Here is a 57,671-nt window from a genome sequence, read left to right on the forward strand (position 1 = left end):
TCTTCCAGGATGGCGTAGGCGTTGTTCCAGGTGTACGACTGCAGTTCCTGCAATCGCGTCTTGGCCTGTGCCGGGTAGAAGGTTTTCTTGCCGTGCGCATAGGCGCGCGTCACGCCGCAGTAGAAATTGGCGATGGGGTTGGTGTCTTCGACCGGCGTGTCGGTACCGTCCAGCACGATGGCGCCGCTGTCGATCAGCGTCTTCCACAGGTAGGCGCCTTCCTTCGCCCGCTTCTCGCCGAGATGCCCCACCACCATCGGCGCATCCGAACAGGCGTGAATGGACTGCATGGAGGCGATCACCCCGAGGTCGGCAAAGCGCGGAATGTCGGCCGGGTCCAGATGCTGCGCATGCTCGATGCGCCAACGCAGCGCGCGGGCGCCGGGCGCCTGCGTGAAAACGTCCTGATACAGATCCAGCAGCTCGCGGTTGGCCCGATCGCCGATGGCATGGATGGCCATCTGGAAACCGTCACGTGCCGCGATGCGGGCCATCTGCGCCAGATCGTCCATCGAGGTGACGTTCTTGCCGCTGATGCCGGGGGCGTCGTTGTAGGGCGCAAGGAACCAGGCGCTGTGCGTGCCCAGCGCACCGTCCGATACATCCTCGCCCAGGCCACGCACGGTGAAATGATTGTCGGCAAAGCCGACGATGCGGTAGTCCGCCAGTTGCTTGTCGAGCTTCTCCACGGAAGGTTCGTCGATGTAGACGAACAGGCGCAGCGGCTGTCCTTTGGCGAACTGCTGCTTCATCCAGACGACGGTTTCGAAATGCTCGCCCTGGTCCACGAAGCTGGTGATGCCCTTGCTGACTTCGTTCTGCACCGCCAACTGCAGGGCGTGTTCGCGACGGGCCTCCTGATCCTTGGCCGGCAGCGCTGCCATGGCCCGGCTGTAAGCCGCGAACACCGGATCGGAAGCGCTGTCACGCAGCATGCCCATGGCATGACCCTGCGCATCGCGCACGATGGTGCCACCCGGCGGATCAGCGGTGGTGTCGGCGATGCCGGCGAGCTTCAGCGCCTGGGCATTGGCGTAGATGCCATGGCCGCTGGCGTGATTGAGCAACACGGGATTGTTCGGCGAGATGGCATCCAGGCTGGCCGGCAGCGGAAGGCCATCCACGTTCGGCTGCGGCACCTTGTTCCACTTCGCCTGCTGCCAGCCCTGGCCGATGATCCATTCACCGGGCTTGGCCTTGGCCACGGCCGCCTTCACGATGGCCACGATCTCGTCCCAGTTGGCCGCCTTGCCCACATCCACCTGCAGCAGGGACTCGCCGGTATCCATCAGATGGCCGTGGCCTTCAATGAGGCCCGGCGTGACGAAGGCGCCGTGCAGATCGAGCACCTTGGTCTGCGTGCCGACGTAGTGCCGGATCGCCTCGTCACTGCCGAGCGCCTGGATGCGTCCCGCACGGATGGCCAGTGCCTGTGCCCGCGGCTGCAATGGGTCGAGTGTGGCGATGGTGGCATCGAGCAACACCATGTCGGCGGGCTCGAGCCGGGGCGGGAAGCCCTTCACCGGCGCGCCTTCCGCCGCGGCGCCAGCGGCAAAAACCATGGCCATGCAAGGAATCAAGCATCGGAACGACTTCATCGAACCCTCCCTTCGACGTGCGCTGATGGGGCAGGCGTGTCCCGCCCGCCATGCTGATCAAAGCCCGTGGAACCGACCGGGCGAAAAACACGGATGGCATAAGCCACCCACGGAGCTACCGCACCATGGCATAGCAGCGCCCTGTGGTCATCCAGCCAGGGGCGCTTTCCTCAATGCTGCGCGAGCATGAGCTGGGCCAGCTGCCGCACGATCTCCAGGAATCGCTTCTGCACCTGGTTCAGCGGGCTGTCCGGGCGGTGCATGGCATACAGGACCACTTCGAGCTGCGGCTTCAATGGCCGCATCTGCACGCTCTTCGGGCCGCCGCAGCGTGCGGTGAACGGATCGACCAGCGCCAGGCCTTCGCCCTTCGCCACCAGCGAGTGCGCCAGCTGGTAGGTCTGCACCGCCACCTTGATCTTCGGTGCCGGCTCGACCTTGTCCAGGTGGCTCTGCAGCATGCTGCCCAGCGCGTCGCGCACGTTGATGCCGATGATGGGCTGATTGGCCAGCGCGGCGATTGGCAAGGGTTGCGACAACTCTTCTTCCGGCCACCATCCGGGCGGAGCGATCACCATGACCTGTCCGCGGCACAGCGCCCGCTGATGCAGGTTGTGGTGACCCGTGTCCTGCAGGGTGAGCCCGATATCGGTTTCCAGCAACGTGAGCGACTCGCACATCTCGGCCGAGTGTTGCGTGGACAACTCGGCCAGCACGTCGGGGAACGCCTTGCGCAACTGCATGACGGCCGAAGCGAGCAAGGTCAGCGCCAGCGTCGGCGTGCAGGTGACCCGCAGGGGGCAATGGCCCGGCTGGCTCATGTTCTTGGTGAGGTTCTCGAGGTCGTGCACGTCCTGCACGATCTTCTCGATGCGGTCACGCAGCAGCATGGCCTGCTGGGTGGGTTGCAGCCTGCCGCGCACCCGGCTGAACAGGGCAAAGCCCAGCCGGTCTTCGGCATTCTGCAGTGCCTTGCTGGCGGCCGGCTGCGAGATATCCAGCAGCTTGGCCGCGCCGGTGATGCTGCCGGTGGTCAGCACGGCATGAAAGAGTTCGATGTAGCGCAAACGCATACCGGTTCCGCACCTCTTCGTGTCCCGCGACGCCATCGCCAGAATCCGGCGCGCGATGCGAGGCAGCGCTTGTGGGCAATGCCCGTGGCTGTTGCCTCGCGTCAACCGTCTCGCGCACTCATCGTTCAGGATCTTTCGACGTCCCCGCGGCCATCCTCTCAAGCTTGGCGCGCGAGGCATAGGTGCCATTACTCATGGGTGTATCACGACGTCCACAACCCAGAGTTATGACTTGTAGCGGTCTTTTCATTGGTGAGCGGCGTGCGGCCGTGGTTATGCTCGTTCAGCCGTCCGTCTCATGTTGACCAGGCAAAGTGGGAGTCCGGAATTCATGTCTGACCACGATGAAGCCACCGGCACGCGCGGCTGGGGTCCGCCCTACCTGCTGTACCTGGGTGCCGAAGCCGACGATCTGGCCATCAAGACGGCCAGGGGGCTCGCGTTCTGGCGGCCGGAGTGGTGCGTTGGCCAGCTCCGGCGCAGCGACAACCCGCTGACACTCGGCCTGCCCGACATGGCGCCGGCCCAGGCCAGGGCGGCCGGCGCGAACACCATGGTCATCGGCATCGCCAACGTCGGCGGCATGATGAGCGAGGAAACCGTTGCCGACATCATCGTGGCGCTGGATGCGGGCCTGAACGTCATTGCCGGCCTCCATCAGAAGCTGCGCGACAACCCGGACATCGTGGCCGCCGCGCGACGCAATGGCCGCACCTTGTTCGATGCGCGCGAAGCCAATCGCCCCATTCCCATCGGCAACGGCCGCAAGCGCCCCGGCCGCCGGCTGCTCACCGTGGGCACCGATTGCTCCATCGGCAAGATGTACACCGCGCTGGCGCTGGAGCGCAGTATGCGCCAGCGTGGCCTGCCCGCGGATTTTCGCGCCACCGGCCAGACCGGCATCTTCGTCGCGGGCGATGGCATTCCGGTAGACGCCGTGATTGCCGACTTCGTGGCCGGCGCGGCCGAGCTGATCTCACCGGCCCGCAACGATGAAGGCTGGGACCTGATCGAGGGCCAGGGATCGCTGTTCCATCCGTTGTACGCGGGCGTCTCGCTGGGCCTGTTGCATGGCTCCCAACCCGATGCACTGGTGCTGTGCCATGAACCCACTCGGCGCCATATGCGCGGCCTGCCCGAGTGCCCACTGCCGGATCTCGCGCGCTGCCTCGAAGCCAATCTGGCCGCAGCACGCTTGACCAATCCATCCGTGAAGGCGGTGGGCATCGCGCTCAACACATCGGGCATCTCGCCGGGCGAAGCGCTCACTGCCTGCCAGGCCATCAGCGATCGACTTGGCCTGCCTTGCCAGGATCCGGTGACGATGGGCGTCGAGACCATCGTGGATCATCTGCTGGCGAGCTGCGCGGGCTGACCGGGTGCAACGGCGCCCGCGATGACCATGGAACCGCCGGCGTCGCGTGCCGCCACCTTGCCTATCATGGGCGCCGAAACCGAACACCGGGGAGCACACATGGGCCATGTCGCCCGATTCGTCCTTTGCGCATTCGCCCTGGCGCTGCCCGTGGCGCATGCCTCCGCACCGGAACCCGCCGCGCGCGCCGACATCGATCCGCTGATCGACGCCGTGGTGGCGCGCTATCACCTGCCCGGCATCGCCGTAGGCGTCATCGACGATGGCAAGGTGGTCTATACGCGCACCGAGGGCAAGCTCGCCTCCGGCCAGCCGATGGATGCGGACACCTTGTTCGGCATCGCGTCCAACTCCAAGGCCATGACCTCCACCCTGCTCGCTCGACTGGTGCAGCAAGGCAAACTGCGCTGGGACGATCCTGTCCGGAAATATATGCCGTCGTTTCGCATGGCCGACGCGTGGGTCACGGCCAACATGCAGGTGGGCGACCTGCTGGTCCATCACAGCGGCCTGCCCGAAGGCGCCGGCGACCTGATGCTCTGGCCCACGCCCAACCAGTTCACCCCGGCCGACGTGGTCGCCGGCCTGCAGTACCTGAAGCCGTCCTACAGCTTCCGTGCCGGCTACGCCTACGACAACACGCTGTACATCGTAGCCGGTGAGGTCGCAGCGGCAGCGGGTGGCACGACCTATCCCGCACTGCTGCGTCGCGAAGTGTTCCAGCCGCTGGGCATGAGCCGCTGCCAGATCGGCACGTGGAACCGCGATGACGTCGGCAACGTGGCCGATCCCCATGTCCTGCATGATGGCCGATTCGTGGCCGAGCCGGCTGACGGCTCCATCGTGCATCCCGCCACCATGGACTCCGCCGGCGGCGTGCGCTGCAGCCTCAACGACATGCTGACCTGGGCCACGAACTGGCTGGTGCCCACGCCCGCGCAACTGGCCTGGCTGACGCCGGAACAACGCCGCAAGGAATGGACGCCGTACACGCCCATGCCGATCTCCGCGCGTCGTCGCGCCTGGGATGGCACGCTGTTTTATGGCTATGGCTACGGCTGGCGCATCGCCGACGTGGATGGCCAGATCACCGTGTCGCACACCGGCACGCTGTCGGGCATGTATTCCGCGATGGTGCTGCTGCCGTTCCGCAAGAGCGGCTTCGTGGTGCTGATCAACGCCGATGCCGAAGAGGCACGCAGCGTGCTGATCGAGGTGCTGGCCAAGCATTTCACGGCGCCGGGCAAGGCCCGCAGCGTGGCCAGCTATGCCGACGAGCTGGATCACGAGAACCAGCAGAAGCGTACTTCCCACGTACCGGATACCTCCTCGCGCAAGGCGGCCACGCCCGCCGAGCTCGCCGCGCAACTCGGCGTGTGGCGCGACCCGTGGTTTGGCGAGGCGCGCCTGTGCGCGCAGGGCGACACGGTGCGCTTTGCCTCGGTGAAATCGCCGCGGCTGAGCGGCCAGGTCATGCGCGTGGGCGACCGCTACCTGGTGCAATGGGACAATGACGAAGTCGAGGCCTGGCTGCGCCTGCCTGCGCAACCCGGCGGCGCCATGCACATGGCCAAGGTCGACCCGGATGCCGACTTCAGCTCAGACTATGAAGACCTCGCCTTCAACCGCGAGCATGCCTGCCACTGACGCACACGAACCGCCACGACCAAGCCACTGATGAAAACGATGCCTGATGCCGCCGACGTCGGCTACGACATACCCGCCCTGCCCGGCATGGCCGAGGCGGATATCCAGACACCCTGCCTGATGCTCGACCTCGATGCGCTTGAGCGCAACATCCGCAAGATGGGCGAGTACGCGAAAGCCCACGGCATGCGCCATCGCAGCCACGGCAAGATGCACAAGTCGGTGGACGTGCAGAAGCTGCAGGAAGAGCTCGGTGGCGCCGTCGGCGTCTGTTGCCAGAAGGTCTCCGAGGCGGAGGCGTTCGCGCGTGGCGGCATCCGGGACATCCTGGTGTCCAACCAGGTACGCGACCCGGCAAAGATCGACCGCCTGGCGCGCCTGCCACGGCATGGCGCGCGTGTCGCCGTCTGCGTGGATGACGTGAGCAACGTGGCCGAACTGTCGGCGGCAGCGCAAAAGAACGGCACGATGCTGGACTGCCTGGTCGAGATCGACTGCGGCGCCGGTCGCTGCGGCGTCGACACCACCGAAGGCGCCGTGCAGATCGCCCGCGCCATCGATGCGGCCACCGGCCTGAACTTTGCCGGCGTGCAGGCCTACCAGGGCAACATGCAGCACCTGGAGCACTACGACGACCGCAAGGCAAAACTCGATGTCGCCATCGCGTTCACCAAGGCGGTGGTCGAGGCCCTGCGCAAGGTCGGACTGGCGCCCGCCATCGTCACCGGCGGCGGCACGGGCTCCTACTATTTCGAATCCGGCTCAGGCGTTTACAACGAGTTGCAGTGCGGAAGCTACGCCTTCATGGACGCCGATTACGGACGCATCAGGGACGAGCACGGGCAGCGCATCGACCGCGGCGAGTGGGAGAACGCGCTGTTCATCCTGACCTCGGTGATGAGCCACGCGAAGCCGGACCAGGCCGTCTGCGATGCAGGGCTGAAGGTACAGTCGCTGGAGAGTGGCCTGCCGCAGATCTACGGTCGCGACGACGTGCGCTATGCCAGCGCATCGGACGAACATGGCGTCATCGAAGACAAGCACGGCGTGCTGCGCATCAACGAGAAGCTGAAGCTGGTACCCGGGCACTGCGACCCCACCTGCAACCTGCATGACTGGTATGTCGGCGTACGCCAAGGCAAGGTCGAAGTGGTGTGGCCCGTGTCGGCGCGAGGCAAGGCCTATTGAGGCCGGTCCGGCTCAGCTTTCCAGCACGCCGGCCTCGCGCAGTCGCCGACGCAGGGGATCGAGCTTGTCGCCGTAACGCGCGCTGCGTGCGGTATCGCGCAGCATGGGCTGGCGCACCTGCGCCGCGCTCGGTGCACTCAGTACCGCGCGCGAGGTCTTGTGGAAGTCGAGGCAGGCAGCATCGAAGGGCAGGTCGCAGAAATCCAGTAGGCGACGCGTCACGCCCTCGGGGTCGGCCTGCAAGGCCTCGTACTGCAGATCGAAGACACGCGTCGGGTACTTGTCCAGCCACCGTCGCGTCAGGCGCAGGAAGTCGGCGCAGTAATCGGCCAGTTCGTCGAGGTCGCTGCCAAAACCGTTCTTCTCGCTGAAGCACTGGCGATAACACGCCAGGCAGGTTTCCACCGGATCGCGTCGCACCACCACCACGCGCGCAGCCGGCAGCATGGCCAACGTGGAGCCGACGAGATACCAGTTCAGCAGGTTCTTGTCGGTAAAGCGCGGCTTCGCCTCACGCCAGCGCGCCGTGCGCGCGAGGTATTCCTTGCCGAGTCGATGCCAGTCTTCGGCGGTGGCATCGGCGGTCCACCGTGGAAACGAAGACCCACGTCGCCGGGTTTCCGCGTCGATCACCTGCGACAGGTCGCTGATCTCGTTGGCGCCTGCCACCTGCGGGTGCGAGGCGAGAATCTGCTCGACCAAGGTGGAACCCGAACGCGGAATGCTGGTGATCAGGATGACTTCGCGGCCGAGCTGGTCGTCCAGCGGTGGCGGAGCGTCGGTCCCGGCCGCAGCGAGGATGTCGTCGACGCGCTTGTGTTCGCCGGCGGCGTCCCACGGTGTACGCCGGCGCCTTGAGGTATTGGCCATCCGGAATGCGTCGAACGCCTTCGCGTAATCGCCCTGGTCTTCGAGGGCCTTGGCGAGCGTAAAGCCGAGCAGCTCGCGATGACGCGGCGGCAGGTCGTTGCGCGTCAGCGCCCGCTGCAGGTGCGCGGCGTCCCTGGCATCGAAGCGCACGGTGTTGAGGTTCGCCAGCCCGAACCAACCTTCGGCGTTGATCGGGTCCTGACGTACCACCTCACGGAAACCGGCGATGGCCGTTTCGATCTCGCCCAGGCTTGCCTGCGCCTTGGATAGCGACAGCCGGGCCGACAGGTGTGCGGGCTCCAGCTCCAGCGCGCGACGCAGCACGTTGATGGCCTCGTCGGTACGCGCTTCACGCACCAGGGCTTCGCCAAGGTTGTACCAGGCCGGCACCGATTGCGGTTGCAGCTCGCAGGCATGGCGCATATGCGCCAGGGCTTCGTCGACGGCGCCACGCTCGAACAGCGCGATGCCGAGACAGACGTGCAGGTCGGAGTCATCCGGCCATATCGAAAGTACGCGCCGGAAGCATTCGATCGCGCGCACCGCATCGCCGCGACGCTGCGCCACCATGCCGAGCATGCGAATGGCCGCCGGTTCATTGGGCGCCAGCGCAAGCACGCCGATCAGGCTGCGCTCGGCCGCATCGAACGCATGGCGCGACCACTCCTCGCGCGCCTTTGCCAACATGCGTTCGGCCGCCGGCGAAAGCGAAGGCTGGGACGTGCCCTGCAGGGGCCGAGGTTCCGTCATGTCATCACCGGCTGCGTTCGGGTCAACCGACTATACACAAGGCACGCAGCCAGTAAAAAAGCGCCGGGTGGGGACCCGGCGCAAGGGGGAGAGACGATGGTGCGGCATCAGAAATCGTAGGCCACCGAGAACCGTACATAGCGAGGCGACAGGGTGTCCTGCACGCGGCCGTAGTCCGTGTTGGGACTGGAAGTGGTGCCATAGAAGTCGTTGTAGAACACCGGCGTCTGCTGGTCGAACAGGTTGATCACTGCAAGATTGAAGTCGAGCTTGTGATCCGCCCAGCTGGGCTTGTAATCCACGTTGAGGTTGACCTGGTGCGTCCATGGCAGGCGCCCCAGCGAACCTGGCGGTACCGGCACGCCACCGCACCAGTAGTAGGTGTGCGAGCCATGCAGCGCGAGCTGGTCCGGTCCGTAGCCGCCACGGCACAGGCGCGGCGTGCCGGAGGCAAGGTAGACGTTCGCGCCCACGGCCCAATCCTTGGCCACCTGGTACGCACCGTAGAACTTGATCTGGTGCCTGCGATCGTTGGGAAGCACGCCGGAGGAATATTCCATGCGTTCCGGGAAGTCCCAGCCCGTGGTAAGCGATTCGTACGATCCGCCCTGCTGGGAATAGGTGCTGACCGGACCTTCGTCGTTACCCCAGGTGCGCGAGAACACGTAGTCGAACTTGGCAAACCACTTGCCGTCCCACTGATGCTCCAGCGACAGGTCCAGCGAGTAGTAGCGACGCGTCGGCCCCTTGGGGAAACCCTGGTCCTTGGAGGTCAGCGTGACCGGTACCAGCGCGCCGCTGGGCGACTGCATCAGCAGCTTGCTGGTTTCGCCCGGATTGATCAGCACCAGGCTCTGCGCCCACTGGCTGCAGGTATCCGGCGTCATGAAGGCATAGCCTTGCGCACGGCCGGCCGAGCACTCGATCTGGATATCATCGAAGTCATCGATGATGCGGTCCATCCGCTGGTAGGTGCCGGTGGCGCCGAACACCCAGCTCGTGCCGAGCATGTCGAACTGCTGCAGCATGCCCAGCACGTAGTTGTCCGAGTACTCCGCCTTGATGTTCTGCGACGCAGAGACACGCGGATCCTTGGCCTGGCCGTACTCGCTGTCGATCGATACACCCGTGGACGGGTTCTGCGGCAGCGGCGTGAAGCCAATCGGCACGCCGGTGTTCGGGTCGATGCCGGTATAGGTGCCGTAGACGCCGGCATTGGTCACCGGAGCCGCGATCGAAAGGGCCACCTGCTCAGGCAGCGCCAGGTAGTAACGACCGGCGTTGCCGAACACCTTCAGCGACGAATCGCCATGCACGTCCCAGCTGAAGCCCAGGCGGGGCGCCCATTGCGGCGTGGTCAGGCGGATATAGGGCACGCCCGAGGCGTCGTAGTTGGTGAACTGGTCGTTGCGCAGGCCCAGGTTCAACAGCAGGTTGGGCGTGACCTGCCAGTTGTCCATCACGTACTGGGCACGCTGCGCCACGCGCACCGAGGCCACGCTGATGTCGGTGTGCTGCTGCACGTAGTAGCAGCGCGTTACGCCGGTGGAGTCGGGGTGGCACTGAGTAGACGGTGCCACATAGGGCGGGACATCGGGGCTCACGCCGAACACCGGCGAGCCCGGGTCGCTCTGCCCGTAGATCCACTGGTAACCCGGACCCGGGTCCACTGAACCGTCGTTGATGTCGCGGGAATTGATGTTGTCGATGCCCACCTGCAGGTCGTGGTCGCCCAACTTGTAGTCGAGGTTCAGACGATAGTTCGTCACCGATTCCTTGTGGTCCGGATCGGCAATCGAGGAATTGACCTGCGAGTTGGAAATGCCACCCGGCGGCGCGAATGCCGGGTCCTGCGTGGAGCTGCTGGCGACGTGCGGCAGCATCGGGTCGTAACCGGCATAGCCGGGCTGTCCGGTGTAATAGGTGCCGTGCATCTTGCCGACCATCGCATTCAGGGTCAGCGCATCGGTGATGTAGGACGTGTAATTGGCCACCCACACCTTGAACGTGGTGCGGTTGATCTGGTCCAGGCTGTTGAAGTCGCCCTGCTTGAGGGTGTCGTAGTCGAAGTCGTAGATGGTGCCGTTGGTCTTGTGCGCGTTCTGCACGTAGGACGCACTGAGCACGTTGCTGTCGTTGATGTTCCAGTTCAGCTTGGTATAGAACTTCGGATCCTGCACTTTCCACGTTTCGGTGGTGGCGGTGCTGCTGAACTCCGACGTGGTGCGGTAATGCGTGTTGTCCTGCTCGGCGCCCACGAACATGTACAGCTTGTCCTTGATCAGCGGACCGCTGATGTACGCGTCGTAGATGTTTTCGCTGGTGGTGTTGTGGTTGCGATAGATCGCCAGGTCACCGGGACGATTGCCCGTATTGGTCACCAGCGGATTGGCGTAGTAATAGTTGTCCGGGTCGGAGCGCAGGCTGCCCGGCTGCCACAGCGCGCGCACACCGAAATGCCATTCGTTGTCGCCGCTCTTGCCGATCTGGTTGATCACGCCGCCGATGGAGCGACCGTAGCGAGCGTCGTAGCCGCTGGTGAAAGTCTGCTGCTGCTCGATGGCGCCATACGGCAGCGAGATGCCGCCCTGGTTGTTGAGCAGCTCGGTGGTGTTCATGCCATCGAGGTAGTACGCGTTCTCCGCGGTTGATGCGCCACCGAATACCAGGTTCGGCGTGCCGAGCGGGCCATTGCCCACTTCCGGCGAACCCAGGTTCACGCCCGGCGCCAGCAGGGCGATGTTCTCGGCGGTGCGCTGCAGCGGCAACTGCTGCAGCTGCTTGGCGGTGATGGTGGTGACCTGGTTGGTGGTGCTCACGTCAATCGGCGGCAGCGAATTACCGCTGACATTGATCGTGCCGAGGGTCTTGGCATTGGCGTTGGCCGTCGGTGCGGCGAAATCCACCGCTACCGCACCCGCGGCCACCGGGCTGACCCCGCTACGCGAATCCACCACCTTGCCGTCCTGCAGCAGCGACACGGTGTACGTGCCCACCGGCAGGGTCACCGAATACTTGCCCGCTGTCCCCACGTCGATGGAGCGGTTGAAACCCGCGCTGCCGGAGATCTGAATCGTCTCTCCCGCCGCCGCCGGTACCGTGCCGTAAATGGTGCCGTTGGTCGCCTGCGCCCATGCCGTGCCGGTGAAACCCAGGGTGGCCGAACTGATGGCCAATGCCAGCGCCCTGCGCCGGAAGTTCTCTCTGCCATGCAACGAACACAAGGACCTGCCCTTCATGATCCGCTCTCCCCAGACGTTGGAACCCAAAGTGGCGCTGCCTGGATGAAACCTTGGCGTGCAGCTTCGTCGCGTCGGCAGACACCCAACCCCTTCCGATCATGACCGCCGCGGCTCCCCAGCCGCGAGGCGGTACGGAGCCCGAGCATACCCATCGCCCATCGCTCTCCACCAATGAAAAGACCGCCACCCGGCATAGCCGCAAGTTATGGTTGCGGGCATCGCGCAACGGCACTGTGCGCCTGAAATAGCCGTCCGAAATCAGGGTGTCCACGGTGCGCACGGCGCGGCACGCCCACCGTCTCCCCGCGACTGCCTCGCCATGTACGATGCGGACACAGTGCCGGCCCGGAACGTGCATCGCATCGGCGTTCGCCGGTGGCGGCACGGATCGCCGGCGCCCCGTCACGTTCTGCGGAGGAAGGGATGAAAAGACTGGCACGTTGGTTGGGGGCAGCACTACTGGCGACGTCCGTGCCCTGCATGGTCCAGGCGAGCGACGATGTACCACCCGGCACCATCGCACTGACCGTGCGCCTGCCCAATCCCGGCCAGAAGCTCCTGTACATCCACGAAAGCCTGCCGGTCGGGCCCGGTCCGCTGACGCTCTACTACCCGAAATGGATTCCCGGCGACCACTCGCCCGACGGCCCCATCGAACTGCTCATGGGCCTTAAGTTCACGGCAGGTGGCCAACGCGTGGCATGGCAGCGCGATGAGCTGGACCGGTTCACCTTTCACCTCGTGGTGCCAGCCGGCGCGCAGCAGCTGGACGTCGATTTCCAGTTTCCTGCCACGGAGCGCGTCACGCCGAACCTGATGGGCATCAGCTGGGACCAGCTCGCGTTGTATCCGTCCGGTTACCCGACCAAGGCGCTGATCTATCAGCCCACCCTGGTCATTCCGGCCGACTGGAGCTATGCGACCGCCCTGGAAACGGCGACGCACGATGGCGGGCGCATCAGCTTCAAACCTGTGTCGTTCAACACGCTGGCCGATTCGCCCGTGATCGCCGGCAAGCACTTCCGCCAGGTGGACCTGACTCCGGCGGGCTCGCCGGTACGCCGCTATCTGGACGTAGTGGGCGACAGCGCCGGGTCGCTGGAAGCGTCGGATGCCCAGATCGCTGGCTTCCGCCAGCTGATTGAACAGGCGCAGGCACTGTTCCACTCCCATCACTACGACAGCTACCACTTGTTGCTGACGCTGAGCGACTACGTGCCGGTGGGCGGCCTCGAACATCACCAGTCAAGCGACGACCGTGCGCGCGGTGGTTCGAAGATGTTTGCCGATGCCGATCACTTCCTGTTGGATGCCTCGCTGCTGCCGCACGAGTACACCCATTCGTGGAGCGGGAAATTCATGCGCCCGGACGGCCTGTGGCAACCCGATTTCGAACAGCCGGAACGGCCCGGCATGCTGTGGATCTACGAAGGCCTCACGGTTTACCTGGGCGATGTGCTGACGGCGCGCAGTGGCCTGTGGTCGGCCGACACCTGGCGCGATGTGGTGGCCTATCGTGCCGCCGACATGGCGAACCGGCCGGGCCGCAGCTGGCGGCCGCTGGTCGATACGGCGATTGCCGTGGATTACTCCGCACCCACGGCCTGGGGCAACTGGCGGCGACAGAATGACTTCTACCGCGAAGGCGAACTGCTGTGGCTGGCGGTGGACATGCGGATTCGCGAGAAGAGCCATGGCCAGCGTTCGATCGACGACTTCGCGCGACTTTTCTTCGGCGCGGATGACGGCAGCTTCGTCACGCACACCTATACCTTCGACGATGTCGTCGCCACGCTCGACAAGGTGCAGCACGACGACTGGGCACCCTTCCTGAAGCGCTGGACCGATGGCGTGGACGATCAGGTGCCGCTGCTTTCAGGCATCGATGCCAGCGGCTGGAAGTTGGTGTACACCGACCAGCCCTCCTCGTATCAGCATGCGCTCGAAACGGTGGGGCAGGGCGAGCTGGAAGTGAAGGGCATCAACGCCATGGCTTCCCTGGGCCTGTTCCTCAAGGACGATGGCGAAGTGATGGACGTGCTGTGGAACGGGCCTTCGTTCAAGGCCGGCCTTGCTCCGGGCATGAAGCTTGTTTCGATCAACGAGCATGCGTTCAGTCCCGCCGTGTTTCGGGACGGCATCACGCAGGCGAAGATGGACAAGAAACCTTTGCAGGTGCGCGTGCAGAACGACGGCGTGAATGAACTTCATGCCATCGACTACAGCGGTGGACTGAAGTATCCGCACCTGGTGCACGCCACCGGCAAAACCGACTCGCTGCAGAAGATCCTCGCACCCCGGCGCGACGGCGGCGGTCCGTAGCGCAGCCGCCGAAACGCCTCCATGACATGAAACGCCTCACCACCGTGGCTAAAGAGCGCGCCCGGTGGATGGCGCTGTGCGTGGCGCGCCGTTCACGAGGTGTGCACGGCATCCTCTGCTGAAATCCAAGCGTTGTGGAGCCAGCCAACCACCGGGTTGTCCTGTGGCGATTCGCGTGATCAGGGGATGCACACCATGAAAGCCTGCGCTGTCGCACTGCTTTGTCTGGGAATGACTGCGGGCGCCCTGTCCGGTGGCGATGCCCTGGCCCAGCAGACCACCACCACGAACACCTTCCAGGTACGCATAGGCATCCTGGGAACCTGCAACGTGCTGACGCCGACCGATATCGATTTCGGCACGCATGTTCCAAGTGTCGGCACGCACGACCAGACCGGCACCATCGACGTGCAATGCACCAAGGACACGCCATTCACGCTGGGGCTGGATGGTGGAACGACCAACGGCAACGTCAACGCACGCGCGATGACCAACGGCACCGTCAAGATCGCCTACACGCTTGCACACGACGCTGCCAAGACGCAGCTCTGGGGCAACGATGCCAGCAACTGGTACTCCGGTACCGGACTTGGGCTGGGCTCCGCCTACAACATCGCACTGACCGTTTACGCGCGCGCCACCATCGCGGGCAATGAACCACCCGGCACGTATACGGACACCGTCACCGCCACACTCACCTACTGAGCGGGAGCGAGCACATGCGCATGATGAATCGGATTCCCGGACGCGCTTTCCGGACCTCGCTGCTGACCGCCATGGTCGGACTGGGCCTTGCCCTGGGCAGCACGGTCACGCAGGCGGCAGCGCTGCAGGTGTCGCCGGTGATGGTGGATTTCAAACCCACCGAACAGGCCCAGGCGATTTACCTGGTGAACAACGGCAAGGAACCGCTGGAAGCCCAGGTGCGCGTCCGGCGCTGGACGCAGGTGCAGGGCCAGGACAAGCTGGATGAAGTGGACGACGTGGTAGCAAGCCCCGCGATCATCCGCGTGGCCCCCGGTGAACGTCAGGTGGTGCGCGTGGTGCGCAAGAAGCCCACGGCGCCCGCACAGGAGCTGAGCTACCGCCTGCTGGTGGACGAGCTGCCGCAGAAAACGAAGGCCGAGCACAGCGGACTGAACGTGCTGCTTCGCTATTCCATCCCAGTGTTCATCGCGCCAGCCGGCAGTGCCACTCAGCCCTCCAGCGAAGACGCCCAGACCGAAACGAATCTGAGCGTGGTGCATGCGCAACTGGTCGCCGCCGCGGCGGGCAAGTCCAACCTGCTCATGCGCAACGACGGCACCGTGCATATCCGCGTCAGCCATCTGGGCCTGACCTCGGCCAGCGGCAAGGACCGCATCCTGGAAGACGGACTGGTGGGCTATGTCCTGCCCGGGCAGCAGATGAGCTGGCCGGTGGATGTGGCGTATCCGCTACCCGCAGGCGAAACCCTCAAGGCGCGCTTCAATGACGACAGGGAAACCCACCCGGTCCCATTGGACCTCGCTGGCCGCTAGTGCAATTGCGGCATGCAGCCTGGAGTGCCACGCCCGCCCCGTGCCGCCCGATGCGGCAGCGCCCCAGCAGCTGACGCTTGCGACCGACGTGACGAACGCCAGCCCGAAGGAACCGGGCATGGAAGAGCTGTACCTGGGCGTCACGCTCAATCGCGTCGACACGCACAAGCTGGGGCACTTTTACCGCGCACATGACGCGCTCTATACAGATGCCGCCACCCTGCACGCATTGGGCCTGTCCTGGCCGGGCGACCATCAGGCGCACGGCCTGGTTGCACTGGTTTCGCTACCGGGGCTGGAAATCCATTACGACGCGGCGAACCAACGCCTGTCCCTGACCGCGCCCATTGAACTGCTGGGAGGGCCCTCCGCCCTCATCGGCTATATCCCGCCGCCACCGCCGCGGCTCGATCCGGCCGCCCGCGCTCCGGGCCTTCTGTTCAATTACGACCTCTACGCGCAGGGTGGCGACGGCTACCGGGCGATCAGCGGCTGGAACGAGCTGCGCCTGTTCGGGCTGGGTCCCGGCGTGTGGCGCACCAGCAGCGTGGTCAATGCCACGCACAGCAACATCGCCGGCGACGATCGCCAGTTCATTCGCCTGGATACCTCCTGGGAACTCGATTTCCCCTCGTCCATGGTGAGCGTGGTGGTGGGCGACTCCACCAATGGCGCGCTGGATTGGACGCGCGCCACGCGATTCGGCGGCATACGCGTATCGCGCGACTTCAACCTGCAGCCGTACCGCGTCACCGTTCCGCTGGCCTCGTTCGCCGGTGAGGCCACCTTGCCTTCCACCGTGGACATGTTCATCAACGGCATCCGGCAGTCCGAACAAAACGTGCTGCCGGGACGCTTCCAGATCGACAGCGCACCCGTGCTCAACGGTGCCGGCCAGGCGCAGGTGGTGGTCACCGACATCACCGGGCAGAGCCGTGTCGTCAACTTCTCGCTCTACAACAACCCGTCGATGCTGCAGGCAGGATTGAGCGACTGGTCGTTCGAGGCGGGCAAGGTGCGGCTGGACTACGGCCTCAAATCCTTCTCGTATGCCGCCGACGCCATGGGCACGGGCACGTACCGCTATGGCCTCAGCAATTTCCTGACCCTCGAAGCACATGCGGAAGTCACGCGCGACCTCTCCATGGGTGGCGGCAGCTTCATGCTGCGCATGGGACCGGCCGGCGGCGTGCTGAGTGCGTCTTACGCCATGAGCCAGCACGCGGGTGACAACGGATACCAGCACGGGCTGGGCTATGAGTGGGAAGGTGTGCTGCTCAATGTGCGCCTGTCCACGTTGCGCAACGATGCGGCCTTTGCCGATGTGGCCAGCCTTGCGGGTACCGGCCTGCCGCGACGGGTCGACCAGGCGTTCTTCGGCCTCAACCTGGGCCGCGGCCAGCTGGGCACCAGTTATCTGCGCCAGGACCAGGCCGGCGGCATACGCGCACGCTACGCCAGCCTGAGCTGGTCGCAGACCACCAGCCGCTACGGCAACTTCAGCCTCAGCTTCAGCCACGACCTGGGCGGCGGCACGGGTTCCACGGCCTATGTGTACTGGTCGCTTCCGCTGGGTGACCGGCGACAGGTGTGGAGCGGTGCGCAGCACCAGACGGCCGGCAACACCCTCACGGCCGGCGCGACGCAGTCGATCCCGGGCGATTCGGATGGCTGGGGCTGGCGCGTGCAGGGGGCGGCGGGGGACCAGGCCACCGACCAGGCCGAGGTGGGCCAGCTCACCCGCTTTGGCGAGTGGCGCGCCGGCGTGCAGGCATGGCGCGGTGACGGGCGCTCCGACACGACCGCCTATGTCGACGTCAACGGCGGCGTGCTGCTTATGTTGGGCAGCGTCTTCCCGATGCGCCGGGTGGACGATTCCTTCGCGCTGGTCACCACCGACGGCATTGCCGGCGTACCGGTGATGCTCGAGAACCGCTTCGTCGGCAATACCAATGACAAGGGACAGTTGCTGGTGACCGAGCTGAACGCGTGGCAGAACAACGACGTGAAAATCGATCCGCTGGTGTTGCCTGCGGAGATCGAAGTGGGGCGCGTGCAGCTCTCGGTGGTGCCGCCGACGGACAGCGGTGTGCTGGCGCGATTCCCCATGCGCAGGACAACACCGGTGATGCTGGCGCTGCGCGCGCCCGACGGGCAGTGGGTGGCGCCCGGTACCGAAGCGCGCCTTGAATCGAACGGTGCGCCCGCCGTGGAGGTGGTCGTGGGTTACGAGGGCAAGGTCTACCTGCAGGATCCACCCGCCGGCGCACGACTGATGGTTCCGCTGGCATCGGGGCAATGCTCCATCGTGCTGCCCGATCCGCTACCCGGCAGCGGATGGCTCGATCTGGGAGAACTGCCGTGCCGCTGACCGCCTCAACCGCACCGCGCCGGCTGGTCTGGCTGGGCCTGCTGGCGCTGCTCCTGCTGGCGCTGGTGCCCCGGCAGGGCCATGCGCAGGGCTGCTACGTGAGCGGCGCGTTCGGCATGAATTTCGGTGCGGTAGGCACCCACGGCGGTTCATCCAGTTCGTCCGTGCAGGTGGTCTGCCAGCCCGACTACGCCACCAGCCGCACGCTGTACTACCACCTCTGCCTGTATATGGGGCCAGGCTCGCAGAGCGGCGGACAGACGACGCGCCGCATGACCAACTACAACGGCTGGTACCTCGACTACGACCTGTTTGCCGACCCCGCGCACACGCAGCGCATCGGCGATATCGGCTCCTCACCCGTGTACCAGTTGCACGGCGCCGTGCCACCCGGCTCGCCCATGACGCTGAATGCCTTCATCTACGGACTGGTCTATCCGAACCAGCCCGTCGCGGCGTCACCACCGAATTATCAGGAGACGAGCATTCCAGGCACCGTCCATTTCAGCTTCCGCTACGACTCGCCCAGCCCCACACCGTCGCCCGATTGCATGAGCGACGTGGGCGCCAGCGGCACGGGTGCCACCTCGTTCAACACCTCCGTTGTCGAGGCTTCGTTCGAGAACGCCTGCAGCGTCAGCGCCACGGATCTCGACTTCGGCCAGGTGCTGCCCACGCAGGCGATCAACGCGGTATCCACGGTTCGCGTGCAGTGTCCTGCCAATACCGCATGGAAAGTGGGCCTGGACAACGGCCTGAACTACAACGCCGGCCTGCGGCGCATGTCCGGCAGTGGCAGCACCATCACCTACGAACTCTACCGGGATGCCACACGCACGCAGGAATGGGGCAATACCGATGGATCCATGAACACCGGCACGACGGACAACACCGGCAGCGCGGTCAACCTCACCGTCTACGGAAAGGTCTCGGCGCAGCCGGATACACCGGCGGGTCAGTACAGCGACACGGTCGTGGTGACGCTGTACTACTGAGAGACGCCGACGTCTCTGCAGGCAGGTGGATCAGGTCATGCGTTCCGATGAAGCGGCCACGCGTGCAGAACCGGTCGTTCACCGGGCGCCGGCGCGGTGACGGGCTCAGGGCATGTACTGCCCGATGATCATGGCGTTGAGCTCGCGCCCTTTCCAGAACATGTGATGGATCCGCTCATTGAGCTTCTCCAGCGAACTGGAACTGATGTCACCAAAGCTGAGCATCACGGCAGGTCGCGACCCGTCTCCCGGGACATGCTCGATGTCCTTCCAGGCCGGAAAGCCGTATTTGGCCAGAAATTCTCCGAGTTCCTCATCCGAGGTTCCCGGTGCGATGTTGCCCAGCAATAGACGCAACATGATCCTTTCTCCTGCCGTGCCACCGGGCAGCATCGCTTTCGATGGCAGGCGCTTCAGTCGTCAGTATTTCTGCGGAATGAAACGGAAGGGGTAATCCGGTTCGCGGTAGCCGCCTGCCTTCTGGCGCTTGGGCAGCTCGATCTTGGGCCGATCCACCTCTTCATAGGGAATGCGGCCGAGCAGGTCGGCGATGATGTTGAGGCGCGCGCGCCGCTTGTCGTTGGAATCCACCACCAGCCATGGCGCGAACTGCGTGTCGGTCGCCTTGAACATGTCGTCGCGGGCACGCGAGTAGTCGTACCAGCGGCTGTATGACTTGAGATCCATCGGCGACAGCTTCCACAGCTTTCGTCCGTCGTTGATGCGCCCCTTGAGCCGGCGGGTCTGCTCCTCCTCGCTGACCTCCAGCCAGTACTTCAGCAGGATGATGCCCGAGCTCACGATGCTTCGCTCCACCAGCGGCGCCACGCGCAGGAAGGTTTCCACCTGGTCTTCGGTGCAGAACTCCATCACGCGCTCAACGCCGGCGCGGTTGTACCAGCTGCGATCGAAGATCACGATTTCACCAGCTGCCGGCAGATAGGGCAGGTAGCGCTGGATGTACATCTGACTCTTTTCGCGGTCAGTGGGCGCGGGGAGCGCTATCACGCGGAACACGCGTGGACTGACACGCTCGGTGATGGCCTTGATGGCCCCGCCCTTGCCCGCGCCGTCACGGCCCTCAAAGACGATGCACACTTTCGCCCCGGTCTTCTGCACCCACATCTGCAGCTTCACCAGCTCGACGTGCAGCTTCTCCAATGCCTTGTCGTACTCCTTGCCCTTCAGCCGGGTGTCTTCGGCGGGAGCGGCCGGCTCCGGCTGCTTTTTTTCCTTTGTCTTTTCCTTTGCCATGGCATCGCGCCTCCCACGGTTAGAGAGCTCACTTGCAACGACTCCGGTCAACCACCCGGCGAAAGAACACGCACAATGGCGACGCCCTGTCCACGGCATCGCCACGCCGGCCACGACAGCCGGTTAGTTCATCCCCATCCATCCGCATCCAGCGTGACAGCAGGTTCATCAAGCCTTCGTCAAATCAGGCGCTTGCCAGCCGCGAAGCAGGGCCCCTGGCGTACTGGATGTAGGCGCGCTGCAGAACTATGATCGGCCTGCCTCGGTTGGACAGGATGTGATCGCATCATGCTTTCCGACGAACCCCTGCTTCCCATGGAGCCTGCGACGAACAACACGCGGGCGTGGTTGCGTTGGCTGCCGGGCGTAGAGACGCTGCGGAGCTATCAGGCCAGTTGGTTACCCAAAGACATCGTCGCCGGCCTGGTCGTGACGACCATGCTGGTGCCCGTGGGCATTGCCTATGCCGAGGCCTCGGGTGTTCCTGGTGTGTATGGCTTGTACGCCACCATCGTTCCGCTGCTGGCCTATGCCATCTTCGGCCCCAGCCGCATCCTGGTGCTTGGCCCGGACTCCGCACTGGCAGCGCCCATTCTCGCCGTCGTGGTGTCCGTCTCCGCCGGCGACCCCTCACGCGCCATTGCCGTCGCCGGCATGATGGCGGTCGTATCCGGCCTGCTCTGCGTCCTGCTGGGATTGTTCCGGCTGGGCTTCATCACCGAGCTGCTGTCCAAACCGATTCGATACGGCTACATGAATGGCATTGCGCTGACAGTGCTGGTAAGCCAGCTACCCAAGTTCTTCGCTATTTCCATCGAAGATCAGGGGCCGCTGCGCGAGATGGTGAGCCTCGGCAAGGCCATCGTTGCGGGCAAGGCCAACTGGTACACCTTTGCCGTGGGTGCAGGGACGCTCGTGCTGATCCTGCTTCTCAAACCCTTCAAGCGGCTGCCGGGCATCCTCATCGCGGTCGTCGTCGCCATGCTGTGTGTCGTCGCCTTCAAGCTGCAGGGCTACGGGGTCAAGGTGCTTGGCCAGATTCCGCAGGGCTTGCCACGGTTCGAGATCCCCTGGGCAGACGGGGCCGACCTGGTGAAGATCCTTCTTGGCGGCTTCGCCGTGGGCTTGATCTCGCTCGCGGACACCAGCGTGTTGTCGCGCACGTTTGCCGCGCGCCTGCATACGCGCGTCGACCCCAACCAGGAGATGGTCGGATTGGGCGTCGCCAACCTGGCGGCCGGCTTTTTCCAGGGCTTTCCCATCAGCAGCAGCTCATCGCGCACCCCAGTGGCCGAGGCGGCGGGCGCGAAAACACAGCTGACGGGCGTGGTGGGCGCCGTCGTGGTGGCGCTGTTGCTGATGGTGGCGCCGAACCTCATGCGCAACCTGCCCAACAGCGCACTGGCAGCCGTCGTGATTGCGGCGGCGCTCAGCCTGTTCGAGTTCGCCGACCTCAAGCGCATCTTCCGGATCCAGCAATGGGAGTTCTGGCTTTCCATTGCCTGCTTCGTCGGCGTTGCGGTGTTCGGCACCATCCCGGGCATCTGCATTGCCGTGGTCATTGCGGTCATCGAGTTCCTGTGGGATGGATGGCGGCCGCATTTCGCCGTACTCGGCCGCGTGGAAGGCCTGCGCGGCTACCACGATACAAAGCGCTATCCGCAGGCTGCGCGGATTCCGGGCCTGGTGCTGTTCCGCTGGGACGCGCCGCTGTTCTTCGCAAACGCCGAACTGTTCCAGCAACGCCTGCTGGAGGCTGTCGATTCATCACCGACACCCGTGCGCAGGGTGATCGTGGCGGCCGAACCGGTGACCAGTGTTGATGTCACGTCCGCCGACATGTTGCGCGAGCTGAGCTGCACCCTGCTCGATCGGAACATCGCGCTTCATTTCGCTGAAATGAAGGATCCGGTGCGCGACAAGCTCCGGCGCTTCGAGTTGACCGACGTCATCGGCGACGCAAGTTTCCACCCCACGGTGGGTAGCGCCGTGGATGACTACCTGCACAAGTCCTGACCCACGCCGAAATCTATAGGGCGAACGCAGCGGGGATCACCTGCTGCACGTGGCGATGCACGGTTGCCGGCAAACGCGTCACAACTCGACCAGTGACGACGCTGGCCTCGGCCGGGTCGGCTGAACTGATCCGTCGCGACTCGCGGCCCTGCGGGCCCGGAAGAGCGGACGGGCCGCGGATCGCGCAGGCGCCTTGATGAATGCAGCTGACATCCGGACGCGGCCTGGTCGCCGGATCCGGCCTGTTGACGTCGGGGAGCCGCCTTCGTGTACCCCGAAAACAAAAAAGCCCCGCATTTCTGCAGAGCCTTCTGGATACACGCAATGGTGGCTATGGGTGGACTCGAACCACCGACCCCAGCATTATGAGTGCTGTGCTCTAACCGGCTGAGCTACATAGCCTTGGGTGCCGCCCGCCGCGGATGCCGACGTGGCGTCGGTCTGGCAGGGCCCGGCAGTGTAGTGGGCCCGGGCGTTCGGTTCAAGAGGTCCGGTTGTCCCGCCTTCCTGAGCGTGCTTGAATGGGCTCCAGAGCCATGGCGGAGGTGAGTCGTCCGTCGTACCCGCCCGGCTTCAGGAGGCAACATGATCGACGTCGATGGCTATCGCCCCAATGTAGGCATCGTTCTGCTCAATGCAGACGGCCGCCTGTTCTGGGCGCGGCGCGTCAATCGTGATGGCTGGCAGTTCCCCCAGGGCGGCATGCGCAGCGACGAGACGCCGCTGGAAGCCATGTACCGCGAGCTGGAAGAAGAAACCGGGCTGGCTCCGCACCATGTCGAGGTGATCGGCGCCACCCGTGGCTGGCTGCGCTACCGCCTGCCCAGCCGCTATGTCCGCCACCACCAGCACCCCACATGCATTGGCCAGAAGCAGGTGTGGTTCCTGCTGCGCCTGGTGGGGGCTGAGGACGACCTGCGCCTGGACGCCTGCGAGAAACCGGAGTTCGATCACTGGCGCTGGGTGGATTTCTGGTACCCGGCGGCCCATGTGGTCAACTTCAAGCGGCAGGTCTACGAGCGCGCCCTGCGCCACTTCGCGCCGCTGGTGGAATCGCTGCTGAGCCTGGAACTGGGCGAGCTGCCGCACCGCGAGGGCCCGCAGGCCGGTGACGGGCGACGCAAGGGCAAGGCCGCGGCCTGATCCCGGCAAGCGGCCGGTCCGGCGTGCGTCCCACGGCGCCGGCGCGCCCCATCTTCACGTACCCGGCCGCTGCCTGAACGCACCCCCGGGACCCCACCCCTGAGCTCAGTTGACAATCATTCGCATTTGCGTTCCCATATGCACCCATGTATATCTGCATGTGCAACGCCGTGACCGACGGCGACATCCGCCGAGCCGCCGCCGAGGGCGTCCATCAGTTCGCCGAACTGCAGGCGCGCACCGGCTGTTCCGATTGCTGCGGCTGCTGCGAGTCCGAGGCCCGTGCCACGCTGGACAAGGCCGTGGAGCAGGTGCTCTCGAGCTTGCCGGTGGTCGCCATCGCCTGAGCCGGCACCCCCATGCAGAACCCCGTGACGCGCAGCCCAGGCTGCGCGTTTTCGTATGCGCAAGTCCTAGTCATTCTCGTTCCGACACCTGCACAGAGGACGCCGTATAGTCGGGCGCTGCATTGATAGGAGACTTCCCATGAAGGGCGACGCCAAGGTCATCGAGTTCCTCAACAAGGTGCTCTACAACGAGCTCACGGCCATCAACCAGTACTGGCTGCATTACCGCATGTACAAGGACTGGGGCTATGACGAACTGGCCGAGCACGAGCGCAAGGAATCCATCGAGGAGATGAAGCACGCCGACAATCTGGTCGAGCGCATCCTGTTCCTCGACGGCCTGCCCAACCTGCAGCACCTGGGCAAGCTGCGCATCGGCGAGAATCCGGTGGAATGCCTGCAGGGTGACCTGGACCTGGAGATCGCGGCCGTGAAGGATCTTCGCGAAGCCATCGCCCACAGCGAAGGCGTAGCCGACTTCGTCAGCCGCGACCTGTTCAAGAGCATCCTGCACGACGAGGAAGAGCACATCGACTGGCTGGAAACCCAGTTCAGCCTGATCAAGGACCTGAGCGCCGAGCGCTACCTGCAGTCCAAGATCGACAGCTGATCCCGCGTGCCGATGGGAACGGTCGCAAAGCGTGCCACCGTTCCTTGACGCTCTCTGCACACCGGGGCTATACCTTGGTTTTCCCCGGGAACGCCCCGCATGGCTTCACGTCCGCCACCGCGCTTCGTGGTACGTCCGCACGACGCAACGGTCGGGCGGCGGCGCCTGTGGCTGGCAGCCGCCTGGGTAGCCAGCCTGCTCATCGTCGGGTTGGTGGTGGGCAGCATTGCCCACCACGGCACCCCGGTTGCCAATGAAGAACGCCAGATCAAGGCGCTTACCCGGCAGAACAACGACCTCCAGCAGCAGGTGGCCAACCTGCAGCGCGCGGGCCAGGTGGCGGATATCGCCACCCGCTCGCTGCGCAAGACGCTGTCCGAGCGCGAAGAGGAAATCAGCGGCCTGCGCGCCGACCTCGGTTTCTATGCCCGCCTGACCGGCGGCGATGCCCAGCGCGAAGGGCTGAAGGTGCAGGAAGTGCGCCTGCAGCCGGTGGAGCATTCGCACGCCTGGAACCTCACGCTCAGCGTGACCCAGAACGCCAAGCGCGGCGACGACGTGACCGGCAACGCCACGGTGAGCGTGGAAGGCCTGCGCGGTGACAAGGTGGTCCAGCTGGACTGGCCCGCGCTGGGCGATGCCGCGCAACGCGACGGCATCCCCTTCCGCTTCAAGTATTTCCAGCAGCTGCAGAGCACCATCGTGCTGCCGGCCGACTTCCGGCCCACCCGACTCATCATCAAGGTCCAGCCCGCCGGGGACGATCCGGTGACCCGCGCGGTCGCCTGGGGCGAGGCGCTGTCTGGCCACCTCACACCGACCCAAGGGGAACAAGATGCTCAACCGTAAGCGCAACGAGCGCGCGCCCGCCCACCCGGATACCAGCCTGATCGCCCGCGGCACCCTTATCCAGGGCGACGTGCGCTTCAGCGGCGCGCTGCATCTCGACGGCCAGATCGTCGGCTCGGTGCTGGCCGAGGAGGAAGGCGCCGTTTTCACGCTGAGCGAGAGCGGGCACGTGCAGGGCGAAATCCGCGTGCCGCACGCCATCATCAACGGCCAGGTGCGCGGCGATATTCACGCCACCGACCGCCTGGAACTGGCTGCGGAAGCCCGCGTGGTGGGCGACGTTCACTACCGCACGCTGGAGATGGCCGCCGGAGCCCAGGTGAACGGGCGCATGAGCCACCACTCGCTGGAAGTGCCCAGGGAGCTGCCTGCACCTACGCTGGCCGGGGCAGAAGCCGTACCGGCCTGATCGCGGTATCCTTGCGTACGAGTTGCCGCATCCCCACTTGAGTCCCATGGATACCGTCGTTCCCCTCCCCATCGTTCCCGACTACCGCAGCGCCGGCGCCCCGCTGGTGTTTACCGAGGCTGCGGCCCGCAAGGTGCATGAGCTGATCCAGGAAGAGGGCAATCCGGAGCTCAAGCTGCGCGTGTACATCACAGGCGGCGGCTGTTCCGGCTTCCAGTACGGCTTCACCTTCGACGAAGCCCAGGCCGAGGACGACTTCGCGCTGGCGCGCGAGGGCGTGACCCTGCTGGTGGACCCGCTGTCCCTGCAGTACCTCACCGGCGCCGAGATCGATTACTCGGAAAGCCTGAGCGGCTCGCAGTTCGTCATCCGCAACCCCAACGCCAAGACCACCTGCGGCTGCGGCTCCTCCTTCTCCGCCTGAGATTCGTCACGGCATGGATAGCCCCACCTTGCCGCGACGCAACACCTTCGCGGGACTCAGCCTGATCCTCGATCGCGTCGCCGAGCGCCGCGATGAATCCCTGTGGATCAGCGAACTGGCAGCGTCGGATTCGGCGCGCTACCTGCTGATCGACCCGCTTGGCCAGACCTACCTTCCCACGGACGGCCAGACCTTGCGCTGGCTGGACGCTGCCGAGCGCGAACGACTGCTGGGCGACGTGAAGGCGAGCTTCCTCGGCCTGACCGACGAACGCCCGAACTTCCTGCTGGCGCTGGACGACGACAAGCGCGCCGGTGAGCTGGAACACGCGCTGGGCGCACGCCGTGCCGGCCTGCGTGACATTGGCCTGCTGCTGCCCGTGGACGAAGCGGGCCTGTTTGCCTACGGCAAAGGCCTGGCCCACTGGCAGCGCGAAACGCGCCATTGCCCGTACTGCGGTTCGCCGCTGGTGCTGGTGGCATCCGGGCATCGCGCGCAATGCACCAACACCGCATGCGGCCGCATGCAGTTTCCACGCACGGACGCCGCCGTCATCGTGATCGTGGAACACGAGGGCGCCTGCCTGCTCGGGCGCCAGGCCGGCTGGCCCAAGGGCCGCTATTCCACACTGGCCGGTTTCGTCGAACCGGGCGAATCGCTGGAAGATGCCGTGCGCCGCGAGGTGGCGGAAGAATCCGGCGTGATCGTGGGCGACGTGCATTACCACTCCTCGCAGCCGTGGCCGCTGCCGCAATCGCTGATGGTCGGCTTCACCGCCACGGCCGTCGACCGCACCATCCGCCTGCGCGACCACGAGCTGGAAGAAGCACGCTGGTTCACGCCGCAGGACATCGTCGACGGCATGGCCGACGGCAGCTTCCTGCCCTCGCTGCCGCTGTCGGTGTCGTACCGCCTGCTCGAACACTGGTTGCGCGAACGGGCAGGACTGGAGCTGGACGCACTGGTGGCGCAGCACAAGCGCTGAGCTGCTGACCCGTCACGACCTTGCCCTACAATGCGGCCGTCGACCGGAGATCCGCATCCATGGCTGTCAGCTTGCTATCCGCACTCATCGCACTGGGCCTGGTGCATCTCATGCCACAACTCGCGCACTGGCGCGGCGACGGCGGCTTCCGCCGCTGGGTGGCGCAGCTGGGCGACACCGCAGGTCCCGCCCGCGTGGCCGTGACGCTGAGCGTGCCGACGGCGCTGTGCCTGATTGCGCTCTGGCTGATCCACCTGCTGCCCGGCAGCGAGCTGTTCCGCCTGGTCTTCTCGACCGTGGTGCTGCTGTACTGCTTTGGTCCGCACGCTTACGAGGCGGATCTGGAAGCCATCATCAAGGCGCCTGACCAGCCGACGCGCGAGGCTGCCGCGCAGGCACTCTCCGACGATGGCGACCCGGTGGCCTGGAACGCCGTGGCGCTGGGCGAGGCCACCGCTTACGCCGCCCTGCATCGCCGCTTCGGCGTGGTTCTGTGGTTCTTCCTGCTGGGGCCGGCCGCTGCCTTGCTCTATCGCCTTGCCCAGACGCTGGGTCGCGACCAGACCCTGCGACTCGATGCGGCCGCGCGCCGCACGGCACGCTCCTTCGCCAACCTGGCTGACTGGCTGCCTGCCCAGCTGATGGTGTTCACGCTGGCGCTGGTCGGCCACTGGGATGCCGTGATCGGTGCATGGAAACAATGGCACCAGCAGCAATCGCCCAACAGCTGGTATGTGGAAGGCCCCGGCTTTCTCGGCGCTGCCGCGCGCGCGGACGTTCAGGTGGATATCGAAGCCGGCGACGGTTACGCAGAAGAACGCATCGACACGCTGGCCGAACTGATCCGTCTGCGTGGCGCGCTGCTGCGCGCCCTGCTCGCGTGGCTCAGCGTGGTGGCATTGATCGTGCTGGGCGGCTGGGCGGCCTGAGGGCTACCGCGCGGATGCGCGACGCGCATCCGCCACGAACCACGTGCTCAGGCGAAGTCGCCGCGCAACTCGCGCACCCGCGCTTCGAGCGTCTCCATCCGCGCGTCGGCCGGTGCATACGGTGCGCCGGCCACCAACTCCACCCGTGCGCGGAAACGGCGCGGCAGGCGCGCACGATGCAGCATGGAATCGCGCCGGCTCCACACGCTGCCCCACAGGCCCCGCAGGGCCAGCGGCACGACCGGCACCGGACGACGATCGAGAATGCGCGCCACGCCGGGGCGGAACGGCGCGATCTGGCCATCCTTGCTCAGGCCACCTTCGGGGAAGATGCACACCAGATCGCCATCGGCGAGCGCGGCGTCCACTTCGTCATAGGCGCGCTGCAATATCGCCGGGTCTTCTTTCTGACCCGCGATGGGAATGGCCTTGGCCGTGCGGAACACGAACTTCAGTACCGGGATGTTGAAAATCTTGTAGTACATGACGAAGCGCGCGGGCCGACGCAGGTTCGCCATCAGCAGCAACGGGTCCATGAAGCTCACGTGGTTGCACACGAGCAAGGCAGGCCCTTCCTCCGGGATGTTTTCCAGGCCATCGACGCGCACGCGATAGAGCGTGTTCACCAGTATCCAGGTGATGAAGCGCATCAAGAATTCGGGAACGATGGTGAAGATGTACACCGCCACCACCACATTGAGTAGCGCGGCAGCGAGGAAGATCTGCACGGCGGTGAGGCCCAGCGCCCCCAGTCCCAGGCCGAAACCCGAGGCCAGGCAGATGAACAACGCATTGATGATGTTGTTGCCGGCAATGACGCGCGAGAGGCGATCGCGCGGCGTGCGCGCCTGCACGTAGGCAAACAACGGCACCACGTAGAAGCCGCTGAACACCCCGATCAGCGTGAGATCCATCACCACGCGCCAGCTGCCCGCGCCATGCAGGAACGCCATCCAGTCGATGCCATGCACAGCGGCCAGATGCGGGTGCGCAAAATACAGATCCACGCCGAATGCGGTGAGGCCAAACGCACCCAGTGGCACCAGGCCCACTTCCACGCGATGCCCCGACATGCGTTCGCACAGCAGCGCGCCCACGCCGGTGCCCAACGAGAACAGCGTAAGCACCAGCGTGTTGACCGAACCGTCGCCGCCCAGGTTGAGCCGCGTGTAGTTCGGCAGCTGCGCCACCAGCACGGTACCGAAGAACCAGAACCAGGAAATGCCGAGCACCGCGTTGAACACGCGGCGATCCTGCTTGGTGATGCCCAGCACGCGCGCCGTTTCGGTCGCCGGGTTCCAGTTGAAGACAAGGTCGGGCGCCGTGGCTGGCGCCGGCGGAATGCGCCGGCTGGCGAGATAACCGAGCACCGCGATGGCGATGGTGGTGGCGGAAGCCGCGATGGGGCCATAGCCGTGGATCAGCATCAGCGAGTTGCCGGCAATCATGCCGACCAGCATGGCCAGCTGCGTGCCCATCTCCACCATGCCGTTGCCGCCCACCAGTTCGGAGGGCTTCAGCGCCTGCGGCAGGATGGCGTACTTGATCGGGCCGAACGTGGTGGAGTGCAGGCCCATCAGGAACAGCACCACCAGCAGCAGCGTGGTGTGGTGCGTGTAGAAGCCGATGGCCGCTATCACCATGGCGGCGATTTCGAACAGCTTCACGTAGCGAATGATGCGCGATTTCTCACACTTCTCGGCAAGCTGGCCCGCGGTGGCCGAGAACAGGAAGTAGGGAAGGATGAACAAGGCAGGCGCCAGGTTGGTGTACAGCGACACCGTCTTGTCATCGAGCCCCATCTGGAACGCCACCAGCATGACCATGGCGTTGCGGAAGGCGTTGTCGTTGAACGCACCCAGCGCCTGTGTCCAGAAGAAGGGCGCGAAGCGTCGGCTTCCAAGCAGGCTGAACTGGCTCATGCGGATCCCTGGCGTAGGCTGGCGCCAAGCCTAACGCGAAATAGTGCCTTTGGCGGACTTGAAGGGTAGGCCGCACGGCGTATCCAATGACACGGCCGGCCGGTTATCGAAGGAGCAGTGAAGCTCCTTGCAGACGGCAGGTTCACCACATTGCAGCGTGTTCACAGGGAGTGACTCATGCATTTTGTTGTCGATATCGCACCCGTGGTACAGACCGTCCGCGGCTACGCCGACGATGCCATCCGCACCTTGCGCGACGTGCACGGGCTGAGCCTTGATCATTCACTCGAATCGCTAGCCCACGTGGATGACGTGTTGGCCCTGTCGCGCGACGGCGGCGCCAGCACCGATGCCGTCACCCGCGCGCTCTATGCCTTCGGCAGCTACGCGGGCGAGGTAGTGCGCGAACAGGAACCGGCACGCTGGATCGAGCCGCCGGAAGGCGACCATGGCGCGTGGGACGACCTGTTCCCGTTCGTGCGCCTGCTCGATGGCAGGGAATGGCGCCCCATCGGCCTGGCCTTCCTGGCGTTCATGGATGGACCACAACACAGCCTGCTGCAATCGGCCCGGGAGCTGCTTGCCACACCGGAATGAGGGGCCCGCGTAGTCGGGCCGTACGGGATGACGCCATGCCCCGGCATAACACCCGCTCTGGCATGCTCCGACAACGATCTTGCTTGGCTGGCCGTGTCGACATCGGCGCGGCCGGTTCGTCGCAGGGATAAGACCCACTCAAGGCAGCCGATATGAGCAAACTTCGCGTGCAGAGCTTTTCCCTGTCGCTGGACGGGTATGGCGCCGGACCCGACCAGGATCTGGACAATCCGCTCGGTGTCGGCGGTGTCGGCCTGATGGGGTGGTTCTTCGCCACCCGCGTGTGGCAACGCATGTACGGCACCGGCGACGGGGAAACCGGTGTGGACAACACCATGGCCGAACGCGGCTTTGAAGGCATCGGCGCATGGATCCTCGGACGCAACATGTTCGGCCCCGTGCGGGGGCCCTGGCCCGATGAAAGCTGGAAAGGCTGGTGGGGTGACGAACCGCCGTACCACGTACCGGTGTTCGTGCTGACTCACCATGCGCGGCCATCCATCACCATGCAGGGCGGCACCACGTTCCACTTCGTCACCGACGGCATTCACGCCGCACTCGAGCAGGCACGTGCGGCAGCGGGTGGAAGGGATGTGCGCCTGGGCGGCGGTGTCGCCACGGTGCGGCAATACCTGCAGGCGCGGCTGATCGACGAACTGCATCTGGCCGTGGGGCCGGTGCTGCTGGGACGCGGCGAAAACCTGTACGACGGGCTGGACTTTCCCGCGCTCGGTTACGAATGCGCCGAAACCGTCGCGGGTGAACGCGCGACCCACGTCATCCTGCGGCGCGCATGACGCAACCTGTCGAAATCGGGGCCCGATCTTCGTCGACTGCATGAGGGGCCAGCAAGGCCCGCGCATTCCCTTACTGGAGCATCCGCATGACCACCGGAACCGTCACACTGCACCGCGTCCTCCGCACCACACCCGAGAAGATCTATCGCGCCTTCACCGACGCCGATGCCATGGCACGCTGGCTGCCACCGCACGGCTTCACCGGCAAAGTGCAGCATCTGGACGGCCAGGTGGGCGGCAGCTACCACATGACCTTCACCAACTTCAGCACGGGCACCGTGCACGGCTTCGGCGGCACGTACAAGGAACTCGTGCCCGGCGAGCGCATCCGCTACAGCGGGAGCTTCGACGACGGCCTTCCTCCCGGGGAAATGCAGACCACCGTCACGTTGAAGAAGGTTTCCTGCGGCACCGAACTGCACGTCGTGCAGGAGGGCATCCCCGCGATGATTCCCACCGAACAGTGCTACCTGGGCTGGCAGGAATCACTGGTGCACCTGGCGCAACTGGTGGAACCGGATATTCCGGGCTGAGCAAGGACGTCACCCATCACATCACGATCAGGGAGCAACGATGTGGAAGCATGAAGCATCGATGGATATGGACGCCACGCCCGCTGATGTGTGGGCGGTGCTTTCCGATGTCCCGGGCTGGAAGCGCTGGAATGCAGGCATCGAGCACATCGAACTGCATGGACCGTTCGTGGCGGGCACCACGTTCACCATGCAACCACCGGACACGGATGCCTTCGTCAGTACTTTGATTGCGGTAGACGAGAACCGCGGTTTCACCGACGAGACGGTGATCGGCGATATCCGCGTGGTCGTCCAACACCGCATCGATGCCTTGGCACCTGGCGGTGTGCGGGTGACTTACGCAACGGAAGTCACGGGCGCAGACGCCGCTGATGTTGGCGCGATGGTGACCAGTGATTTTCCCGATGTGCTGCGCGGACTGAAGAACGTCGTGGAGCGACGCTGAGTTTCGTCACAGCATCACCGCACCCGCCAAAGAAAAGGGCGGCTGACGCCGCCCCTCTCATCAACCCCGATGCAGCGCGCGATGCGCGATGTCGCGGCGGCAGAACGCGCCTTCGTAGTGCAGCTTCGATACCGCACCGTAGGCGTTCTCACGCGCCGCAGCGATGTCCTTGCCCAGCGCGCACACGGTGAGCACGCGACCGCCGGCGGTCACCGCACGGCCCTGTGCGTCCAGCTGGGTACCGGCATGGAACACCTTCACGTCAGGGCCAAAATCGGCATCGAGGCCGGTGATCACATCGCCACTGCGCACCTTGCCCGGATAGCCGCCAGCAGCCATCACCACGCCCAGCGACGGACGGGGATCCCAGTGAATATGGGTGTGATGCAGTTCGCCATCCAGCGCGGCTTCGATCAGGTCGACCAGGTCGGACTTCAGGCGCAGCATGATCGGCTGCGTTTCCGGGTCACCGAAGCGCACGTTGAATTCGATGACCTTGGGCGCGCCGCTCTTGTCGATCATCAGGCCGGCGTAGAGGAAACCGATGAACGGCGCCCCCTCCATGGCCATGCCGCGCAGGGTGGGCTCGATCACTTCCTTGAGGATGCGCTTCTCCACCTCCGGCGTGACCACCGGCGCGGGCGAATACGCCCCCATGCCGCCGGTGTTAGGGCCCAGATCACCTTCGTCGCGACGCTTGTGGTCCTGGCTGCTGGCCATCGGCAGCGCGTGCTGGCCATCGCTCATCACGATATAGCTGGCTTCCTCGCCATCGAGGAATTCCTCGATCACCACGCGCGCGGAGGCATCGCCAAACTGGTGCGCACCGAGCATGTCGTGCAGCGCCTGCTCCGCATCCGCCAGCGTCAGCGCCACCACCACGCCCTTGCCCGCCGCCAGACCGTCGGCCTTGATGACGATGGGCGCGCCGTGCTCACGCACATAGGCAAGCGCCGGGTTGAGCTCGGTGAACACCGCATACTTCGCCGTGGGAATGTTGTGGCGGAGCAGGAAGTCCTTGGCGAAGGCCTTGGAGCCTTCCAGCTGCGCGGCGACCGCGCGCGGGCCAAAGCAGCGCAGGCCAGCCGCGCGGAACTTGTCGACCACGCCAGCCACCAGCGGCACTTCCGGGCCCACCACGGTCAACGCGATCTTCTCGTCCTTGGCCAGCTTCAGCAGGCCATCGATATCCGTCACCGCGACATCGGCGTTGCGCAGGCCCTTCTCGTGCGCGGTACCGGCGTTGCCCGGGGCAACGATCACTTCGCTCACGCGCGGCGACTGCTTGAGCTTCCACGCCAGCGCGTGTTCGCGCCCACCGCTGCCGATGACCAGGACTTTCATGGGGACTCCAACTGCCAGGGAATGGCGCCGGGTTCGGCGCAGCGCACCATTGTAAGGCCCCGGGGTGGGATTTCGCAGCGCAGCATGAAGGGGGCTTCAGGGTGAGGGTGGGTTGGGGAGGGGCGCTGGATCTGATGCCCGGAGAAGTTAGAGCAGTTTTGAGGGGGCGCTGGCCCGCTGCTCTTTGCTCCCTCTCCCTCTTGGGGAGAGGGTTGGGGTGAGGGGGCAACCTTGCCTCGGTACTTCAAAAGAGCCGTCATTCCTGCGCAGGCAGGGGTCCAGTGACTCTGTTCCTTTACCTTCGGTCTCGTGCGTTTTCGCGATCTGGTCGCTTACGCAGCGGGCGTTCCGACCTCCTGCCGGAGGCCGGGTCACTTTTCTTTGCTTGCCCACGCACGTGCAGGAGCACGTGCGAACGGCGAAGCCGGCCCGAAGGGCGGAGGGCAGGATGCCCGGAGTAAAGAAAAGTAACCAAAAGAAAGAGCACCCCATCGCGGCGCTGGCCGGTGAAGCCGGCCAGTCCGTGAGGGTCGGCCGGGCTTTTCGACAGGACTTCCTTGTCCTGTCGAAAAGGGATCGGCCTCCCTGCCGATCCCCCTGCGGGCCTTCTCGTCCGCCCCTCACCGCCGCTCAAGGGGTCGGGTAGGTCAAGAGCCAGAGCCGGAGCCGAAGGCTCGTGCAGCTGCGCTGCACATCGGGTCGCATGCACGGTGACGTTTCGCCTGCCAGCTTTTCTTGTCGGTGGGAGCGAACCCTGTTCGCGACTCGTGCCACTGCACTGCACATGGAGTCTCCCGTTGTGACGCCGTATCCGGCACGGGCTTGTCTGTAGGAGCGCACCCTGTGCGCGACCACCTGACGGAGCGGAATCGACGCGACGCTGCGGTCGCGCACAAGGTGCGCTCCTACAGGGGTGTCTCGCACCGTGTGAAGCCCGTTTCTTTCTCGCCTCAGTGCTCACCCCAGTCCTCTCCCGAACGGGAGAGGACGAGCGACAGGTGATGTTCAACGTGAACACCCTAGGGGCAAGGAAGGCGGTGCCGCGCAGCGGCACCACGCTCCGCGTTAAGTCCTCTGCGCTTGGGCGCGTTGCGAAGCGCTTGGAAGTACCCGCTGTGTAGAGGCGGAGGTTGCCAAGCAACACCGTTCCTCAGCCGTTCGGGCTTATCCCACCGGCATGCTGCCAGCCTTTAAGGCCATTTCTTTGGGTTACTTTTCTTTGGGCCAGCAAAGAAAAGTGACTCGGCCTTCGGCAGAAGGTCGAAACGCCCCCGCGGCGTAAGCGGCCAGATCGCGGTAGCGCGCGAGACCGGAGGCCAAAGACCAAGAGCAGAGGCACTGGATCCCAGCTTTCGCTGGGATGACGGCTAAAGAACGAAGCGGTGAGGCTAGCACCCTTCCCCCACCCCAACCCTCTCCCATCAGGGCGAAGGAGTCAGAAGTTCACAGCAGCGCCAACAACGCCGCCCGCGGCAACTTCCCCGTCTCATTGCGCGGCAAGCTATCCACCAACTTCAGCGGCCGCGGCAAGAACACCGGATCCACCGACTGACGGAACGCTTCGAGAATGGTGTGCTCATCCAGCCCCGGCGCCACGGCCAGCGCCGCGATGCGATGCACGCCAAGCGCATCGCCACTTTCCAGCTGGAACACCACGCCATCCTGCACGCCCGGAATCGCCTGCAGGCGCCGGGTCAGGTCGCCGAGCGACGCGCGCTTGCCGGCGATATCGAGCAGGTCGGAATGACGACCGCACAGGCGGAAACGGCGTCCACCATCGTGCAGCGTGACAATGTCCGCCAGCGTCATCGGCTGCGCCAGCTGCGGTGCGCGCACCTGGGTGCCGTCCGGCTGCGGGTGCAGCTGTACGTCGTCATACAGCGTCCACGGTTCGTCGTTGGCCGAGCGGCGGCTGGCGAATACGCAGGTTTCGGTGGAGCCGAATACTTCCAGCAGCGGTGCGCCAAAGCAGGCCTCGGCGGCCTGGGCCAGTTCCACGGGCATCGGCGCAGTGGCCGACACCATGGCGTCGATGGCCGGCAGGGTCACGCCCGATTCGATGAGCGCACGCAGGTGCACCGGCGTGGTCACCAGCACGCGCGGCGAGGGGACCTCGGCCAGCGCAGCGGCTACATCAGCCGGCAGCAGCGGGCGGCCCGCATGCACGCCGACGTCGTCGAGCAGCGGCACCAGCACGGACAGTTCCATGCCGTACATGTGCTGCGGCGGCACGGTGGCAACCACGTGGAAATGACCGCCCAACGAGTCGCGCAGCATGCGCATGTTGCCGGCATTGCTGGCGTTGAAGCTGCCCCAGCTCTTGGGGTTGGCCTTGGGCACACCGGTGGAGCCGGAGGTGTAGCCAATGGCCACGATCTGGTCGGCGGGCAGCAGGGGGATGTCCGGCATGCCGGTGGCCGACGGCGGATCCATCAGGCCCGGCAGGTGGCGGTAATGGGCAGGCGGCGTGTCCAGCGCCAGCTCACCCAGCGCATAGCAGCCGGGGTGGGCAGCCATCACTTCGGCCACGGCCTTGGGGGCACGTGAGGAGGGCAGCAGGTTGGCCTGGCCACGCAGGGCAATGGCACAGAAGGCCACCAGGAACGCGTAGCGGTCCTCGCACAGGTTCACCGCGGCAGGTGCCACGGGCAGCTGCTCGGCGACCGCCTGCACGTGCGCCATGAAGCGCGCGGCGCTCACCGGCTGCGCATGGCGCCACACCACCGGGCGGTCCGGCTCACCCGCCTTCAGCAACGGCAGGCCCAGTACGGACCGTTCGAGCTGCAGGTTTTCAGAAACGATGGCCAAGGTGTTCTCCAACAACGGCAATCAGCCTTCAGGTCCGGTCCGTGCCGGCCAGACGGGCAGATAAAGGAGCCCGCGCGGTTCCCCATCCTCGCGGTAGCCACTGAATCACCCCCTACCGGGAGCGTGTGGCGTGTGGAAGCCGTTCATTCTCGCTGGATAACGACGGCGAGTCGTCCGGGCTTCGGTCAAGCCCGAATGATAGCGCCCGAAAGGGCGTCACGTATGACTGTCGGGTTTTGCTGACCGCCCACCGGGGCGTCCAGCAGCCCTTCGAGCGCCTCCCCGAAATAGCCCGCGGCCATGTCGGCGCTGCGTGCCGGCGGCTGGCCATGGGGGTTGGCGCTGGTGGAAACCAGCGCCGCGCCGTAGGCACGACACAAGGCGGCGGCAGGTTCGTGGGCGGTCACGCGCAGGGCGATGCCGGCGTGGGCGCCGGCGACCCAGTCGGGTACCAGCGCGGAGCGCGGAAAAATCCAGGTATGGGGGCCGGGCCAGCTCTCGCGCACCTGGGCCAGCACGTCGGCCGGCACGGCGGCGAGGTCGATGTAGCGCTCCACCTGCGCGAAATCCGCCGCAATCAACAGCACGCCCTGGGTGGGCGGGCGCTGCTTGAGTGCGAACAGGCGCTCGAAGGCATCGCGGTTGTGCGGGTCGCAACCGAGCCCGTAGACGGCCTCGGTCGGGTAGGCCAGCACGCCGCCGCTGCGGATCAGCGCGGCGGCAGCGTCGACGTTGGCCAGGGTGAAGCGTGCCGTCACTTACGCGTCCGCCTTCTTCTTGGCAGCGGCCTTCTTGGTGGCGGTCTTGGCGGTGGCTTTCTTGGCAACCGTCTTCTTTGCAGCGGTCTTCTTGGTCGCTGCCTTCTTGGCGGTGGTCTTCTTGGCGGCGGTCTTGGTGGTGGTCTTGGCCGCCGCCTTCTTCGCCGCCGGCTTCTTCTCGGCTGCCGCCTTCTTGGCCGCGGTCTTCTTGAACGCGCCGCGCCCCTTCTTCACCGGGGCCGCCGCCAACAGCTCGACGCACTGCGCCTCGGTGAGGTCCTTCGGCTCCTGGTCCTTGGGAATGCGCGCGTTCTTTTCGCCATCGGTGATGTACGGGCCGAAGCGGCCGTTGAGCACCTGGATGCCGTTGCCGAAGTCCTTGATGATGCGGTTGGCCAGCATCTCCAGCTTTTCCTGCACGATCTGCAGGGCGCGCGGCAGCTCGATGGTGTACGGGTCGTCCTCGGCCTTGAGCGAGGCATAGGTGCTGCCCTGCTTCACGAACGGACCGAAGCGGCCCACGCCCACTGACACTTCGTCGCCGTTCTCGGCCTGGCCGAGCTTGCGCGGCAGCTTGAACAGCTCCAGCGCATCTTCCAGCGTGATGGTGTGCATGCTGGTGCCCGGACGCAGCGAGGCAAACTGCAGCTTCTCGTCCGTATCCTTGTCGCCGATCTGCGCGTACGGCCCGTAGCGGCCCAGGCGCACGGACACCGGCTTGCCGGATTTCGGATCGGTGCCCAGTTCGCGCGCACCGGTGGCTTCGCTGCGATCGACCGTCTCGGTCTTCTCGTCCACCTGCTGCTTGAACGGCTGCCAGAAGCGCTCCATCAACGGCACCCACTGCTCCTCGCCACGGCTGACCGCGTCGAGCTCGTCTTCGAGCTTGGCGGTGAAGTCGTAGTCGACGTAGCGGGTGAAGTGCGCGGTGAGGAACTTGCTCACCGCGCGGCCCACGTCCGTCGGCTTGAAGCGACGGCTGTCGAGGAACACGTATTCGCGGTTGAGCAGCACCTGGATGATGCTGGCGTAGGTCGACGGACGACCGATGCCGTGTTCTTCCAGCGCCTTCACCAGGCTCGCTTCGGAGTAGCGCGGCGGCGGCTCGGTGAAGTGCTGGTCGGCGGCGATGTCCTGCAGCGACACCCGCTCGCCCACGTCGAGCTTGGGCAGGCGGCGGCCTTCGTCATCGTCCTCGGCGGTCTTCTGGTCGCGGCCCTCCTCGTACACGGCGAGGAAGCCCGGATCGATCACGGTGGTGCCGGTGGAACGGAACGATGCATCACCGCCCTTCACGTGCGGCACGGCAAATTCCACCGACACGGTGTTCATGGTGGCGTGGATCATCTGGCACGCGACGGTACGTTTCCAGATCAGTTCGTAGAGCTTGCGCTGTTCGTCGTTGAGGTACGACGCCACTTCGCGCGGCGTGCGCATGGCGGACGTCGGTCGAACGGCTTCATGGGCTTCCTGCGCGTTCTTGGACTTGGACTTGTAGACCTGCGCGCCGTCGGGCAGCGCCTTCTGGCCGAAGTCGCGCGCGATCAGCTCGCGCAGCTCGACCACGGCGTCTTCGGACAACGCCACGGAGTCGGTACGCATGTAGGTGATCAGGCCGACGTTGCCTTCGCTGCCCAGCGACACGCCTTCGTACAGGCCTTGCGCCACCTTCATGGTGCGGCTGGTGGAGAAGCCCAGCTTGCGCGCGGCCTCCTGCTGCAGGGTGGAGGTGGTGAACGGCGGCGCCGGACGACGCTTGCGCTCCTTGCTGCTGACGTCGCTGACGGTGAGGTGGCCGCGCGCGGCCTCCTTCAACGCATGGCGCGCGGCCAGTGCGTCGTGTTCGTTGGTGAGGTCGAACTGCTCGAACTTCTTGCCGTTGAGCTGGGTGAGGCGCGCGCTGAAGTCGCCTTCCGGGTGACGCAGGGAGGCTTCGATGGTCCAGTACTCGCGGGCGACGAAGGCTTCGATCTCTTCCTCGCGCTCCACGATCATGCGCAGCGCCGGTGACTGCACGCGGCCGGCGGACAGGCCGCGCTGCACCTTGCGCCACAGCACCGGCGACAGGTTGAAGCCCACCAGGTAGTCCAGCGCGCGGCGCGCCTGCTGCGCGTCGACCATGTCGTGCGACAGCTGGCGCGGGGCAGCCACGGCCGCCTTGATCGCCTTGGGTGTGATTTCCGAGAACACCACGCGATGAAGGTGCTTGCCCTTGGTCAGGCCGCGCTCCTTGAGGATCTCGCTGATGTGCCAGGAGATGGCTTCGCCTTCGCGATCCAAGTCGGTCGCGAGATAGATGTCGTCGGCGACCTTGGCTGCCTTGGCGATGGCGTCGACGTGTTTCTCGTTGCGATCGATGATCTCGTAGGCCATGGCGAAGCCATTCTCGGGATCGACCGCTCCTTCCTTTGGCTTCAGGTCACGCACGTGACCGTAGGAGGCCAGGACCTGGAAGTCCTTGCCGAGGTATTTGTTGATCGTCTTGGCCTTGGCCGGCGACTCGACGATGAGCAGGTTCTTTGCCATGTAACTCGGTATCCGCCATCTACAGCCGCCCCGTCTGGGCCGGCTTCCTATATTTAGTTAAAGGCATGGCGGCCTGACGCCGTCAAGCTGAACCATGTGAAAGCGCGCCGCACGTCGACTTTCGTCAGGCCGGCAAACGCTGGTAGCGGCTGCCTGGCAACGATTCGACCCTGCCCTCCAGTTCCAGCTGCAACAGCGCAGACGCAAGTTCCGCGACAGTTTTGCCGGTGAAGGCCGCCAGTTCATCCAGCGCGACCGGCCTGTGACCCAGCGCATCGAGCAGCGCCAGCAGGGATGGATCGACGTCGGATGCCGTCTCTTGAGGTGTCGCGACAGCGGCCCCGTCCAACCGGACCGCCAGCTCACGACCCAATGCGACAGCAGCGGGAGCAAGCACTTCCACGATTTCAGCAGCCGTTTCGACCAGCCGCGCGCCATCGCGAATAAGCCGATGGCAGCCGTGAGCGAGCGGATTATGAATGGAACCGGGCAGGGCGAACACCTCGCGCCCCTGTTCGGCCGCCAGTCGGGCCGTGATGAGTGACCCGGACTGCAGGCCGGCCTCCACCACCAGGGTGCCCAGCGACAGGCCGGAGATCAGACGGTTGCGGCGGGGAAAGTGGTCGACGCGGGCCGGCGTGCCCGGGGGGAATTCACTGACCAGCGCTCCCTCAGTGGCCAGCCGGCGCGCCAGAGCGTGATGCCTGGCCGGATAGACCCGGTCCGGCCCGGTGCCCATCACCGCTACCGTGGGCAGGGCCGCCTCCAGCGCGGCCAGGTGGGCGGCGCCGTCGATGCCGTCAGCCATGCCGCTGGTGATGGTGAAACCGGCACGGCCGAGCTCCTGTGCGAAGGCACGGGCAAGCATGCGCCCGCCCAGGGTGGCCCTGCGCGCGCCGACCACGGCCAGCTGGGCACGCAGGAGCAGGCTGGCATCACCCACCACGAACAACGCGACGGGCGGCTGCGGAATGGCCTCCAGCAGCGGCGGGAAATCCTCGTCGGTATGGATCATCAGGCGCCGGCCGGGCTGGTCGAGCCAGGCCAGGTCGGCGTCGAGACGGCGGTTGTCGGGGCTTGCCAGCCAGCGACGCGTATCGTCGGGCAGGGTGGGCAGGCGCTGCCTCAACGCCTCGAGCGCTGCATCGGGCTGGCCTCCGCAGGCGGCCAGCTGTTCGCGCAGCGCTCCCGGCCCGAGGCGGGGCGTGCGCAGCAGGGTGAGCCAGGCGCGGCGGTGGGCGGTTTCATCCATGGCCGCCCAGCGTAAGGGCGGCCCAAAAAGAAACGGCGCGGTGTGAACCGCGCCGTTCTGTCGTCCTGTGCCGTTGCCGCCTTATTCGGGCAGTTCGAGCTTGTCGTGCCTATGGACCGGGCGCAGGCCGTCCATGATCAGGCCGTAGCTGACGCGGTCGAAGGTGCGGAACACCATCACGTGGCCCACGAACTCCTGCGGCAGCGTCACTTCCTTGCCGGTGCCGCGGTTCCAGCTGTTGCTGGCCACGTCATCGGGAATGGTTTCGCCCGGCTGGTAGATCGAATAGGTCTGGCCGTTATCCACGCCGTCCTGCGAGCCGATGTTCAACGCCACCACCTGGTGCGGACCCACCGCGTCGTAGGCATCGGCGAAGGCGATGACACGGGCGTTGTTGGGCAGCGACTTGGGCGCATGCGGGTAGTAGTAGGCGTCGTACGGCTTGTCGTCGATCGGCAACAGGCGGTCGCCCTTGTTGATCTCCATGGTGGAGTTCAGCAGGAGCAGGGTGGTCGGATCGCCGGTGCGCAGCACCTCGGCGGTGCCGATCACCATGACCTCGGTACCGATGTCGTCGCCATGGCCGTAGTGGCCGTCGGCGCGGAAGTCTTCCTTCCACGGCGTGCGGACCAGCGACACGTTGCTGTCCAGCGGATGCGCCACCAGGTCCGAACCGTTGTCACGGCCCTTCTTGCTGTCGAAGTCGCGGAAAGTCTGGGTGGGACGCACGATGGCATACCGCTGGCCCGGTTCGGCCGAGAGGTTGCGCACATAGACGTTCCTGCCCACCGTGCCGCGCAAGTCCGCCTCTTCGAAGCCGACCACATAGGGCAGCGACTCCACGTCGTGGGACGGCAGCACGCGCATTTCCTTCAGGAACGTCTGCAGCTGTTCCAGCGGAATGGCGGGGATGGCGTCGCCCTCGGCACGCACGCGCGGCTGCAAGCCCAGGCGCGGACCATTGGCAAACGAAAGATTCAGCACGTCACCTGGATAGATGAGATGCGGGTTCTGTACCTGCGGATTGGCCTGCCAGATTTCCGGCCACAGCCAGGGCTTGGACAGGAAACGTGCGGAGATCGCCCAGAGCGTGTCGCCCTTTCGTACCGTATAGGTATCGGGATGATCGGCACGCAATTGCGCACCCGCAGCGTAAACAGCCACCGTGACCAGCATGCCGGCCAGCAGCCCAATGGACTTTCTGATCATAAACGGGAATCCCCCATCCCCCGACGCTCGGGCGAGTTTAACCGAACAACTTGTTCACGCAACCGTGACCAGTTGGCAAAACAGCATGCCAGACGGGGGCTTGGAGGCGTACAATAAAGGCCATTCTAGATCGCGCCCGGGCTTGGTTTTCACCGATTCGCCCGCATTTTTGGCGCCGAGGTAAAAACCATGTCCGTTCTGACCATTCTCGAATTTCCCGACCCCCGCCTGCGTACCCGGGCCGAACCGGTCCGCGCGTTCGACGCCGAACTCAAGCAGTTCGTGGCCGACATGTTCGAGACCATGTATGACGCCAATGGTGTCGGTCTGGCGGCAACCCAGGTCAATGTGCACCAGCAGGTGCTGGTCGCCGACATGAGCGACGAGCGCAACGAGCCCATCGTGCTGATCAACGCGCAGATCCTGGAAAAGGACGGCGCCCAGGTCTACCAGGAAGGCTGCCTGTCGTTCCCGGGCATCTATGCCGACGTTACCCGCGCCCTGAAGGTGAAGGTGAAGGCCAACGACGTGGACGGCAACGAGGTCGTGCGCGAGTTCGAAGGCCCGCTGGCAGTGTGCATCCAGCACGAAATGGATCACCTGGCCGGCAAGGTGTTCGTGGACTACCTGTCGCCGCTCAAGCGTTCCATGCTGCTCAAGCGCCTGGACAAGCAGCGCAAGCAGGCGGCCAGCGCTTGAAGCTCCGCGTTGTTTTCGCGGGCACCCCCGAATTCTCCGTTCCCTGCCTTGAAGCGTGCCGCGCCAGCGGTGCCGAGGTCGTGGCTGTCTATACCCAGCCGGACCGGCCCGCCGGCCGTGGCCGCAAGCTGACACCCAGCCCGGTGAAGCAGGCCGCCCTCGACGCCGGCATTCCGGTGGAGCAGCCCGAATCGCTCAAGTCGGAAGAGGCCCGCGCCACGCTGGCCGCCTATGCCCCGGACCTGATGGTGGTGGTGGCCTACGGGCTGATCCTGCCGCGCAAGGTGCTGGCCATTCCGCGCCTGGGCTGCTGGAACGTGCATGCCAGCCTGCTGCCGCGCTGGCGCGGCGCGGCACCGATCCAGCGCGCCATCCTGGCCGGTGATGGCGAAAGCGGCGTCGACCTGATGCAGATGGAGGCGGGCCTGGATACCGGCCCGGTACTGCTGGAACGCCGTACCCCGATCAGCCCGGAAGACACCGGCGGCACGCTGCACGACCGCCTGGCCGCGCTGGGCGCCGACGTGCTCGCCGACGGCCTGGCCCGCGTGATGGCGGGCGAAACTCTGCTTCCCCGGCCGCAGCCGGACGAAGGCGTCACCTACGCGCACAAGCTGGACAAGGCCGAAGCGCGGCTCGACTTCACCCGGCCGGCGATCGAGCTGGAGCGCCAGGTGCGCGCGTTCGACCCCTGGCCGGTGGCCGAGGGCGACGTCAACGGTGAAACCCTGCGCATCTGGGCGGCCCGCGCCGTCGAAGGCCACGGCTCACCGGGTTCGGTGCTGGGCATGAGCCGCGAGGGCATCGACATCGCCTGTGGCGAAGGCGCCCTGCGCGTCACCGCGCTGCAGCGTGCCGGCGGCAAGCGCATCACGGCGGCGGATTACCTCAACGCGATGAAGGCCAGAAGTGAGTGAAGAGAAGTGAGGAGTGAGAGAATGCTCACGGCCTGCAAGCCGCTTCTCTCGCTACTCACTCCACTGCACTCACTCCTCGCTCCATGACCGACACCCGCGCCCTCGCTGCCCAAGCCCTTGCCGACGTTGCCCTGCGTGGCGCCTCGCTGCGCGATGCCATGGAGCGCCACGCGCCCAAGCTCGCCGACAGCCGCGACCGCGCCCTGTTGATGGCGCTGCTCAGCGATGGTGCCCGCTGGTGGCTGCGTTTCGACCCGGTGCTGGATCGCCTGCTGGAAAAGCCGCTGCGCCAGAAGGAACCGGAAGTGCACGCCCTGTTGGTGCTCGGCCTGGTTCAGCTGGAAATCCTGCAGCTGCCCGACTACGCCGCCGTGGCCGCCACCGTGCAGGCCACGCGTGCGATGCAGCGGGCGCGCATGGCCGGGCTGGTCAATGCCGTGCTGCGCCGCTGGCAGCGCGAGCGCGAGACCTTGCTGGCCACCCTGGATGCCAAGCCGCAGACGCGCCACGCCCACCCCGTGTGGCTGGCCAAGATGCTGGCCCGCGACTGGCCCGAACAGGCCGATGCCGTGATGGCGGCCGACAACGTCGAACCGCCTCTGATGCTACGCGTGAATCGCCGCCGCGCCACGCGCGAATCGTTGATCGACCGCCTGCGTTCGGACGGCTATACCGCTGACGCCCATGCGTGGCTGGCCGATGCGATCGTGCTGCCGCACAGCACCGACATCACCCGCCTGCCCGGCTTCGCTGCCGGCGAATTCGCCGTGCAGGATGGCGCCGCACAGATTGCCGCCGACCTTGCCGACGTTCGCGACGGCCAGCGCGTGCTGGATGCCTGTGCCGCGCCCGGCGGCAAGGCCTGCCACCTGCTCGAGCGCGCCGACCTGGCGCTCACGGCGCTGGAATTCGACGCCAGGCGCGCGCAGCGCATCACCCAGAACCTCGAACGCCTCGGGCTGTCCGCGCAGATCGCCATCGGCGACGCCGGCCAGCCGGAAGCCTGGTGGGATGGCAAACCGTTCGACCGCATCCTGATCGACGCCCCCTGCTCGGCCACCGGCGTGCTGCGCCGACGCCCCGATGTGCGCCTGCACCGCCGGGAGAGCGACCTGGCCGCACTCACCGCACAACAGCGGCGCATCCTGGGGGCCTTGTGGCCGCTGCTGGCACCGGGCGGGCGCCTGCTCTACATCACCTGCTCCATGCTGCGCGCCGAAAACGACACCATCGTCGGCGAGTGGCTGGCCACGCAACCTGATGCCCGCGCCGCCAGCTTCAGCTTGCCGGTGGGACAGGCTTCCACCGTTGGCTGGCAGGTACTGCCCGGCGATGGGGACCTCGACGGCATGTACTATGCCGTCATCGAAAAGGCCTGAATCCGCGGGTCGGCGGGATGAAACCGCCGAAGCCGCCCGGCCGTTTGCCTAGCGACGCGGCCTGGCCGCCTCCCGGAAATCCTGCATGTCCGTTTTCTCTGAAGCCACACCTCTGGAACGACGCCGTTTCTGGCTGTTGCTGCTGATCGCCTTCATCGTGATCGGCGCCGGCATGGGCCTGCGCGACCCGTGGCCCTCCGACGAACCGCGTTTTGCGCTGGCCGCCAAGCAGATGGTGGAAAGCGGCGACTGGCTGTTCCCGCATCGCGGCAGCGAGCTGTACTCCGACAAGCCACCCATGCTGTTCTGGCTGGAGGCCGCCAGCTACACCGTGCTGCGCAGCTGGCGCATCGCCTTCCTGCTGCCCTCGCTGCTGGCGGCACTGGGATCGCTGCTGCTGGTCTACGATCTGGGCCGGCGCCTGTGGAATCGCCAGGTGGGCATCTACGCCGCCTCGGCGCTGCTCATCACGTTCCAGTTCGTCTATCAGACCAAGCGAGCACAGATCGACCCACTGGTGATGTTCTACATCACCGCGGCAAACTGGGGCCTGCTGGTGCACATGCTGAAGGGCCCGAACTGGCGGGCGTTCTGGTTCGGCTGCTTCTGTGCGGGACTCGGCGTGATCACCAAGGGCGTGGGCGTGCTCGCGCTGCTTCTGCTCATTCCGTACATGGTGGCCGCGTTTGGCCAGTGGAACGGCGTGTCGCGCATGGGCCAGGGCGCCTGGTGGCGCTGGGCATTGGGGCTGGTTGCCCTGCTGCTCGCCATGGCGCTGTGGCTGGTGCCCATGCTGCTGGGTGCGAAAGCGCATGCTGGCGACCCGGCCTACGCCGCCTACGTCAACGACATCCTGTTCCACCAGACGGCCGGCCGCTACGGCAAGTCGTGGGACCACCACCATCCGGTGTTCTATTACGTCCCCATCGTGCTGTTCACCTGGTTGCCGCTGTCGCTGACCTACCCGGGCACGCTGCCGCGCTGGTGGCAGGCGCTGAAGGCCAAGGATGCGCGCATCCTGCTGCCGCTGGGCTGGATCGTGCTGCTGCTGGTGTTCTTCTCGATTCCCAAGGGCAAGCGCGACGTCTACATCATGCCCGCGCTACCCATGCTGGCGCTGATCACCGCGCCCTATCTCGGGGAGCTCCTGCAGAAGCGCTGGCTGCGCATCGCCGGGCTGGTGTTCATCGGCATCATGGGCGCCGCCATGCTCGGCGTCGGCGCCACCGCGTTGGTTTCGCATCCGAAGTTCGCCGCCGAATTCGCCACTGCACGTGGTTTCGACGATGGCGGCCGCTCGCTGTGGTGGATGGCCATCACCATCGGCACCATCATGCTGGCACTGGTGGCCACCCTGCGCGTGCGCCGCGCCGTGGCCGCCGTGGCTGGCGGCATGGCTGCCATGTGGCTGGTGTGGAGCCTGTGGGCCTATCCCATCCTCAACGATTCCAGCTCCGCCGCCAGCCTGATGCAGGACGTGCGCGAACGCCTGCCAGCCGGGGACCAGCTCGGCATGGTGGCGTGGAAGGAACAGAACCTGCTGATGCTCGACCATCCCGCGACGGATTTCGGCTTCACCCAGCCCTGGCATGACCAGTACGCCGCCGCCGTGAAGTGGCAGGCGGAAGACCCCGCACACCGCTGGCTGTTTGCCCTCGACGGCGTGATGGCCAACTGCGTGGATCGCAGCAAGGCCATCAGCCTGGGCCACGCCAATCGACGAGAGTGGTGGATGTTCAAGGCGGATGCGGTGGTGGCGGGGTGCCAGCCGAGTGAGGATGTGGATCGGGTACCGGCGGCTTCGCTGGAGGAGTGAGGTGGTTGGCGGGCGGTAGTGGTGCGTTGGAGTCGCGCGCAGTCATCCCGGAGATGAGCGGGATCCATCAACCCGGTTTTGGTTTTCGCAAATCGCCTGACCCAGGATTTTCGCAACCGTGCTCGCCTGCCGCGGGCTTCCGACCTCCTGCCGGAGGCCGGGTCACTTTTCTTTGCTTGCTCAAAGAAAAGTAACCAAAAGAAAGAGCACCCCATCGCGGCGCTGGCCGATAGAGCCGGCCAGTGCGTGAGGGTCGGCCGGGCTTTTCGACAGGGCGTCCTGCCCTGTCGAAAAGGGATCGGCATCCCTGCCGATCCCCCTGCGGGCCTGTCGTCCGCCCCTCACCGCCGCTCAAGGGGTCGGGTAGGTCAAAAGCTGGAGCCAGAGCCGAAGGCTCGTGCAGCTGCGCTGCACGTCGCGTCGCAAGCGCGACGGCGTATTGCGTACCGGCTCAGCTTGTCTGTAGGAGCGCACCCTGTGCGCGACCACCTGACGGAGCGGTATCGACACGACGCTGCGGTCGCGCACAAGGTGCGCTCCTACAGGGGTGTCTCGCACCGTGTGAAGCCCGTTTCTTTCTCGCCTCAGTGCTCACCCCAGTCCTCTCCCGAACGGGAGAGGACGAGCGACAGGGGATGTTCAACGTGAACACCCTACGGGCATGGAAGGATGTGCCGCAAAGCGGCACGACGCTCCGCGTTAAGTCCTCTTCGCTTCGGCGCGTTGCGAAGCGCTTGGAAGTACCCGCTGTGTAGAGGCGAAGGTTGTCCCACAACAACGTTCCTCAGCCGCTAGGGCTTATCCCATCGACATGCTGCCAGCCTTTAAGGCCATTTTCTTTGGGTTACTTTTCTTTTGGGCCAGCAAAAGAAAAGTGACTCGGCCTTCGGCAGAAGGTCGAAACGCCTCCGCTGCGTAAGCGGCAACCTGGCGCCTGCGTGACTACCGAAGGCCGAGAGCAAAGACACTGGATGACCCGCCCTTCGGCGGTTGAAAAGCACCTCCTGCCTCCGCAGGAATGACGGTGAGGCGAAAACCAGCCACTGGGGTCATGGATGACCAGCCATTCGGCTGTTGAAACGCGCCTCCAGCTTCCGTCGGGATGACGGCTAAGGAATGAGACGACGAGGGGAGCACCCGCACGAACAATCCACTACCGCGACGCCAACAACCTCTCGTACACCTCTTCCGTCCTCCCCACAAACACCGGCAACCCAAACTCCCTCTCCGCATGCGCCCGTGCCGCCAACCCCATCCCCGGCAATGCATCCCTCTGCCCAACCAGCATCGTTACCGCCGCAGCAATGGCCTGCGGATCGCGCACCGGCACCAGCCACCCGTCGTCACCCTCCCGGATGTTCTCGGGCAAACCTGCGTAACGGGTAAGCAGCACGGGCTTGCCCATCGCCATCATCTCCCGGCAGGCGAAGGAGATCGTCTCCACGTCGTAGGACAGCACGAAACCCGCATCCATCGATGCCACCATGCCGCGCGGGTCACTCAACACGCCAGGAAACACCACCTGGCCGGCCACGCCGAGCGCCTCGACGCGCTCGAGCTCCTCGGCCTTGGGCGGCACGCCGGCGATAAGCACGCGCACGCGGCGGCGAATCTCGTCGGGAAGCAAGGGCAGCGCTTCCATCAGGTCCATCCAGCCCTTGTAGCTGGCTGTTCCAGCGTTGCTGCCCAACAACAACACCTCGCTGTCGCCACCGTCCCAGCGCGCCCGTTCGGCCCTGGCGGCGGCAGCCGTCCATGGCGACCAGCGCTCGATGTCGACGCCGTTGTAGACGGTTTCCAGGCGGCAATGCCGATAGGCGGTGTGCAGCAGCTCGCGGCGCGTGTATTCGCACACGGCAATGACCAGATCCGTGCGGCGGGCACGCAGCGCGGCGCCGATGCCGCGCACGGGCTTGGAGTTGTGCTTGGTCCACACCAGCGCTGGCCGTTTCGGCGGCATGGCCGACAACACCAGGCGGTGATCGGCGGAACCGTTGACGTGGACGATGTCGAAATTCTGCTCTTTCAGGTAGGCCGCCAGCTGCGCGCGCGCACGACGACGCTGCTTCCACTTGTTCAGGCCATTGGGAAACGGCTGGTCCAGCACGAATACTCCGGGCAGGGCGCGCGCCTCGCGATTGAGGCGACTGCCCGGCGGCACGGCCACGTGCACTTCATGGCGCGAAGCCAGCGCCGCGGCGAGTTCGCGGATGTAGGTGGTATGACCACCGCCGTCACCGTAGTGGAAATTGGTGTAGAGCAGCTTCATGCCGGGCGCGACTCGTCGTCGAGCAGGTCGACATGCTGGTTCACGCCGCGCTCGCACCCGGTGATGCCCTGCGTGCGGGTCGCGTGGAACAGGCGGTTGTTCGGCAGGCTCATGTCATCCACGTCCGGCGGTGAACGCGAGTTGTGCCACAGGTGCACGGCCAACGCCGCCCATTTCAGCGCGCGACGCTTCAGGCCGGTGTTCTCCAGTCGCGCGGCCAGCTCGCGATCCTCGGCGCCGTAGCCTTCCATGCGTTCGTCGAAGCCATTCACGCGCAGCAGGTCATCGCGCCAGAAGCTCATGTTGCAGCTCATCACGCGCCCGCCGTTGCGCGAACGGGACTTCCAGCGCGCAAGCAAGGGCGCGCGGAATGCATACAGCCGGCGGGTGCCGTCGAACTCGTCGAATCGGGCGGCGGACCAGGGCGCGAAGACCGGCGCCTTGCCTGCCAGCAATCGTTGCGACTCCTCCGGCGTGGCCTTGATGCGCCCGCCCTGCAGGAAGTAGCCGCGCTCGGCCAGCATCAGGTGATCGGCCACAAAATGGGGCTCCACCAGCATGTCGCCGTCGAGCAGGATCACGTAGTCGCCGCGACTGGCAGCAATGCCGCGATTGCGTGCCCGCGCGGCGCGAAAACCCTTGTCTTCATGCCACAGGTGGCGCAGCGGCACGGGGAAATCCGCGGCAAGCCGGGCAATGACGGCCGCTGTTTCCGGACCGGAACCATCGTCCGCGACCAACACTTCGTCGGGCGGGCAGGTTTGCGCGGCAATACCGAGCAACACCTTCTCCAGGGCCTGCGGCCAGTTGTAGGTGAGGACGATCAACGAGACTTTCATGCGGCGTTCGCGTTACCCCTGTCAGGCCGGTATGCCAGCGACATGCCCAGCGCCAGCGGCAGCCAGGTGATCAGCCAGCCGGGACGCGGGCTGTCGATCAGATGGGGCAGGTCGAACTGCACCAGCACCGTGCCGAACGCCCACAGGCCCAGCACGATCGCGCCCAGCGGCTCGCGGCGGCAACACCAGCCGCGCCAACCCAGCGTGAGCCAGATGCCGGTCCAGAGCACCAGGCCGGGAAGACCCAGCTCGATCGCCAGCTGACTGTACATGTTGTGGGCGTGGGTCATCACTTCGCCGCCGGCAGAGAACCGGAAGGGCGTGCCTTCACCCAGGCCCAGCCACGGATGCGCCTGGAACAGGCGCATGGACTGGGCGAAGATTTCCGGCCGCAACGACAGGCCGCGCGCCATCAGGAACTGCGCCCCCGCCAGTGCCGCGACCACGCCCAGCGCCACCACGATACCGGCGTACCACCAGGCCCGGCGGCCACCACGGCTCAGCACCATAAGCACCAGGGCGAAGAACAGGGCGGCCAGCGCACTGCGCGTCAACGTCATCAGCACGAAAAAGCCCAGAATCGAAATAGCCGCCCATTTGGCGATGAGCAGGCGACGATCGTCGAAGCGCCATGGCCACAGCCACAGCAGGGCTGCGCCCATGGCGCCAGCGGCCAGGTTGGCATTGGCCATGACGCCGAAGCCCACCAGCCGTCCATCCGGCTGGCCATGCAGCGCGTTCATCGTGATCGCCACCACCGCGACCAGCGCCATGGCAAGGCTGCACCCGACCAGCACGCGCCGGATCAGCGCCTCGTTGCGACTGAACACCTGCTGCCAGCCGAACAGGAACAGCAGAATGCTGACGTTGTGGCCGGCTTCGTCCGCGGGTCGCGCCGTGTGGGCCCAGAGCAGGCTCAACAGGCCCCAGGCCATCAGCAGGAGCACCCAGGGCACCAGCGACTGACGCCAGAAATCCAGCGCGCGCGACGGCCGGGTGAGCAACAGCAGCAAGGCGGGCAGATACAGGGTGAACCCCAGCACGCGCTGGTAAAGCCTGCCCGGGTTGAACGACACGCCCGCCGGCATGATGGCCATGCCGAGGATCAGCCAGATGACGCCGACCACCACGGCGCGCTGAAGCCAGCGCGTGAGGGAGCCATCCCCGGCCAGCGTCACGGCTGCCGGGAGATCGTCCTGATGTGCGTCGCTCATTCCGCCCTCACCGACTGCTCACGCAAGTCTGCCGGCGGCTGGGTGAAGTCGGCGAGATGCGCATCCAGGCCATGCTCGGTGCGGATCAGTCGCGCGTCACGGCTGGCATACAACAGTCGGTTGTTCGGCAGGTCCGGATCGGCCGGGTCGGGCGGAGACACGCTGCGGTGTTCCAGATGCAGGGCCAGCGCGGCGAACTTGATCTGGCTGCGACGCAGGCCGGCGTTCTGCAGGCGGATGTCGATTTCCAGGTCTTCGCTGCCGTAGCCGTGCATGCGCTCGTCATAACCGTTGACGTTGAGCAGGTCTTCGCGCCAGAAGCTCACGTTGCAGCCCATCGGATGGCCGCTGGAGCGCGACTTCAGCCGCGCCAGCCAGGGCAGCCGCAAGGTGTGGTGGCGACGACCGAAGTGATAGGTACTGCGGTCCTTGTCGTCACGGAAGTAGGCGTCGGTGAACCAGCTGAAGCGCGGCTTGCCACCACCGATCAGGCGCGCGGTCTCCGCCACGGTGGTGCGGATGCGCGTGCCCTGCAGGAACAGGCCAGGGTGAGCCAGGCTCAGGTGGTCCGCCACGAAATGCCGGTGCAGCACCATGTCGCCATCCACCTGGACGACATAGTCGCCACGCGCCGCGGCAATGCCTCGATTGAGGATGCGCGCCTTGCGGAACCCTTCATCCGGCTGCCACACGTGGCGCAGCGGCACCGGGAACGTGCGGGCGATGGCCTGCAACAGGGCCGCCGTGTCCTCGCGGGAGCCGTCGTCCACCACGATGACCTCGTCGGGCAGGCGGCTCTGCTGGGCCACGCTGCGCAGGACCAGCGCAAGGGCCTCTTTCCAGTTGTAGGTGGAGACCAGCAGCGAAACGGTGGTCGGAGAAGGGTTGGGCATGACGATCGGTTCTACGTTGGGTTAGCGCAGGGCAGGCGATGGTGGTACCCGCCCCGCTTTCCGGACGACGCCCTGCACCAGGGCGCATCCTGCGCCTCAGACAGGCATTCTGGCCTCGAAAGCGCTCACGAGTACAGGGTGGCGGTCGTACTGGTGCACGATGGGAACGGCCTGCCCGTCCTCGTTGAGCAGCATGCCATCGTTGGACAGTACGAATTGCGACGCATCCAGACATCCCACCGTGGCAATCAACGATTGCAGCGGCTGGCACAACGAGGTGGCACCGAGCTCACCGCAGTGCAGCAGCTTGTTGTGGAAGGCCTGGTCGTAAATCCGCGTCTTCATCTTGCTGAACGGAAGGCTCATGGCCTCCTGCAGCACCTGATGGATATAGGCCGTCATCGACGCCGCGTCGCCCAGCGTCACCCCGGAGCAGGACACCTGGCGATCGCCAATGCGCTGCAGCATGGTTTCGCCGTAGGCATCGAGCATCCAGTCGCGGTCGAACGGCTCGGTGGCGATGGTGAGCGCCTGGCTTTCCATGCCCAGGTAAAGCCCCTGTTCCACGCCCCGGAAGGGATCGTCCTGGAACACGACGTCGCGCACGTCGCTCAGCAGCACGTGCGTGTACTCGCCATGCGCGCGGAGGTAATCCTCGTAGTGGAAGTAGCGCGAGACATGCGGCATGCCCTGGAAGCGCAGCATGCGGCGCTTGAGTCCCGGCAGCTGCTCGGCAGGCACCAGTTCGAACAGGCGCTTGTAGCAGGAGCGCAGGAACTTGATGTGCTCACGGATGCCGCGGATCGGCACCAGCGCCACGTCCAGCGCCGGCGCGCGTTCGCGCACCAGCGCCTGCACGGCCTCCATCTGGCCGCGATACACGAACAGCACCAGCCTGCCGCGGAAACCCACGCGAGCAAGACTCTGCACGAAAAGCCTGATCTTGTCGGGCGTATATCCAGCCGCCGCGCCCAGGATCAGATTGGCCCGCTCACCCATGACACTCCTGCCCCGTTCCGATCCTGGCCACTGCCATCCGGATACCTGTCAACGTTACCCACACGGCCGTAAACGCCCGTGCAGCCCGAAAGGACGACGTGTCCAACCCATGGATACCGTGGCGACTTTGCCGGCCCTGTCACCGGAAAGCCAGCCACACGGGCAGCACGCCCGATACCCCACCCCGAGGCGGCGGCATCTTAGCTGATCAAGGATTCAGCAACCGGAACAGCGCCGGAACGGCACCGGGCCGCCGACCCGGGGCAGCCTCGGGCGATACGGCCACGGCCTTGCCCTAGAATGCCGCGCATGACCATGCTTCCGATCACCCTGGTAGTCATTACCCACAACGAAGCCGACAACATCGCGCGCTGTCTCGACAGCGTGCCGTTTGCGGCCGAGAAGCTCGTGGTCGACAGCGGCAGCTCCGACGATACGGTGGCCATTGCCCAGGCGCATGGCGCCCGCGTGGTGCACCAGGACTGGCTGGGCTTCGGCCCCCAGCGCAACGCCGCAGCCATCCTGTGTTCGCACGACTGGATCCTGGCACTGGACGCGGACGAGAGCCTGAGCCCCGAGCTGGCCCGGGAACTGGAACAGACCCTGCCCGCGCTGATGGCCGGCAAGGCTCCTGCCGCCATCCTGCGTCGGCGGACCATCTTCATGGGCCAGCCCATGCGCTGGTACCGGCCTTCCGTGGGCGAAAAGATGGCGCGCGTCTACCACCGCGGCCGCGCCCGCTGGTCCGATGCCCGCGTGCACGAATCGCTGCGCTTCGAAGGCACGGTGCCCACCCTGCGCGCGCACTTCAACCACATCAACAACCCCACGCTGGTGCACAAGCAGCTGAAGGTGTTGCGCTATTCCGAACTCAAGTGCAAGGACTGGCTGGACAAGGGCAGGTCCGAGCGCATGTGGCAGGCACCCTTCGTGTACTGGCTGACCTTCATGAAGGACTACGTCGTGCGTCTGGGCGCGCTGGACGGCTGGCGCGGCTTCATCGTCGCGCATACCGCGGCGAGCTACGCACTGTACAAGCGCATGCGTTACTTCGAGATGCGCCACAATGCCGAATCTGTGCGGCTTGCCGAAGCCGCTCTTCTACGTCACGGCATTGAACGTTGATCCATGAGTAAGCAGCACTACCTTCTTTACGGCTCCGAACGCTACGCGCTGGCCATTCTCCGCCCGGTGCAGGACGCCATCCGCGCCCGCGGCGACGAAGCCGCCTGGTTCTTCGATGGCCCGGGTGCTGAAGACCTGGTGGAAGGCGAGCGGTTGCTCACCGTGGCGGAAGTGCGCGCGTGGAAGCCACGTGCCGTCATCACCTCCAGCAACGCCGTGCCGCACTTCTTTCCCGGCGTGAAAGTGGAAACTTTCCACGGTTTCGACGCGGGCAAGCCCCGGCACATCTATGTGCGCGGCTTCTTCGACCTGTACTGCACCACCGGTCCGCGCGACACGGCGCAGTTCAAGGCCATTGCCGAGCGCACAGGGCATTTCTCGGTGGTGGAAACGGGCTTTCCGAAGATCGATCCCTTCATGAAGGAGATCAGCGGGCCGCTCCCGCCCGTACGCCAGCCGCCCGTGATCCTTTACCACTCCACGTTTTCGCCTTCCTGGAGCGCGGCCGAAACGCTGTACGAGGAAGTGAAGCGCCTCTCGCGCGACGGTCGCTGGCGCTGGATCGTCACCTTTCATCCGAAGATGAATCCGGAGACGGTGGCCAAGTACAAGGCGCTGCAGAACGAGTACCTGACGTTCGCCGAGAACGACAACATCCTCGAACTGTTCCCGCAGGTCGACCTGATGTGTTCGGATACCTCCTCGGCGCTCAACGAGTTCCTGCTCACCGGCAAGCCGGTGGTGACGTTCAAGAACCGCCGGCCAGGCCCGCAGCTGATCGACATCGACGAGGCGGCGCAGTTCGAGCCGGCCATCGAGCGCGCGCTGGCACGGCCGCCGGAGCTGATGCAGGCCATCCGCGAGTATGGCGACGCCATTCACCCCTATCGCGACGGCCAATCAAGCGAACGCATCCTGAAGGCCATTGACGATTTCATCGCCTCCGGCGGCCGCAACCGTCGCCGTAAGCCTTGGAATATCTGGCGAAAATTGAAAATCCGCCGCCGCATCGGCTACTGGGGCCCGGCCGGCTACTGAGGCGGTGGGCTGCAGGTCAGCGTGGCGCGGGGGCGGGTCGGGATAGAATCCGTCTCAATCCCTTCAAGAAGACTGCCCGTGGCACCCAGCAGCTATAGCCGCTCCGAACACCTGCGTTCCCTCTGGCCCTGGCTGCCACTGTGGGCGCTGGTCGCCCTGCTGGCGATCTTCTCGCATGGCCCCATGCCGCTGTATTCCACGCGCACCCTCGCGGTGGCGTGGGAGATGTTCAACCATCACGACTGGCTGGTGCCGCACATCAACGGCGCGCCGTACAGCGAGAAAGTCCCGCTGCTGTTCTGGTTGATCCATGCCGGCTGGTTCGTGTTCGGCGTGAACGACGTCTGGCCGCGCGTGCTGGAAGTGATCTTCGGCGGCGCGCAGCTGGTGCTGGTGTCGGTGCTGGCGCAGCGCCTGTTCCCGAACCGCCCGTGGGTGGCCAAGGGCGCACCGTGGATTCTGCTGGCGCTGGGTTATGCCTTCCTGTTCGGCCTGCAGATCATGTACGAGGTGCTGCTGGCCGTATGGGTGCTGGCGGCGCTGCTGTGCCTGACGCCCAAGCCGCAGCGCGCCGAGCCGCGCTGGGTGCTGTTCGGCGTATGCGTGGGCCTGGGCCTGCTCACCAAGGGCCCGGTCATGCTGCTGCACGTGGCCTTCCCGTTCGTGCTCGGCCCGCTGTGGAACGACTGGGCCCGTGACAACCGCGTCCGCTGGTACGGTCGCGGCGTGCTTGCCCTGTTGCTGGGCGGCGCCATGCTGTTGGCCTGGGCGCTGCCGGCGGGCTTCGCCGGTGGCGAGGCCTATCGTCAGCGCCTGTTCTTCACCCAGACCGCCGGCCGCGTGGTGAATGCCTTCGACCACGCCCGCCCGTTCTGGTGGTACGTGCCGATGATCCCGGCGCTGCTGTTCCCCTTCAGCGGCTGGCCGCGCGCCTGGGCGGCGCTGGTCACGCTGCGCCGGCCGCTCGATGCCGGGCTGCGCTTTGCGCTGTGCTGGCTGGTGCCGGTGATGGTGGTGTTCTCCTTCATCAGCGGCAAGCAGCTGTATTACCCGCTGCCTGAATTCGCCGGCGCCGCCCTGCTGGTGGCCGGCGCCATTGCCGTGCTGCGCGACCAGCGGCCGGCGCTGGCCTCCAACCCCTGGCTGGGCACGTGGCCGCTGGGCGTGGGTGGCATCCTGTTCGGCATCTTCCTGTTCGTGCTGCCGATGCTGGTGGCGCACAACGAGCTGCATGGCGAGTGGTTCGACACCACCCAGCGCTACAGCCGCTTCTTCAGCGTGGTCTTCGTGCTGCTTGGCGCGTTGCTGCTGCTGCGTGGTCGCGGCGAGCTGCGCCGGCTGGCCTTTGCCGGCCTGGTCGGCACGCTGGCGCTCAATACGCTGTTCACCCTGACCATGTGGCAGAACTTCGATCTGCGCCCGTCAGCCCAGCTGCTGGGCGCGGCCGATGCGGAACACCGCCCCATCGGCATCCTGGGCAATTACGAAGGACAGTTCCATTTTGCCGGCCGCCTGACCCAGTCCATCGAGCGGCTATACGAAGGCCAGTCGCTGCAGACGTTTGCACAGGCGCATCCGGATGGACTGGTGGTGGAGCACCCGGAAAAGCTGAGCAACGACGCGCTGCGTTACGCCCTGCTGGTGCAACCGTTCCGCTCGACCTGGGTGGTGATCTGGCCGGCGAAGTCGCTGTCGGACCTGCGCGCCGGTCGCGTGCCGCCGGAGCCGGCTCACCCCACGCGGGTCTATCAGGTTGACGAGTGGCGCTTCCGCGCCCTGCAATGAACGACGCGCTGATCGCCAACTTGCGTACGCAGTGCGGTGGCCCACGCGATGGCGCGCTGCTGCGCTTCTCGCTGGGCAATGCGCTGCTGGCTGCCGGCGATGCGACGGGCGCCATCCCCGAGTTCCGGCGCGCGGTCGCGTTCGACCCCGGCTACTCCGCCGCATGGAAGCTGCTGGGCAAGGCCTGCCTGGCGCTTGATGACAAGGCCGGCGCCGCCGAAGCATGGCAACAAGGCATCGCCGCCGCACAGGCGCGCGGCGACAAGCAGGCCGAGAAAGAGATGACCGTGTTCCTGCGACGGCTGGAAAAACAGGAGTGAATGGCAGAGCAGGAGTGAGTAAAGAGGAGTGAGCAGCGAGAGAGGCGAGCACGCGGCCGTCTCTCACTGCTCACTCCTCTTCACTCACTTCTTGCCCTTCCCGCTCTCAGTCGTAAGGACTCTTCCAGGTGTCCGCCGAGTAGCGCTTGTAGTGCCACTGGTACTGCGAGAAGGCCAGCTCCACGCAGTTCTCCACGCCCTGGTTGAGGGCACGGCAGGCAAGGGACAGATCGGCATCGGCCAGTCCTTCCGGCGCGGGCATCAGGT

Annotated in this window: 48 protein-coding genes and 1 tRNA gene (2 of these 49 only partly in view); 29 read left to right on the top strand and 20 right to left on the bottom strand. The window is 65.7% G+C overall.

Going from position 1 to position 57,671, the window contains the following annotated elements; translation table 11 throughout:
- Positions 1-1,568 carry the 5' portion of an amidohydrolase gene (locus H8F01_RS09305; protein WP_238481205.1) on the bottom strand. Its footprint begins 211 nt before the window's first position, so the window shows 1,568 of its 1,779 coding nt (coding positions 1-1,568); the start codon lies at positions 1,566-1,568; its stop codon lies off the left edge, out of view.
- Positions 1,569-1,768: 200 nt separating this feature from the next.
- Positions 1,769-2,671 carry a LysR family transcriptional regulator gene (locus tag H8F01_RS09310; protein WP_187058747.1) on the bottom strand — a complete coding sequence of 301 codons (903 nt, stop codon included), beginning with the start codon at positions 2,669-2,671 and terminating at the stop codon, positions 1,769-1,771.
- Between the two features lie 331 nt (positions 2,672-3,002).
- Between H8F01_RS09310 and dgcN the strand changes: the two genes are divergently transcribed.
- From dgcN to bhcC, 3 genes are all read left to right on the top strand, one after another.
- Positions 3,003-4,046 (top strand): N-acetyltransferase DgcN, encoded by a 1,044-nt coding sequence (dgcN, locus tag H8F01_RS09315; RefSeq protein ID WP_187058748.1) that lies wholly within the window; start codon positions 3,003-3,005, stop codon positions 4,044-4,046.
- A gap of 99 nt (positions 4,047-4,145) precedes the next feature.
- A complete protein-coding gene (locus tag H8F01_RS09320) occupies positions 4,146-5,693 on the top strand; it encodes a serine hydrolase domain-containing protein (protein WP_187058749.1) in 1,548 nt (515 codons plus the stop codon).
- Between the two features lie 30 nt (positions 5,694-5,723).
- Positions 5,724-6,881 carry a 3-hydroxy-D-aspartate aldolase BhcC gene (bhcC, locus tag H8F01_RS09325; protein ID WP_187058750.1) on the top strand — a complete coding sequence of 386 codons (1,158 nt, stop codon included), beginning with the start codon at positions 5,724-5,726 and terminating at the stop codon, positions 6,879-6,881.
- 12 nt (positions 6,882-6,893) lie between these two features.
- Here bhcC and H8F01_RS09330 read toward each other — a convergent pair whose 3' ends face one another.
- Together H8F01_RS09330 and H8F01_RS09335 are read right to left on the bottom strand one after the other, a co-directional pair.
- On the bottom strand, positions 6,894-8,501 hold the full coding sequence (locus H8F01_RS09330) for a tetratricopeptide repeat-containing sulfotransferase family protein (protein WP_187058751.1): 1,608 nt from the start codon (positions 8,499-8,501) through the stop codon (positions 6,894-6,896).
- A gap of 107 nt (positions 8,502-8,608) precedes the next feature.
- On the bottom strand, positions 8,609-11,740 hold the full coding sequence (locus H8F01_RS09335) for a TonB-dependent receptor (protein WP_187058752.1): 3,132 nt from the start codon (positions 11,738-11,740) through the stop codon (positions 8,609-8,611).
- 426 nt (positions 11,741-12,166) lie between these two features.
- Between H8F01_RS09335 and H8F01_RS09340 the strand changes: the two genes are divergently transcribed.
- The 5 genes from H8F01_RS09340 (at position 12,167) to H8F01_RS09360 (ending at position 18,951) form a co-directional block, all read left to right on the top strand.
- Positions 12,167-14,065: a M61 family metallopeptidase gene (locus H8F01_RS09340; RefSeq protein WP_187058753.1), complete on the top strand. Its 1,899-nt coding sequence runs from the start codon at positions 12,167-12,169 to the stop codon at positions 14,063-14,065.
- A gap of 195 nt (positions 14,066-14,260) precedes the next feature.
- Positions 14,261-14,770 carry a Csu type fimbrial protein gene (locus H8F01_RS09345; protein WP_222615741.1) on the top strand — a complete coding sequence of 170 codons (510 nt, stop codon included), beginning with the start codon at positions 14,261-14,263 and terminating at the stop codon, positions 14,768-14,770.
- A gap of 14 nt (positions 14,771-14,784) precedes the next feature.
- A complete protein-coding gene (locus H8F01_RS09350) occupies positions 14,785-15,585 on the top strand; it encodes a fimbrial biogenesis chaperone (RefSeq protein ID WP_222615742.1) in 801 nt (266 codons plus the stop codon).
- 118 nt (positions 15,586-15,703) lie between these two features.
- The gene (locus H8F01_RS09355; protein WP_222615743.1) at positions 15,704-17,956 is read left to right on the top strand and encodes a fimbria/pilus outer membrane usher protein; all 2,253 of its coding nucleotides are present in this window, start codon (positions 15,704-15,706) and stop codon (positions 17,954-17,956) included.
- Positions 17,947-18,951 (top strand): Csu type fimbrial protein, encoded by a 1,005-nt coding sequence (locus H8F01_RS09360; RefSeq protein ID WP_222615744.1) that lies wholly within the window; start codon positions 17,947-17,949, stop codon positions 18,949-18,951. Before H8F01_RS09355 ends, H8F01_RS09360 begins: the two co-directional genes overlap by 10 nt.
- Positions 18,952-19,056: 105 nt before the next feature.
- On the opposite strand, the gene H8F01_RS09365 is transcribed toward H8F01_RS09360, so the two are convergent.
- Together H8F01_RS09365 and ppk2 are read right to left on the bottom strand one after the other, a co-directional pair.
- Positions 19,057-19,311 (bottom strand): RNA recognition motif domain-containing protein, encoded by a 255-nt coding sequence (locus tag H8F01_RS09365; RefSeq protein WP_187058756.1) that lies wholly within the window; start codon positions 19,309-19,311, stop codon positions 19,057-19,059.
- A 60-nt stretch (positions 19,312-19,371) separates the two neighbouring features.
- Entirely contained in the window at positions 19,372-20,205 is an 834-nt protein-coding gene (gene ppk2, locus H8F01_RS09370) for a polyphosphate kinase 2 (protein WP_187058757.1), read from the bottom strand.
- Positions 20,206-20,493: 288 nt separating this feature from the next.
- Here ppk2 and H8F01_RS09375 point away from each other — a divergent pair, with 288 nt between their 5' ends.
- Complete coding sequence (locus H8F01_RS09375) at positions 20,494-22,221, top strand: SulP family inorganic anion transporter (protein ID WP_187058758.1); 1,728 nt, start codon at positions 20,494-20,496, stop codon at positions 22,219-22,221.
- A 325-nt stretch (positions 22,222-22,546) separates the two neighbouring features.
- Here H8F01_RS09375 and H8F01_RS09380 read toward each other — a convergent pair.
- Positions 22,547-22,623 (bottom strand) — tRNA-Met (locus tag H8F01_RS09380).
- A gap of 183 nt (positions 22,624-22,806) precedes the next feature.
- Between H8F01_RS09380 and H8F01_RS09385 the strand changes: the two genes are divergently transcribed.
- The 8 genes from H8F01_RS09385 (at position 22,807) to H8F01_RS09420 (ending at position 27,917) form a co-directional block, all read left to right on the top strand.
- Complete coding sequence (locus H8F01_RS09385) at positions 22,807-23,364, top strand: RNA pyrophosphohydrolase (RefSeq protein ID WP_187058759.1); 558 nt, start codon at positions 22,807-22,809, stop codon at positions 23,362-23,364.
- A 146-nt stretch (positions 23,365-23,510) separates the two neighbouring features.
- The gene (locus tag H8F01_RS09390) at positions 23,511-23,711 is read left to right on the top strand and encodes a (2Fe-2S)-binding protein (protein WP_187058760.1); all 201 of its coding nucleotides are present in this window, start codon (positions 23,511-23,513) and stop codon (positions 23,709-23,711) included.
- A 139-nt stretch (positions 23,712-23,850) separates the two neighbouring features.
- Positions 23,851-24,321 (top strand): bacterioferritin, encoded by a 471-nt coding sequence (bfr, locus tag H8F01_RS09395; protein WP_187058761.1) that lies wholly within the window; start codon positions 23,851-23,853, stop codon positions 24,319-24,321.
- Positions 24,322-24,420: 99 nt separating this feature from the next.
- On the top strand, positions 24,421-25,170 hold the full coding sequence (locus tag H8F01_RS09400) for a DUF6776 family protein (RefSeq protein WP_187058762.1): 750 nt from the start codon (positions 24,421-24,423) through the stop codon (positions 25,168-25,170).
- A complete protein-coding gene (locus H8F01_RS09405; protein ID WP_187058763.1) occupies positions 25,157-25,579 on the top strand; it encodes a bactofilin family protein in 423 nt (140 codons plus the stop codon). The genes H8F01_RS09400 and H8F01_RS09405 overlap by 14 nt, the downstream gene beginning before the upstream one ends.
- A 46-nt stretch (positions 25,580-25,625) precedes the next feature.
- On the top strand, positions 25,626-26,003 hold the full coding sequence (gene erpA, locus H8F01_RS09410) for an iron-sulfur cluster insertion protein ErpA (protein WP_187058764.1): 378 nt from the start codon (positions 25,626-25,628) through the stop codon (positions 26,001-26,003).
- 13 nt (positions 26,004-26,016) lie between these two features.
- On the top strand, positions 26,017-26,988 hold the full coding sequence (gene nudC, locus H8F01_RS09415) for an NAD(+) diphosphatase (protein ID WP_187058765.1): 972 nt from the start codon (positions 26,017-26,019) through the stop codon (positions 26,986-26,988).
- 59 nt (positions 26,989-27,047) lie between these two features.
- Positions 27,048-27,917, top strand: a complete 870-nt coding sequence (locus H8F01_RS09420) for a beta-lactamase induction protein (RefSeq protein WP_187058766.1) — start codon at positions 27,048-27,050, stop codon at positions 27,915-27,917.
- Positions 27,918-27,964: 47 nt separating this feature from the next.
- On the opposite strand, the gene H8F01_RS09425 is transcribed toward H8F01_RS09420, so the two are convergent.
- Positions 27,965-29,839: an MFS transporter gene (locus tag H8F01_RS09425; RefSeq protein WP_187058767.1), complete on the bottom strand. Its 1,875-nt coding sequence runs from the start codon at positions 29,837-29,839 to the stop codon at positions 27,965-27,967.
- Positions 29,840-30,016: 177 nt separating this feature from the next.
- On the opposite strand from H8F01_RS09425, the gene H8F01_RS09430 reads away from it, so the two are divergent.
- The 4 genes from H8F01_RS09430 to H8F01_RS09445 all read left to right on the top strand — a co-directional run bounded on the left by H8F01_RS09430 (position 30,017) and on the right by H8F01_RS09445 (position 32,214).
- A complete protein-coding gene (locus H8F01_RS09430; protein WP_187058768.1) occupies positions 30,017-30,436 on the top strand; it encodes a hypothetical protein in 420 nt (139 codons plus the stop codon).
- A gap of 152 nt (positions 30,437-30,588) precedes the next feature.
- A complete protein-coding gene (locus H8F01_RS09435) occupies positions 30,589-31,233 on the top strand; it encodes a dihydrofolate reductase family protein (protein WP_187058769.1) in 645 nt (214 codons plus the stop codon).
- Positions 31,234-31,319: 86 nt separating this feature from the next.
- Entirely contained in the window at positions 31,320-31,766 is a 447-nt protein-coding gene (locus H8F01_RS09440) for an SRPBCC family protein (protein WP_187058770.1), read from the top strand.
- A 40-nt stretch (positions 31,767-31,806) separates the two neighbouring features.
- Positions 31,807-32,214, top strand: a complete 408-nt coding sequence (locus H8F01_RS09445) for an SRPBCC family protein (protein WP_187058771.1) — start codon at positions 31,807-31,809, stop codon at positions 32,212-32,214.
- 60 nt (positions 32,215-32,274) lie between these two features.
- Here the strand turns inward: H8F01_RS09445 and purD are convergent, their stop codons facing one another.
- The 6 genes from purD to H8F01_RS09475 form a co-directional block, all read right to left on the bottom strand.
- Positions 32,275-33,558 carry a phosphoribosylamine--glycine ligase gene (gene purD, locus H8F01_RS09450; protein ID WP_187058772.1) on the bottom strand — a complete coding sequence of 428 codons (1,284 nt, stop codon included), beginning with the start codon at positions 33,556-33,558 and terminating at the stop codon, positions 32,275-32,277.
- Positions 33,559-35,001: 1,443 nt separating this feature from the next.
- Complete coding sequence (locus H8F01_RS09455; protein ID WP_187058773.1) at positions 35,002-36,366, bottom strand: AMP-binding protein; 1,365 nt, start codon at positions 36,364-36,366, stop codon at positions 35,002-35,004.
- A 185-nt stretch (positions 36,367-36,551) separates the two neighbouring features.
- Positions 36,552-37,124: an L-threonylcarbamoyladenylate synthase type 1 TsaC gene (gene tsaC, locus H8F01_RS09460; RefSeq protein ID WP_187058774.1), complete on the bottom strand. Its 573-nt coding sequence runs from the start codon at positions 37,122-37,124 to the stop codon at positions 36,552-36,554.
- Positions 37,125-39,650 carry a DNA topoisomerase I gene (locus tag H8F01_RS09465; RefSeq protein WP_187058775.1) on the bottom strand — a complete coding sequence of 842 codons (2,526 nt, stop codon included), beginning with the start codon at positions 39,648-39,650 and terminating at the stop codon, positions 37,125-37,127. It lies immediately after the preceding gene.
- A 124-nt stretch (positions 39,651-39,774) separates the two neighbouring features.
- Positions 39,775-40,902 carry a DNA-processing protein DprA gene (dprA, locus tag H8F01_RS09470; protein ID WP_187058776.1) on the bottom strand — a complete coding sequence of 376 codons (1,128 nt, stop codon included), beginning with the start codon at positions 40,900-40,902 and terminating at the stop codon, positions 39,775-39,777.
- An 81-nt stretch (positions 40,903-40,983) separates the two neighbouring features.
- On the bottom strand, positions 40,984-42,111 hold the full coding sequence (locus H8F01_RS09475; RefSeq protein WP_187058777.1) for a LysM peptidoglycan-binding domain-containing protein: 1,128 nt from the start codon (positions 42,109-42,111) through the stop codon (positions 40,984-40,986).
- Between the two features lie 189 nt (positions 42,112-42,300).
- Between H8F01_RS09475 and def the strand changes: the two genes are divergently transcribed.
- From def to H8F01_RS09495, 4 genes are all read left to right on the top strand, one after another.
- A complete protein-coding gene (def, locus tag H8F01_RS09480) occupies positions 42,301-42,810 on the top strand; it encodes a peptide deformylase (protein ID WP_187058778.1) in 510 nt (169 codons plus the stop codon).
- Positions 42,807-43,727: a methionyl-tRNA formyltransferase gene (gene fmt, locus H8F01_RS09485; protein WP_187058779.1), complete on the top strand. Its 921-nt coding sequence runs from the start codon at positions 42,807-42,809 to the stop codon at positions 43,725-43,727. The genes def and fmt overlap by 4 nt, the downstream gene beginning before the upstream one ends.
- 83 nt (positions 43,728-43,810) lie before the next feature.
- Complete coding sequence (gene rsmB / locus H8F01_RS09490) at positions 43,811-45,106, top strand: 16S rRNA (cytosine(967)-C(5))-methyltransferase RsmB (RefSeq protein ID WP_187058780.1); 1,296 nt, start codon at positions 43,811-43,813, stop codon at positions 45,104-45,106.
- 85 nt (positions 45,107-45,191) lie between these two features.
- A complete protein-coding gene (locus tag H8F01_RS09495) occupies positions 45,192-46,922 on the top strand; it encodes an ArnT family glycosyltransferase (RefSeq protein ID WP_187058781.1) in 1,731 nt (576 codons plus the stop codon).
- 1,153 nt (positions 46,923-48,075) lie between these two features.
- On the opposite strand, the gene H8F01_RS09500 is transcribed toward H8F01_RS09495, so the two are convergent.
- The 5 genes from H8F01_RS09500 to H8F01_RS09520 all read right to left on the bottom strand — a co-directional run bounded on the left by H8F01_RS09500 (position 48,076) and on the right by H8F01_RS09520 (position 53,136).
- Positions 48,076-49,191, bottom strand: a complete 1,116-nt coding sequence (locus H8F01_RS09500) for a glycosyltransferase family 4 protein (RefSeq protein ID WP_187058782.1) — start codon at positions 49,189-49,191, stop codon at positions 48,076-48,078.
- Positions 49,188-50,030 (bottom strand): glycosyltransferase family 2 protein, encoded by an 843-nt coding sequence (locus H8F01_RS09505; protein ID WP_187058783.1) that lies wholly within the window; start codon positions 50,028-50,030, stop codon positions 49,188-49,190. The genes H8F01_RS09500 and H8F01_RS09505 overlap by 4 nt, the downstream gene beginning before the upstream one ends.
- The gene (locus H8F01_RS09510) at positions 50,027-51,244 is read right to left on the bottom strand and encodes an O-antigen ligase family protein (RefSeq protein ID WP_187058784.1); all 1,218 of its coding nucleotides are present in this window, start codon (positions 51,242-51,244) and stop codon (positions 50,027-50,029) included. Before H8F01_RS09510 ends, H8F01_RS09505 begins: the two co-directional genes overlap by 4 nt.
- Entirely contained in the window at positions 51,241-52,137 is an 897-nt protein-coding gene (locus H8F01_RS09515; RefSeq protein WP_187058785.1) for a glycosyltransferase family 2 protein, read from the bottom strand. The genes H8F01_RS09510 and H8F01_RS09515 overlap by 4 nt, the downstream gene beginning before the upstream one ends.
- A gap of 96 nt (positions 52,138-52,233) precedes the next feature.
- Entirely contained in the window at positions 52,234-53,136 is a 903-nt protein-coding gene (locus H8F01_RS09520; protein WP_187058786.1) for a hypothetical protein, read from the bottom strand.
- Between the two features lie 309 nt (positions 53,137-53,445).
- Here H8F01_RS09520 and H8F01_RS09525 point away from each other — a divergent pair, with 309 nt between their 5' ends.
- From H8F01_RS09525 to H8F01_RS09540, 4 genes are all read left to right on the top strand, one after another.
- Complete coding sequence (locus H8F01_RS09525) at positions 53,446-54,261, top strand: glycosyltransferase family 2 protein (protein ID WP_187058787.1); 816 nt, start codon at positions 53,446-53,448, stop codon at positions 54,259-54,261.
- 3 nt (positions 54,262-54,264) lie between these two features.
- On the top strand, positions 54,265-55,299 hold the full coding sequence (locus H8F01_RS09530) for a CDP-glycerol glycerophosphotransferase family protein (protein ID WP_187058788.1): 1,035 nt from the start codon (positions 54,265-54,267) through the stop codon (positions 55,297-55,299).
- A 78-nt stretch (positions 55,300-55,377) separates the two neighbouring features.
- Positions 55,378-57,084: an ArnT family glycosyltransferase gene (locus tag H8F01_RS09535; protein ID WP_187058789.1), complete on the top strand. Its 1,707-nt coding sequence runs from the start codon at positions 55,378-55,380 to the stop codon at positions 57,082-57,084.
- Positions 57,081-57,404 carry a tetratricopeptide repeat protein gene (locus H8F01_RS09540; RefSeq protein WP_187058790.1) on the top strand — a complete coding sequence of 108 codons (324 nt, stop codon included), beginning with the start codon at positions 57,081-57,083 and terminating at the stop codon, positions 57,402-57,404. Before H8F01_RS09535 ends, H8F01_RS09540 begins: the two co-directional genes overlap by 4 nt.
- Positions 57,405-57,510: 106 nt before the next feature.
- On the opposite strand, the gene H8F01_RS09545 is transcribed toward H8F01_RS09540, so the two are convergent.
- Positions 57,511-57,671 carry the 3' end of an LpxL/LpxP family acyltransferase gene (locus H8F01_RS09545; RefSeq protein ID WP_187058791.1) on the bottom strand. The gene runs 721 nt beyond the window's last position, so the window shows 161 of its 882 coding nt (coding positions 722-882); its start codon lies off the right edge, out of view — the gene reads right to left on this strand; the stop codon is at positions 57,511-57,513.

The sequence above is a fragment of the Dyella telluris genome (genome assembly GCF_014297575.1).
Classification (GTDB): Bacteria; Pseudomonadota; Gammaproteobacteria; order Xanthomonadales; family Rhodanobacteraceae; genus Dyella; species Dyella telluris.

Excerpts from the sequence above, each read along its gene's own strand:
- bhcC (WP_187058750.1), top strand. The coding sequence starts at position 5,724 with ATGAAAACGATGCCTGATGCCGCCGACGTCGGCTACGACATACCCGCC.
- H8F01_RS09435 (WP_187058769.1), top strand. The coding sequence starts at position 30,589 with ATGAGCAAACTTCGCGTGCAGAGCTTTTCCCTGTCGCTGGACGGGTAT.
- H8F01_RS09345 (WP_222615741.1), top strand. The coding sequence starts at position 14,261 with ATGAAAGCCTGCGCTGTCGCACTGCTTTGTCTGGGAATGACTGCGGGC.
- erpA (WP_187058764.1), top strand. The coding sequence starts at position 25,626 with ATGGATACCGTCGTTCCCCTCCCCATCGTTCCCGACTACCGCAGCGCC.
- H8F01_RS09365 (WP_187058756.1), bottom strand. The coding sequence starts at position 19,311 with ATGTTGCGTCTATTGCTGGGCAACATCGCACCGGGAACCTCGGATGAG.
- H8F01_RS09355 (WP_222615743.1), top strand. The coding sequence starts at position 15,704 with ATGGAAGAGCTGTACCTGGGCGTCACGCTCAATCGCGTCGACACGCAC.
- H8F01_RS09500 (WP_187058782.1), bottom strand. The coding sequence starts at position 49,191 with ATGAAGCTGCTCTACACCAATTTCCACTACGGTGACGGCGGTGGTCAT.
- H8F01_RS09425 (WP_187058767.1), bottom strand. The coding sequence starts at position 29,839 with ATGAGCCAGTTCAGCCTGCTTGGAAGCCGACGCTTCGCGCCCTTCTTC.
- H8F01_RS09330 (WP_187058751.1), bottom strand. The coding sequence starts at position 8,501 with ATGACGGAACCTCGGCCCCTGCAGGGCACGTCCCAGCCTTCGCTTTCG.
- H8F01_RS09430 (WP_187058768.1), top strand. The coding sequence starts at position 30,017 with ATGCATTTTGTTGTCGATATCGCACCCGTGGTACAGACCGTCCGCGGC.
- dprA (WP_187058776.1), bottom strand. The coding sequence starts at position 40,902 with ATGGATGAAACCGCCCACCGCCGCGCCTGGCTCACCCTGCTGCGCACG.
- nudC (WP_187058765.1), top strand. The coding sequence starts at position 26,017 with ATGGATAGCCCCACCTTGCCGCGACGCAACACCTTCGCGGGACTCAGC.
- H8F01_RS09465 (WP_187058775.1), bottom strand. The coding sequence starts at position 39,650 with ATGGCAAAGAACCTGCTCATCGTCGAGTCGCCGGCCAAGGCCAAGACG.
- bfr (WP_187058761.1), top strand. The coding sequence starts at position 23,851 with ATGAAGGGCGACGCCAAGGTCATCGAGTTCCTCAACAAGGTGCTCTAC.
- H8F01_RS09320 (WP_187058749.1), top strand. The coding sequence starts at position 4,146 with ATGGGCCATGTCGCCCGATTCGTCCTTTGCGCATTCGCCCTGGCGCTG.
- H8F01_RS09340 (WP_187058753.1), top strand. The coding sequence starts at position 12,167 with ATGAAAAGACTGGCACGTTGGTTGGGGGCAGCACTACTGGCGACGTCC.
- ppk2 (WP_187058757.1), bottom strand. The coding sequence starts at position 20,205 with ATGGCAAAGGAAAAGACAAAGGAAAAAAAGCAGCCGGAGCCGGCCGCT.
- H8F01_RS09375 (WP_187058758.1), top strand. The coding sequence starts at position 20,494 with ATGCTTTCCGACGAACCCCTGCTTCCCATGGAGCCTGCGACGAACAAC.
- H8F01_RS09530 (WP_187058788.1), top strand. The coding sequence starts at position 54,265 with ATGAGTAAGCAGCACTACCTTCTTTACGGCTCCGAACGCTACGCGCTG.
- purD (WP_187058772.1), bottom strand. The coding sequence starts at position 33,558 with ATGAAAGTCCTGGTCATCGGCAGCGGTGGGCGCGAACACGCGCTGGCG.
- H8F01_RS09505 (WP_187058783.1), bottom strand. The coding sequence starts at position 50,030 with ATGAAAGTCTCGTTGATCGTCCTCACCTACAACTGGCCGCAGGCCCTG.
- H8F01_RS09495 (WP_187058781.1), top strand. The coding sequence starts at position 45,192 with ATGTCCGTTTTCTCTGAAGCCACACCTCTGGAACGACGCCGTTTCTGG.
- H8F01_RS09475 (WP_187058777.1), bottom strand. The coding sequence starts at position 42,111 with ATGATCAGAAAGTCCATTGGGCTGCTGGCCGGCATGCTGGTCACGGTG.
- H8F01_RS09420 (WP_187058766.1), top strand. The coding sequence starts at position 27,048 with ATGGCTGTCAGCTTGCTATCCGCACTCATCGCACTGGGCCTGGTGCAT.
- def (WP_187058778.1), top strand. The coding sequence starts at position 42,301 with ATGTCCGTTCTGACCATTCTCGAATTTCCCGACCCCCGCCTGCGTACC.
- H8F01_RS09540 (WP_187058790.1), top strand. The coding sequence starts at position 57,081 with ATGAACGACGCGCTGATCGCCAACTTGCGTACGCAGTGCGGTGGCCCA.
- H8F01_RS09520 (WP_187058786.1), bottom strand. The coding sequence starts at position 53,136 with ATGGGTGAGCGGGCCAATCTGATCCTGGGCGCGGCGGCTGGATATACG.
- H8F01_RS09350 (WP_222615742.1), top strand. The coding sequence starts at position 14,785 with ATGCGCATGATGAATCGGATTCCCGGACGCGCTTTCCGGACCTCGCTG.
- H8F01_RS09445 (WP_187058771.1), top strand. The coding sequence starts at position 31,807 with ATGTGGAAGCATGAAGCATCGATGGATATGGACGCCACGCCCGCTGAT.
- H8F01_RS09385 (WP_187058759.1), top strand. The coding sequence starts at position 22,807 with ATGATCGACGTCGATGGCTATCGCCCCAATGTAGGCATCGTTCTGCTC.
- H8F01_RS09510 (WP_187058784.1), bottom strand. The coding sequence starts at position 51,244 with ATGAGCGACGCACATCAGGACGATCTCCCGGCAGCCGTGACGCTGGCC.
- H8F01_RS09310 (WP_187058747.1), bottom strand. The coding sequence starts at position 2,671 with ATGCGTTTGCGCTACATCGAACTCTTTCATGCCGTGCTGACCACCGGC.
- H8F01_RS09400 (WP_187058762.1), top strand. The coding sequence starts at position 24,421 with ATGGCTTCACGTCCGCCACCGCGCTTCGTGGTACGTCCGCACGACGCA.
- H8F01_RS09440 (WP_187058770.1), top strand. The coding sequence starts at position 31,320 with ATGACCACCGGAACCGTCACACTGCACCGCGTCCTCCGCACCACACCC.
- H8F01_RS09525 (WP_187058787.1), top strand. The coding sequence starts at position 53,446 with ATGACCATGCTTCCGATCACCCTGGTAGTCATTACCCACAACGAAGCC.
- H8F01_RS09405 (WP_187058763.1), top strand. The coding sequence starts at position 25,157 with ATGCTCAACCGTAAGCGCAACGAGCGCGCGCCCGCCCACCCGGATACC.
- H8F01_RS09335 (WP_187058752.1), bottom strand. The coding sequence starts at position 11,740 with ATGAAGGGCAGGTCCTTGTGTTCGTTGCATGGCAGAGAGAACTTCCGG.
- dgcN (WP_187058748.1), top strand. The coding sequence starts at position 3,003 with ATGTCTGACCACGATGAAGCCACCGGCACGCGCGGCTGGGGTCCGCCC.
- H8F01_RS09390 (WP_187058760.1), top strand. The coding sequence starts at position 23,511 with ATGTATATCTGCATGTGCAACGCCGTGACCGACGGCGACATCCGCCGA.
- H8F01_RS09515 (WP_187058785.1), bottom strand. The coding sequence starts at position 52,137 with ATGCCCAACCCTTCTCCGACCACCGTTTCGCTGCTGGTCTCCACCTAC.
- rsmB (WP_187058780.1), top strand. The coding sequence starts at position 43,811 with ATGACCGACACCCGCGCCCTCGCTGCCCAAGCCCTTGCCGACGTTGCC.